We start from the raw sequence: 57,671 nt of genomic DNA, 5'->3' as shown, positions 1-57,671 counted from the left end.
CGTGAGACATAAGGGAGATGCGCCCGCGTGTAGGCGGCGTAAACCCAACTACTTCGGTTTCTGGTACGATGCCCACCGTCCTGAAGTTCCTCAGCTACCGCGTCGTCATCCATACGAATGACCACCGACCGTGCCATGTCCACGTGTACCCGAAGGCGGGAGGCGTTGCCGAATTCTGGTTGGACTGCCCCGGCGGGCCTCCGCACCCGAAGCTGATTTCCAAAGGGATCCCGAAGGTCGTAGCGCTGAGGATCCAGAAACACCTTGCCGAGCACCTCGCAGAGTTGTGCGCGGCGTGGAGAAAAATACATGTCGATTACAGATAACCAATTCCAGAACGCGAAGCGTCGCGCGCGCGAGCAAGAGGCGCACGTGCCGCGGGCGATCGCAGTGCAGTTCGATCCGAAGCAACGGCTTTTGGTGATCGAGCTTTCGAGCCGCGCATTCGTTTGCTTTCGCGATCGCGACCTGCAAGGTCTTGCGGGCGTCGATGCGCGCGACCTGAAGGTCGAAGTCATCGGGGACGGATATGGAATTCATTTTCCGACCATCGACCAGGACTTCTACCTGCCGGCGCTGCTGGAAGGCTTCCTGGGCACCGGGCGCTGGATGGCGGAGCGCGCGAGAAAGGGTGGCCGTTCGACGAGTTCGGCGAAGAAGGCAGCTGCCCAAGCGAATGGACGCCTCGGGGGCAGGCCCAGGAAAATCAACCACGTTTAAATCAGAAGCCCCGCAATGCGGGGCTTCGTTTTTAGTGCAGTGGGAAACGCATCAACGCGGCGCGGCAGTCGCCGTCGACGCATCGGCACCCGCTTCGTCCGTCGGCCCCTGGTTCTTCGCGTACAGGCCTTCGTCGAACGGTGCGACGTCGAGCCAACGCTGCGCCGGCAAACCCAGTGCGCTGTCCAGGATCGTCGGCAGCAGGCCGGAGGGCAGGGAGCTCTCGCTGTTCCAGAGGATGACGACGCCCAGGTCGCGCTCGGGCATCATCGCCATCATGCCGCGATAGCCCTGCACCGCACCGGCGTGGAAGACCACCTGGTGCCCGGCGTAGTCGTACACGCGCCAGCCGATCGCGTAGCTCGCCGACGACAGGCGCTGGCGGCGCCACGTACCGCGCAACTCGCCCGGTGTCGCCACCAGCGGCGCATGCAGCGTCGCGAGCAGCGGCGCGGGCAGCACGTCGGGGCGATGGCCGCCATGCGCGAGGATCCACTGCGCCATGTCGGAGATGCTGGCGTTGACGCCGGCGGCCGGCGCGACGCGGTAGTAGTTCGGCTTGGGTTCGATCGACACCCAGCCGCCGCGGCCACGCACGTGCGGCTTCGCCCAGCGCGGGCTCGCTTCGATGCCTTCCAGGCCGAGGCTTGCATCGTTCATGCCGAGCGGCTTGAGGATGCGGCGCTCGACTTCCTGTTGGTAGAACGTGCCGGTCGCTGCGAACACGACATCGCCGATCAGGCTGAAGGCGACGTTCTGGTAGCCGTAGCAATCGCCCGGCAGGCAGGCCGACGGCGCGTACGCGAGCTTCTGCGTGAGCGAGCGGTAATCGAGGTTGCCTTCCAGGTCGCGGTCGTAGGTGTTGTGCACCAGGCCCACGCGATGGCTGAGGACGTCGGCGACGGTGAGGCGCTGCGTCGCGTATTCGTTCTGCAGGTGGAACTCGGGCAGGTATTCGTTGACGCGGCTGTCCCAGCGGATCACGCCATCGTTGACGAGCAGCCCGGTCATCGTGCCGGCGAAGGACTTCGACAGCGAGGCCAGGCGGAAGACGGTGTGCGAGTCGACCGGCTCGGCGGCCTTGGTGTCGGTGATGCCGTAGCCGCGCATCGACACGATGCGGCCGCCCTGCACGATCGCCATCGCCATGCCGGGGATGCGCTGGTCGGCGACCAGTTGCTGCGCCATGTCCTCGAACCGGCGCACGTCGAAGCCTTGTGCGATGGGCAGCGGATTGGGATTGAGGACCGAAGCACGCTGCACGCCGACGGCGGCGACCTGCACGGGAGCGGCGAGGGGTGCGGGCTTGACGACCGGTGTCGCGGGTGCGGCGCCGGGTGTCTGCGCCGAGCCGACCGCGATGGGAAGCAACAGGCCGACCAGTGCCGCACGCCAGGCCTTCAGGCCGGCGCGAGGATGCCCGGGCTTGGCCCCGTGCGACTCAGAAACCCGATTGACAGCGCCTTTCATCGGGCTTGCCCCCTGCGTATGCTGCGATTTGCTGGCCGATCATAGCGCCAGTTCCGCGCTTTGCATGAACAAGGGGAAGAGTGATGTGGATTTTGCTGATCCTGCTCGCATTTCTGGTCGTGCTGGTGATGTGGGGAGTCGGGATTTACAACGGGCTTGTGATGGCCCGCAACGCATTCAAGAACGCCTTTGCGCAGATCGACGTGCAGCTCCAGCGCCGCTTCGACCTGATCCCCAACCTGGTGGAAACCGTGAAGGGCTACCTGGCCCACGAGCGCGGGACGCTGGAGGCGGTGGTGGCCGCCCGCGGCGCGGCGATGAACGGCCTGCAGGCTGCGAAAGCCAGCCCCGGGGACCCGGCGGCGATGGCCGAACTGGCCAATTCGCAGGGCATCCTCAATGGTGCGCTGGGCCGGTTGATGGCGGTGGTCGAGGCCTATCCGGACCTCAAGGCCAACCAGAACATGATGCAGCTCACCGAGGAACTCACCTCCACCGAAAACAAGGTCGCCTTCGCGCGGCAGGCCTTCAACGATTCGGTGATGGGCTACAACAACAGGCGCGAAGTGTTCCCGTCCTCGATCTTCGCCGGCATGTTCAATTTCCAGCCGGCGGCGTTGCTCGAGATCCCGGCGGCGGAGCAGGCGCAGGTGCGCGCCGCACCGAAGGTGCAGTTCTGACCTGACGCGGGGCGTCCATGAATTTCTTCGAACGCCAGGCGGCGGCGCGCCGGAACTCGTCGCGCCTCGTGCTGCTCTTCGCACTCGCGGTGATCGGCATCGTGTGCGCGGTCGACTTCGCCGCGTGGCTGGCCTTCGGCATCGGCACGCGCGGGGAAAGCGAAAGCGCCGCGCCGCTGCTGTTCGTGTGCAGCGTGCTCACGCTCGGCGTGATCGGCCTGGGCTCGCTGTATCGCATCGCCTCCTTGCGCGGCGGCGGCGAGACGGTCGCCTTGCAGATGGGCGGCGTGCCGATCGCATCGGACACCACCGACTTCAACCTGCGCCGTCTTCGCAACGTCGTCGAGGAAATCGCGATCGCCTCCGGCGTTCCGGTGCCGAAGATCTACGTGCTCGAACACGAGGCGGCGATCAATGCCTTCGCCGCGGGTTACTCGCCGTCCGATGCGGTGATCGCGGTGACGCGCGGCGCGCTGGACCGTTTGAATCGCGACGAGTTGCAGGGCGTGATCGCGCACGAGTTCAGCCATGTCCTCAACGGCGACATGCGCTTGAACATCCGCTTGATGGGCGTGTTGTTCGGCATCCTGATGATCGGGCTGATCGGCCGCAAGATCCTCGAGCACGGGCGCTTCGGCGGTCGCAACAAGGGCGCGGGCGCGATCCTCGTCGCCGCGCTGGTCGCAATGGTCATCGGCTACATCGGTCTGTTCTTCGGTCGCATGATCAAGGCCGGCGTGAGCCGCCAGCGCGAGCGCCTCGCCGATGCATCGGCCGTGCAGTTCACGCGCCAGGCCACGGGCCTTGCGGGCGCGTTGAAGAAGATCGGCGGGCTCGATGAAGGTTCGCGCCTCAACGAGCGGAACAACGCCGAGGAAGTCAGCCACATGTTGTTCGGCGACGGCGTGGGTTTCCACGGGCTGTTCGCCACGCATCCGCCCTTGATCGAACGCATCCAGGAACTCGAGCCGCAGTTCACGCAGGCGCAGATGCGCGTGCTGTCGAAGCGCTGGATGGACGTGCCGCCGAACGGGCTGGAGGAAGACGCGCACCTGGGCCTGGTGGCGACGGGCACCGCCAAGCTGCCTTCGGAGCAAGCGCAATTGTCGGTGACGCCGCCGATGGTCGTTGCGCAGGTCGCGCAGCCTTCGCCGGACGATTACAAGCGCGCCGATGCGATCGTCGACACGATCCCCGCCGCGGTGCGCACGCTGGCCGGCCAGCGCGATGCGGTGATGCCGTTGTTGCTGGGGTTGTTGCTGGACGACGACAAGCGCGTGCGCATGTTGCAGCGCGAAGAGATCGCGGCGCGTTTGGGCCTGGCGATGGCGGGAGAGGCGGAGCAGTTGCGCGATCAGCATTTGCAGTCGCTGCATGCGGCGTTGCGGTTGCCGGTCGCGTCGATCGCGTTTCCTGCGCTGCGGCTGCGGCCTCGGCCGGAGTTGGATGTCTTCCTCGACACGACCGACGCGGTCGTCCATGCGGACGGGCGTGTGTCGTTGTTCGAGTATTGCCTGGGGCGGTTGTTGCAGGTGCAGGTGCGGGAGTCGCTCGATCCGTCGCGGCACGCACGCTTCGGTCGCACGAAGTTGAATGGGGTGCGCAGTGAGATCGCGACGATGCTCTGCGTGGTCGCGCAAGGCGGGCACGAAAGCGAGTCCGATGCGCGCGCGGCGTATTTGCAGGGGATCCAGCAGGTGTTGCCGAACGATGCGCTGCCTTACATCCCGCGCAGGGAAGGGGCGTTGGCGCTGGATTCGGTGTGGGCGTCGCTCGATGCGCTGGATCCGTTGGCGAAGCAGGCGTTGATCGAGGGGCTGGTCGCGACGATCGGGCACGACAGCCAGGTGACTGTGGGCGAAGCGGAGTTGTTGCGCACGATTTGTGCGTGTTTGCATTGTCCGTTGCCGCCGATGTTGGATCGGGGCTGAGAGAGCGGGTTCGCTGATCCGTCGTCATTGCGGTATTGGCGTGGCCACCAGAACGGCGCAGCGGCGCGCCGCATTGAAGGCCACATTGCTCCGCAAGAGCTCACGCTCCGCAATGTGGCCTTCAACGCGACGTCCACTGCGCACCACGCTGTGCGTCGCGCGACACCTGTGCTTGAGTGGGTTCGTCGCCAGGTGATGGGTGCGCGCCTACAGCCAGCACACCCGACGGGCGGCGCCTTGCCCGTCGAGGGCATCTCGGAGCCGAGCTCCAGTCGCGCGTTCTCCTCGATGCCCTCTCTCGCGCATCGGCGCCTTCGCGGCGATCGTTAAAAAGCGGGCGCGCTGTGCTCTCAATGATCGGCGAGTGCGAAGCTCGCTTCGCACCGTCAGCGCATCAACTCGGCAACGCGCTCGGCAATCATCATCGTCGGCGCATTCGTATTCCCGCCGATCAACGTCGGCATCACCGATGCATCCACCACGCGCAAGCCTTCGACACCGCGCACGCGCAACTGCGGATCGACCACTGACGCCTCGTCGCTGCCCATCCGGCACGTACCGACCGGGTGATACACCGTCTCGGCCTTCGCACGTACGAAGGCTTCCAGGCCCTTGTCGTCCAGGTCGTCGCGCGCGGGGAAAATCGGCGCGCCGCGGAAGGCATCGAATGCTGGCTGCCGGAAGATCGCGCGCGCCGCCTTCGCGCACTCCACCATCATGCGCAAGTCGAAGCCTTCGGGGTCGCTGAGATAATTGGCTTCGATGCGCGCCTTGTCCTGTGCGCGCGGGCTGACGATCGAAATGCGGCCGCGGCTGCGCGGGCGCAGGAAGCAGGCGTGCAGGGTGTAGCCGTCGCCGCGCAGGCGGTGGCGGCCGTGGTCGTCGAGCATCGCCGGCACGAAATGCAACTGGATGTCGGGGCGGCCGTCGGGGGCGAGCGGGGAACGCAGGAAGCCGCCGGCTTCGGCGATGTTGCTGCTGCCCGCGCCGCGGTGGCCGCGCAGGAAATAATCGAAGGCGATCTTCGCGTCGCTCGCGCGGTCGTAGGTGATGGGCTGCGTGGAGTGCTGCAACGTGCAGACGTCGAGGTGGTCCTGCAGGTTTTCGCCCACGTTGGGCGCATCGTGCACGACCTTGATGCCGTGGCGTTGCAGCTGTGCGGCGGGGCCGACGCCCGAGAGCATCAGCAATTGCGGTGAATTGATGGCGCCGCCGGACAACAGCACCTCACGCGTGCATTCGTAATGGAACGCCGTGCCATTGGCGGCGCAGGTGACGCCGTTGGCGCGGCCTTTGTCGAAGGTGATGCGCGAGACCATCGCGCCCGTGCGCACGACCAGGTTCTTGCGGTGTTGCACCGGATGCAGGTACGCGACCGCCGCCGAACACCGCGCGCCATCCTTCTGTGTCACCTGGTAGAAGCCGACACCTTCCTGCACGCGGCCGTTGAAGTCGTCGTTGCGTGGATAACCAGCTTGCGCCGCGGCGTCGATGAACACCTGCGACAAGGGATTGGTGTAACGCAGGTCCGAGACCGCGAGCGGGCCGAGTTCGCCGTGCAGATCGTCGCGGCCGCGGCGATTGCCTTCGCTGCGCTTGAAGTAGGGCAGCACCGATTTCCAGTCCCAACCGGTTGCGCCCTGCGCGGCCCAGTCGTCGTAATCGCGCGCGTGGCCGCGGATGTAACACATCGCGTTGATCGAGCTCGAACCGCCGAGCACCTTGCCGCGCGGCCACCACAGCACGCGGTTGTCCAGGTGCGGTTCGGGGGCCGTGTCGTAATCCCAGTTGACGCCTTTCTTGCCGACCAGCTTGGCCAGGCCCGCGGGCATGTGGATGAAGGGATGCCAGTCGCGCGGACCGGCTTCGAGCAGGAGCACGCGCACCTTCGGATCGGCGGACAGGCGATTGGCGAGCACGCAGCCGGCCGATCCGGCGCCGATGATGATGTAGTCGAATGCGTGCACGAGCCGTCCCGTCAGATGGTTCGCCGACGATAGGCCGCGGCGCTGGAGCATGTACTCCGGCATGGTAGCCAGCCCCGCGGGCTTTGGGCTAACTTGGGTCGCATGAATCGCTTCCGCGGCGCACTGGACGAGTCCCCGCCGTTGTGGTGGTCGATCCTCTACTTCTTCAGCCTGCTGACGGGGTACTACGTGCTCCGCCCGGTGCGCGACGCGATGGGCGCGTCCAGCGACGCGCTTGCCGTCTTCCCGCAGGCGTGGGTGGCCTGGGCGCAATCGCGCGGGCAGGACATCGGCGACTTCACGCTGCAGGTGCTGTTCACCGGCACGTTCCTGGTGATGCTCGCGCTGCAACCGCTGTACGGGGCGCTCGTCGCGCGCTGGCCGCGTCGCGTGTTCCTGCCTGCGGTGTATGTCGTTTTCATCGCGTGCCTGGTGGCGTTCTACATCGCCTTCCATCGCGAACTGCCCGGGCGCGGCGTGACCTTCTTCGTGTGGACGGCGGTGTTCAACCTGTTCGCGGTCACGGTGTTCTGGAGCTTCATGGCCGACGTGTTCGACGACGCGCACGCCAAGCGCTTTTACGGTTACATCGGCGCAGGCGGGACGGTGGGCGCGTTGCTGGGTCCTGCGATCACCCGCACGCTGGCCGAACGCCTTGGCGTGGCGGACCTGATGCTCGTGTCGATCTTTTTCTTGTGCGTGTGCCTTGTCTGCATCTACAAATTGCGGCCATGGGCGCTGCGGCGCGAACGCGAACGCGGCGAAGCCACGGGCGAACGCGCGATGGGCGGCTCGGTGTGGGCCGGCCTGCGCCTGGTGTGGCAGGAGCCCTTGCTGCGCGCGCTGGCGATGCTGATGTTCTTCGGCGTGATGGTCGGCACGCTGCTCTACAACGAGCAGGCGGCGATCGTGCGCAAGGCCTTCGGTGCCGATGCGGCGGGCGCCACGCGTTACTTCGCGAACATCGACCTGGCCATCAACCTGTTCGCGATCACCGTGCAATTGCTGTTCACGCGCTGGTTGTTGCGGCGCTTCGGCGTGGCGCCGGCGCTGTTGATCCCGGGCTTCGCCGTGCTGCTGGGCTTCTGCGCACTGGCGGCTTCGCCGTTCCCGATGCTCGTGGCCGTCGTGCAGGTGGCCACGCGCGGCAGCGAATTCGCACTCGGCAAGCCGGGCCGCGAGACGATCTACACGCGTGTGCAGCGCGAGTGGCGCTACAAGGCCAAGGCCTTCATCGATACCTTCGTCTACCGCACCAGCGACGTCACCACCGCCTGGCTGCACAAATGGCTGGTGGGCTTCGGTTCGCAGATCGTCTTCACGGCGGGAATCGGCGCCACGCTGGTGTTCATTTTCAGCGCTTGGCGGGTCGTGAAGTTGCAGCGCACACTCCCCGGAGCGCCCCCGCAAGGAGACCCACGTCGATGACAACGCGACGCGATTTCATCAAAGCCTCGCTCGCCGCCGCGAGCCTGTCCGCCGTGCCCGCCTTCGCGGCGCGTCGCAAGCCGGCGCAACCGGCCCAGCGCAAGCCCGGCGAACCGCTGTCGATCCTCGTGCTCGGCGGCACCGGTTTCCTCGGGCCGCATTTCGTCGAAGCCGCGCGCGCCAAGGGGCACAAGCTCACGCTGTTCAATCGCGGCAAGACCAACCCGGAGCGTTTCTCGGGCGCGCAGTACGACGACATCGAGCAATTGCAGGGCGACCGCAAGACCGACATGAAGGCGCTGGAAAACAAGCGCAAGTGGGACGCGGTGCTCGACACGTCGGCCTACATTCCCGCCGATGTCGCGCGATCGACCAAGCTGCTCGGCGATCGCGTCGGCCAGTACCTGCTGGTCTCGACGATTTCGGTTTACGCGAAGATGGACACGCCGAACCAGGACGAGAGCGCGCCGCTCGCGCAACTGGCCAATCCGAACGTCACCGAAGTCACCGGCGAAACCTACGGTGGCCTCAAGGCCCTGTGCGAAACGGCCGCGTTGCAACAGATGCCGGGCAAGGTCACCGTCGTGCGGCCGGGCCTGATCGTCGGCCCGGGCGACAACACCGATCGCTTCACCTACTGGCCCGCGCGCGCCGATCGCGGCGGCGAGATCCTTGCGCCGGGCACGGCGATGGATCCCACGCAGTTCATCGACGTGCGCGACCTGGCGGCCTTCCTGCTGCACGTGCTGGACCAGAAAACCTTCGGCACGTTCAACGCCGATGCGCCCGCGGGCAAGCTGACGATGGGCGAGTTGCTCGACGCCAGCCAGCGTGCGGCGGGCAAGACCTCCACGGTGACGTGGGTGCCCGCCGAATTCCTCGAGAAACACGACGTCTCCGCGTGGCAGGACATGCCCGTGTGGATTCCGCCGGTCGGCGAATACGCAGGCTTCGGCCGCGTCAGCAGCGCGAAGGCGCAGGCCGCGGGCCTGACCTATCGCCCGCTGGATGCGACGACCGCCGACACGCTCGCGTACTGGCGCGCGCTGCCGGGCGAGCGTCGCGCGAATCCGAAGGCCGGTCTGTCGATGGCGCGCGAGGCCGAAGTGTTGCAGGCCTGGCACAAGTCGCAGGAACCGCCGAGGCCCAAGGCGCCGGCGAAGAAATCGTCGTCGAAGAAGTCTTCGTCGAAGAGGAAGTCCTCCTCGAAGAAAAAGAAGCACTGACATGTCGCTTCCCGCCATGCTCGTCGTCGCACTGGTCGCGCTGCTGCACGCGTGGTTCCTGGTGCTCGAGATGTTCCTGTGGACCAGGCCGATCGGCCTGCGCACGTTCAAGCTGACGCCGGAATTCGCCGAGCGTTCGCGCACGCTCGCGGCGAACCAGGGCTTGTACAACGGGTTCCTCGCGGCGGGGCTGGTCTATGGACTCTGCACGCAATCGCGCGAGATCGTGTGCTTGTTCCTGGCCTTCGTCGTGATCGCAGGCGTGTACGGCGCAGCGACGGTGAACCGGCGCATCCTCTTCATCCAGGCCTTCCCGGCGATCATCGCCGCGATGCTGGTGTCCTGGCGCTGACCCACATCGCGATCTTCGCGCGGAACACCGGCGCGTCGTTCGGATCGGTCACCACGACGGTGACGGGCAGTTCGTAACCCTGCGCGGCTTCAACGGGCGCGACGTCCGGCGTGGCCACCGCATGCATCGTGCCCTTCGCCTTGCCGAGATATTCGACCGTCATGCCTTTCGGGATCCAGCGCATCGATGCGGGGATCGACACATCGGTCATCAGGCCGCCGGCGAATTCGGCGAGGTTGCACAAGGCGATCGCATGCACCGTGCCGATGTGGTTGGTGACCTTACGACGATGCGCGATCGACGCTTCGCAACGTCCCGGTTCGAGCACGGTGATCCGCGGCGCGATGCTCGCGAAATACGGCGCGCGCCAACAGACGGCGCGCGCGAACAACCAACGGCCGCCGGGCCAGCGCGTGAACCGGCGATAGAGCGCGAGCACCGACACCTCAGGCGGCGAAGCGGGAGTGGTCCACGCCGTGTGCGGTTTCGTAGCCGGCCGAGCGCAGTTCCCAGGCTTCGAAGTCGTCGACGCTGATCGCATCGAGCGTCATCGCGCGCAGCTCTTCGAGTTGCTTGCGTTCCTCGGCGGTGATCCAGCCTTCGCGCACGCCTTCGTCGAGTTGCGAGGCGAAGTCGATCGCCTGGATGTCGCTGTTCTTCAGCGCCTTGAGGAACTTGCGTTCGACCGGTTCGGCCAGGACGATCTTCGGCAGGTAGCTGTCGATGCGGCCCGCCGGGTTGTGCGCGGTCGGCGTGAGGAACACACCCTCGGCCAGGCGCGCGCGTGCATCGCACGGCGTCATCAGCAAGGACGCCGCCTGGTGGCCGAGGCGATCGCTCGGCGCCTGCGCGCGGCGGCCCCACGGGAAGATCAGCGCCCACAACAGCCAGCCGATCGGGCGGATCGGGAAATTGCGCAGCGCGCCCGACAGGGAGTTTTCGATCTTGTTGATCGCATCGTGGAACGCCCACGCGAGCAACGGACGATCGCCCGAGGGACGCCCTTCATCCTCGTAACGCTTGAGCATGCTGCTGGCGATGTAGAGCTGGCTCAGCACGTCGCCCAGGCGGCCCGACAGCGATTCCTTGAACTTCAACTTGCCGCCGAGCAACAGCATCGAGGTGTCGGCCATCAGCGCGAGCGCGGCCGAATAGCGATCGAGCTTGCGGTAGAAACGACGCGTGTAATCGTCGCCCGGCGCCTTGCCGAGTTTCGCGCCGCTCAGGCCGAACCACAGGCTGCGCACGGCGTTGGAAATCGCAAAGCCGATGTGCCCGAACAAGGCGTCGTCGAACTTGTCGATGCGCTCGACCGGATCGGCCAACTGCGCGGACTTCATTTCCTTCATGACCCACGGGTGGCAGAGGATCGCGCCCTGGCCGAAGATCATCAGCGAGCGCGTCATGATGTTCGCGCCTTCCACGGTGATGCTGATCGGCGTGGCTTGCCAACCGCGACCGAGATAGTTGCGCGGGCCGAGGATGATGCCCTTGCCGCCGTGCACGTCCATCGCGTCGAGGATGACTTCGCGGCCCATCTGCGTGCAGTGGTACTTCGCGATCGTCGAGGGCACCGCGGGATTTTCGCCACGCGCCACGGCGGCCGCAGTGGCTTGCGACAGCGCGCTGATCGCATAGGCCTTGCCGCCGATGCGCGCGAGCGCTTCCTCGACGCCTTCGAAACGCCCGACCGACAAACCGAACTGCTTGCGGATGCGCGCATACGCGCCGGTGACGACCGCGACACTCTTCGAACCGCCGCTCGCCGTGGAGGGCAGGGTGATCGAACGGCCGATCGACAGGCATTCCATCAGCATGCGCCAGCCCTGGCCGGCGTAGTCTTCGCCGCCGATCAACTGCGACAACGGCACGAAGACATCCTTGCCGTGGATCGGGCCGTTCTGGAACGGCGAATTGAGCGGGAAGTGGCGGCGGCCGATTTCGAGCCCCGGCGTTTCGCGCGGCACCAGCGCGAGCGAGATGCCGATGTCGCGCTTGTCGCCGAGCAGGCCTTCGGGGTCGTACATGCGGAATGCGACGCCGATCAGCGTGGCGACCGGTGCGAGCGTGATGTAACGCTTGTCCAGCGTGAGGCGAACGCCGAGCACGTTGGCGCCGTTCCATTCGCCCATCGACACGATGCCGTAGTCGGGAATCGAGGTCGCATCCGAACCCGCGAACGGGCCGGTCAGCGCGAAGCACGGCACTTCACGGCCGTCGGCAAGGCGGGGGAGGTATTCGCGCTTCTGTTCGTCGGTGCCGTAGTGCATCAGCAGTTCGGCGGGGCCGAGCGAGTTCGGCACGCCGACGGTGGACGACAGGACGGTGGAAATCGAGGCGAGCTTCTGGATGACCTTGTGGTTCATCAGCGCCGAGAAACCGAGCCCGCCGTATTCCTTCGGGATGTTCAGGCCGAAGAACTTGTGCTTCTTGCAGTACTCCCACAACTCCGGCGGAAGATCGGCGCGCACGTGGGTGATGTCCCAGTCGTCGGTCATGCGGCAGAGTTCTTCGCACGGGCCGTCGAGGAAGGTCTGTTCCTCCGCGGTGAGTTGCGGCTTGGGCAGCGAGAGCAACTGGTCCCAGTCGGGCTTGCCGGAGAACAGCTGGCCTTCGAACCCGACGGTGCCCGCTTCGAGCGCGGTGCGTTCGGTGTCCGACAGCGGCGGCAGGATCTTCGTATAGAAGTGCAGCAGCGGCGTGGTGATGCGCGCCTTGCGGAAACCCGGCACCAGCAGCGGGATCGCGATCGCGGCGACGAGCACTGCGGCGACGATCGTCGCGGTGGCATTCGCGCCGAGCACCCACGCCACGACCAGCGCGGTCACGGTCATCGCCGCCCAGTACGCCAGGCGCATCCGGTGGTAGGCAGCGAAGCCCGCGGCGAGGAGCAACAAAAGGAAAGGAACGACGACGCTCATCTCGATCTCCGGTGAACGCAGGTGCGCCCACACTTCAAGGGTTGATCACGACGGCGCCCGCAGGCACCATACGCCCAAGTATGGGCAGAATGGATCGGCTGTCAACGCGCTGGGAGGGCAACACGGTGTCCTCACTCCGCGCATACTCTAAGGTAGGGAACCGTACGGTAAACTTGCGCCATGACCGAAGCCGCCATTCGCAATGAACGCACCGCGCGCCTGAGCGCCGAAGATTGGGCGCAGGCGGCCCTGGACCAGATCGCCGAACAGGGCGTGGCCTCGGTCGCGGTCGAACCGCTCGCCCGGCGCCTCGGCGTCACCAAGGGCAGCTTCTATTGGCACTTCCCGTCGCGCGAAGCGCTGCTGGTCGCCGCGCTCGAGCGTTGGGAGAAGGTCGAACAGGAAACGGTCTTCGGTTCCCTCGAACCCATTCCCGATCCGCGCGAGCGCCTGCGCAAGCTGTTCCACCTCGTCGCGCACGAAGCCAAGTCGCACATCATCTATTCGGAGTTGCTCAAGGCGCTCGACCATCCGGCCGTGCAGCCGGTGATCGTGCGCGTGTCCGAGCGGCGCCTGGATTACCTCACCGCCTCCTTCCGGCAGGCGGGGCTGAGCCGCACGGACGCGCAGCATCGCGCGCGCCTGCTGTATTCGGCCTACGTCGGTTTCCTGCAGCTCAACCTGCAGCTGCATCAGATGAACATGCAGCACGACGAGTTCGAAGCGTATGTCGAACACATGATGTCGACGCTGATCCCCCAAGCTTAAAGGACACGCATGTCCGCGCAACCCCTTTCCCTTGAAGTCGAGAATTCCACGATGGGCAGCCAGTTGGACGCGTTGAACCAATGGGTCATGGACGTGGCACGCACGACGCAGCCCGACCGCATCCATTGGTGCGACGGCAGCGACAGTGAATTCGCGGAGCTGGTCCGCGGCATGGAGGAAGACGGCACGCTGTTGCCGCTGAATTCGAAAACGCACCCCGAGAGCTGGCTGCACCGCTCGCATCCGGACGATGTCGCGCGCGTGGAGCACCTCACCTTCGTGTGCACGAGCGACCGCGAGGACGCCGGCCCGAACAACCACTGGATGTCGCCGGCCGATGCGCACGCGAAGATGGATGCGTTGTTCGCGGGCTGCATGCGCGGCCGCACGATGTACGTCATCCCGTATTGCATGGGCCCGATCGATTCGCCGCTCGCGCGTTGCGGCGTGGAGATCACCGACTCGCCGTACGTGGTGGCCAACATGCGCATCATGACGCGCATGGGCGCGGCGGCATTGGCGCGCATCGAACGCGAAGGGCGCTTCGTGAAGGGGCTGCACTCGATCGGCGAACTCGATCCCGAGCGCCGCTTCATCATGCATTTCCCGGAAGAACTGACGATCCAGTCCTACGGTTCGGGCTACGGCGGCAACGCGCTGCTCGGCAAGAAGTGCCATGCGCTGCGCATCGCTTCGCACCAGGCGCGCAACGAAGGCTGGCTCGCCGAACACATGCTGATCCTCGGCGTCGAAAACCCGCAGGGCGAAACGCATTACATCGCCGCGGCCTTCCCGTCGGCGTGCGGCAAGACCAACCTTGCGATGTTGATTCCGCCCGAGGGTTATCGCGACGCGGGCTGGAAGGTCTGGACCGTCGGCGACGACATCTGCTGGATGCGCCCCGGCCCCGATGGGCGCCTGTACGCGATCAATCCGGAAGCCGGGTTCTTCGGCGTCGCGCCGGGCACGTCGGAGAAATCCAATCCGAATGCGCTCGCGACCATCCAGCGCAAGACCATCTTCACCAACGTCGGCCTGACCGAAGACGGCCAGCCGTGGTGGGAAGGGCTCGACGACCGCAAGCCCGCCTTTGATTGGCGCGGCAATGCATACGATTTCAATGGTGCCCCGGCCGCGCATCCGAATGCGCGCTTCACCGTCTCTGCGCGCCAGTGCCCGAGCTGGTCGCCAAAGGCGGAGGACGCGCAGGGCGTGCCGATCTCGGCGATCGTCTTCGGTGGTCGGCGCGCATCGCTCGTGCCGTTGGTGTTCGAAGCGCGCGACTGGACGCACGGCGTGCTGGTCGGCGCGGCGATGGGTTCGGAAACCACGGCGGCGGCCACCGGTGCGGTCGGCGTGATGCGTCGCGACCCGATGGCGATGAAGCCGTTCTGCGGCTACAACTTCGCCGACTACTTCGCGCACTGGTTGTCGTTCGACAAGCCCGGCGCGAACCTGCCGAAGATCTTCCACGTCAACTGGTTCCGCAAGGGCGAGGACGGCAAGTTCCTGTGGCCGGGCTTCGGCGAAAACCTGCGCGTGCTGGAATGGATGATCGGCCGCGTCGAAGGCCGCGCGTCGGCGACGGAAACGCCGATCGGCGCGTTGCCGAAAGCCGACGACATCCACCTGGAAGGCGTGGCGCTGTCGGACGAGGCGCGCCGGGTGCTGTTCGACTTCGATCGCCCGGGCTGGCAGGCGGAAATCGACAGCCTCGAAACCTTCCTGGACGAGTTCGGCGAGCGCGTTCCCGACGCACTCAAGCGCGAGCAGGGGCGCATCGCAGCCGAATTACGCGATTCCTGACCTCGATACGCCAGCGAATGCAACGCCCAAACGGGCCCCCTCGGGGGCCCGTTTTTCTTTGTCGGATCAGGGGGTTCCAGCGGTTTCCAGCGGCAGACCTGTAGCGGCGTGTGTGTTAATTCCGTTTGCCTGTTGTTGTCAATTCGTTATTTCCCCTATAGTCGGGTGGTCATGTCTCAAACCTGACAGTGACTTTTCTCTTTAATTCAACCTTCCCGTGGGGGGAATTCATGGCTTCAATGAAATCTTTGACGCTGAAGCGCAGCGCGCTCACCGTCGCACTGGGCCTCTGCTTCGCTGGTGCGGTGCAGGCGCAGAGCGCCGTGGGCTCGATCTTCGGCGACGCGCAGAGCGGCGCGACCGTTCGCATCGAAAACGTCGACACCGGTTCGGCGCGTGAGGTCACGGCGGATTCTTCGGGTCGCTTCGCGCTCCCGCAGCTCTCCCCGGGTCGCTATCGCGTGATCTCCGGTGGCCAGACGCGCGAAGTGCGCGTCAGCGTCGGTACCGGTACGCCGGTCAGCTTCGCTGCCCAGGAACTGGGTTCGGTCACGGTCGTCGGCGCCGGTGCGATCAACCCGATCGACGTCTCGTCGGTCGAGTCGACGACGGTGTTCACCGCCGAGCAGATCCAGGCCCTTCCGGTTTCGCGTGACGTCACCAACGTCGCCCTGCTTGCCCCGGGCACCGTCCGCGGCGACACCGGCCTCGGCAACCTCGCCTCCTTCGGCGGCGCGTCGGTCGCGGAAAACGGCTACTACATCAACGGCTTCGACGTCACGAACCTGCGTTCGCTGCTGTCGTACGCGCAGCTTCCGTTCGAGTCGATCTCCGAACAGCAGGTCAAGACCGGTGGCTACGGCGCCGAGTACGGCCGTTCGCTGGGCGGCGTGATCAACATCGTGACCAAGCGCGGTACGAACGAGTGGCAGGGTGGCGGCAGCGTCTATTGGGAACCGAACCAGCTGCGTTCGACCGGCAAGGACGCGCCTTCGCGCGATCCGGAATCGGCCGCGCTGCTCGTTTTCCGTTCCGCCGATGAAGCCGACAACATCGAGTACAACGCGTACGCCGGTGGTCCGCTGATCAAGGACAAGCTCTTCATGTTCGGCCTGGTCACCGGCCGCCACAACACGAAGAACACCTTCGACCAGAACAGCAGCGAGACCGAATCCAACACGTCGCCGAGCGGCATGTTGAAGTTGGACTGGAACATCACGGACGACCACCTGCTCGAGTTCACGGGGATCTACAACAAGGAAACCCTGGACCGCACGCATTACGACAGCGCCACCCCGTACAGCCGCAACAACGATCTGTTCGCGTACGACTACGAGCAGAAGTCCGGCGGCAGCGTGCTGATCGGCAAGTACACCGGCTACCTCACCGACTCGCTGACCCTGTCGGCGCAGTACGGCGACCTGAAGTACGACAACCCGTACATCCCGGGCGGCCTGCCGGGCGAAGACTGCCCGACCGTCTACGGCGTGGGCCTGGTGTACCTGGGTTGCTGGCCGGCGGCGAGCTTCGCCGCGGTCCGCCCTGTCAGCGCGCCGCCGGATACCGACCGTCGCAAGGCATGGCGCATCGACCTTGACTGGCGCATCGGCGACCACGCCGTCCGCGCGGGCCTGGACAGCGAAGAATTCGTTTCCGAATTCACCGCGACCGATTACGCCGGTGGCGTGTACTACCGTTACTTCGCGTCCCCGGGTGCCGGCGGCGTGACCAACGGCGTGCCGAACGACCAGCCGTACGTGCGTCGTCGTTTCATCACGCGTTCGTCGGGCGGCTACAAGACCACCAACGAAGCGGCGTACCTGGAAGACAGCTGGAACGTCACCGACAAGCTGATGCTGTACGGCGGCATCCGCCTCGAGCGCTTCGACAACAAGAACGCCGATGGCGTCTCGTTCGTGAAGTCCGACGACCTGTGGGCCCCGCGCCTCGGTTTCTCGTGGGACGTGATGGGTGACTCGACGTTCAAGGTGTTCGGTAACGCCGGTCGCTACTTCATCCCGGTCGCCAACAACACCTCGATCCGCGCCTCCGGCGCCGAAGCCACGACCAACGAGTACTTCCTGTACACGGCGGTCGATCCGGTCACCGGCGCCCCGACCCTGGGCACGCAGCTCGGCGGCCTGGCGCTCAACGGCAGCTTCACCGCCCCGAACCCGGCCACCGTTGCCGCTGCGAACCTGAGCCCCATGTACCAGGACGAATACATCCTGGGCATGCAGAAGCAGCTCAATGAGAACTGGAACATCGGCGTCCGCGGCATCAAGCGCAAGATCAAGGACGGCTTCGACGACACCTGCACGCACCAGGCGCTTGCCGACTGGGCGGCCGACAACGGCTACACGAACTACGACTACAACACGGCCGCTTCGTGCTACCTGATCAACCCGGGTCGTGACGCCGACCTCGCGCTGGACCTGAACAACGACGGCACGTTCACCACGGTGACCATCCCGGCGCGTTACTTCGGTCTGCCGCAGTACCGTCGCAACTACAGTGCGGTCGAGTTCTTCTTCGAGCGCATGAAGGCCGATCGCTGGGCGCTGCAGGGTTCGTACACCTGGGCGAAGAGCACGGGTAACGCGGAAGGCTACGTGAACTCGACCCTGGAGCAGGCGGACGCCGGCATCACCCAGGACTTCGACTTCCCGGCGTTCGGCGAAGGCGCGTACGGCTACCTGCCGAACGACCGTCGCCACACTGTCAAGATGTTCGGTACCTACGACATCACCGACCAGTGGCGCGTTGGCGCGAACATGATCATCCAGTCGGGTCGTCCGGTGAACTGCAACGGCTACATCCCGGAAAGCCACCCGTCGTTCCAGGGTGTCGACGGCGGTTCGATCGGCGCGTACTCGGCCTCGAGCTTCTACTGCCACGACGCCGCCGGTAACCCGCACCTGGGTAACCGTGGCGACCATGGTCGTACGCCGTGGTCCAAGACGTTCGATGCGAACGTTGCCTGGACCCCGACGTTCGGCGACGGCAAGCTGACGCTGCAGATGGACATCTTCAACGTGCTCGGCGACGAAGGCGTCACCGAATTCGTCGAAACCGGCGACAAGAACCGCGCTTCCCCGGTGGCTTCGCAGGATTACCTCCTGCCGATCAACTACCAGACGCCGCGTTACTTCCGCTTCTCGGCGCGTTACGACTTCTGATCCATCGAGTCGATTGTGGTAAACCGACGGCCGCTGCTCACGCAGCGGCCGTTTTTTATTCGGAATGCAAATGAACGATCCGTCCCCCGAGATTCTCTGGCGCGAAGCGCAACTGGCCTTCCGCGCCGACCCGGCGCGCGCCGCCGCCCTGTGCGAACAACTGCTCGCGCGCGCGCCCGGTTTCTGGGGCGCGCATTGGATGCTTTCGCGCCTGTTCCAGGCACGCGGTGCCTTCCGCGCGGCCGTCTCGCATGCGCGCGCTTCCGCGCGCGGCCTGCGTCCGGACGCTTCACCGCATGAAATGCTGGTCGTCGCCAGCGGACTGATTTCCACCGGCGAATACGCGACCTGCGCGCAGCTGCTGGCATCGCTCGACCCGCGCATGGGCCTGGACGCGATGCAACTGACCGGCATCGCCGAACAGGCGATGATGCTCGACGACCCCGCCACCGCACTGCGCTGGTTGGATGTCGCGAACGATTCGAACGTGCACAGCCCGGCGCTGGCGTTCCTGCGCGGCAATGCACTGAAATTCACCGGTCGCCTGGAGGCGGCCGCGGCGGCCTTCGAGAACGCGATCGCGCTCGAACCGGGTCATCCCGGCGCGCACTTCGCGCTGGCATCGCTCGATCTGGCCGAAGGTCGCGACGCGCGCATCGCGCGCCTGGAACGCCTGGTCGCCGGCAATGCCGATGGCAGCCTGGTCTCCGCCTGGTCCTACGCGCTCTTCCGCGAACTCGACAATGCCGACGCAACCGAGCGCGCGTGGCCGCACCTCGAACGCGCGATGGCCTTGCGCAAGGCGACGAGCCGATACGACGCCGCGCGCGAGAACGCGATCTTCGATCGCATCATCGATGCCGCGCGTCCCGACGTCATCGCAAGCGAAGCCGTCGATGCGCAGCGCATTCCGCTCTTCATCATCGGCCTGCCGCGTTCGGGCACGACGGTCGTCGAACGCATCCTCGGCAACCATGCCGACGTTGCGAGCTGCGGCGAATCCAACGCGCTGCGCATGGCCTACAAATGGGCCAGCGATTACTGGTGCGAAGGGTTCCTCGACACCGAAGCGTCGCAGCGCCTGGCGCACACCGACGCGGCCACGGTCGGAACCTTGTACCTCCATGCGACGCAGGCGCGCAGCGCCGGTCGTCGCTGGCATACCGACAAACACCCGGGCAACGTCGCACTGGCGGGCGTCGCACTTGCCGCGTTGCCGCAGTCGCGGATCGTCCACGTTCGCAAGGATCCGGTCGACGCATGCTTCGGTTGCCTGCGCGAGTTGTTCACCAACGCGTTCTACGACTGGAGCTACGCGTTCGACGACGTCGCCAACCACCACCGCAATGCCATGCGCTTGATGCGACACCTGCAGCATCTCGCGCCGGATCGCATCGTCGACGTGCAATACGAAGCCCTGGTCGCGCAACCCGAAGCGGGCGCAAGCGCGCTGCTCGCCGGATGCGGCCTCGCACCGCAGGCCGGCGTGCAGGACATCACCGCGAACCTGCAACCGGTGACCACCGCCAGCAGCGTGCAGGTGCGCAAGCCGATCCACGCCGGTCGGGTGGGGTGGTGGAAGCGCTACGAACTTCAATTGCGTCCGTTGCAATCGGCGCTCGCGACGGACGCTTGAGGCGACAGCGGCTGTAGCTGTCGCCGCGCAGTGACCTTTCGTCGGCTGCAGCACGCATGAGTCCGGCAACTCGGCAATAAAAATAACGCTTGGATTCAAGCGTTTGTCGACGCGCGGAAAGCTGAATCCGGCGGCCTGTTTCGTTAGGTCGCCGGAAGGGACTGGTTAAAGAATTGTCCGGGGGTCTAAGGTCCCGCGCATCACATTTCTTCTTCTTCGAGTTCTTCGGCAGGAGGGAATGATCATGGCCACCCCACGCAACATCGGGCGCCTGAAGCGCACCGCGCTCGCCGCTGCATTCGCGCTCTGCTTCATCGGCGGTGTCCACGCCCAGACCAATACCGCGGGTGCGGTGTCGGGCCGCGCGGCGTCGGGCGACACGATCACCGTGTCCAATCCCGCAACGGGGTTCACGCGCACGATCACCGTCGGCGGCGACGGCAATTTCCGTTTCTCGCAGATTCCGATCGGCCAGTACACGGTCACGCGCAACGGCAGTTCGCCCAGGCAGATCACGGTCAACGTCGGGACCGCGGCCAACGTCGACTACGCGGCCGTCGCGGCGGCAGGCCCGCAGGAACTGGAAGGCGTCGAAGTCGTCGGCACCGGCGCGGTCAACCCGATCGACGTCACCTCGGTCGAATCCACCACGATCCTGACGTCCGAACAGATCGCCAAGATCCCCGTGCCGCTCAACACGACAGCGGTCGCACTGCTCGCGCCCGGCACCGTGCGCGGCGACGCGGTCTTCGGCAACCTCGCATCGTTCGGCGGCGCGTCGGTGGCGGAGAACGCGTACTTCATCAACGGCTTCAACATCACCAACGCGTTCCGCAACCTCAACTTCGCGCAGGTGCCGTTCGAGGCGATCCAGGAACAGCAGATCAAGACCGGTGGTTACGGCGCCGAATTCGGCCGTTCGCTCGGCGGCGTGGTCAACCAGATCACCAAGCGCGGTACGAACGACTTCCACGTGGGCGGCAATGTGTTCTGGAGCCCGAAGGACCTGCGCGAAGACGAACACGATGCCTACCAGACCAATGGCGTGCTGCGTTCGGACAACTCGCAGGAAAGCGTGGACGAATGGCGCACCAACATCTGGGCCAGCGGCGCGCTGATCAAGGACAAACTCTTCGCCTACGGCCTGATCTCCTACGGCAAGACGAAGAACGAAACCTACGGCAACGCCGTCGCTTCGAGCAACCTCAGCGACGACATCGAGTTCCCGACGTGGCTGTTGAAGATGGATTGGAACATCACCGACAGACATGCCCTCGAGTTCACCGCGTTCTCCGACAAGCAGAAGAACGAACAGGAAGTCTTCGCCAACCGTCCGGGCGTCACCGAACGCCTCAACCTGATCGGCACCAACTTCCAGGACCAGGGCGGCGAGAACTACATCCTGAAGTACACCGGCTATCTCACCGACACCTTCACCTTGTCGGCCCTGGCCGGCCACGGCGAATTCACCCGCGAGCAGCACCTGCGCACGGCTTCCGGCCTGCCCGTCCAGTACAACGGCGACATCAATTCGGTGGCGACCGGTTGCCCGCAGATCGTCGATGCGCGCCCGGAGTACCGCCGGCAATTGACCGGTGTGTATTCGAGCACCTGCAACATCACCAACCTGGCGAACAACGGCCAGATCGATCGCACGGACTCGGGCGATACGCGCGACCAGTTCCGACTCGACGCCGAATGGCAATTGGGCGACCACCTGCTGCGCTTCGGCTACGACCGCGACGACTTCGAATCCGTCGCCGGCGTGGCGATCGAAGGCGGCTTCCAGTGGCGTTACACCACGGTCGACCCCGACGGCATCGAAAACAGCGGCGACGAATTCGACCGCGCGCGCCAACAGTTCTTCCAGCAGGGCGCCACCGTCAAGGTCAAGCAGCACGCGTATTACATCCAGGACAGCTGGAACATCACCGACAACTTCATCGGCTACTTCGGACTGCGCTGGGATACGTTCGAGAACCTCAACGGCAACGGCGAAAGCTACGTCAAGATCAGCAACCAGTTCGGCCCGCGCCTGGGCTTCTCGTGGGACGTCTTCGGTGATTCGACGTTCAAGGTGTTCGGCAACGCAGGCCGCTACGCGCTGCCGCTGACGCCATCGGTCGCGGTGCGCGGTGCGTCGGCGTCGTTGTTCAGCCGCGAGAGCTTCGACTTCGACCAGACGGTGGATCCGATCACCGGTGCGCCGATCAATCCGGTCGCGGTCCCCGACAGCTTCCTGTATCTCAACTCCGAAGATGGCCGACCGAAGAACCCGCTGACGATCGCGTCGAAGAACCTCGACCCGATGTACCAGGACGAATACATCCTCGGCTTCCAGAAGGCGCTGACGGACCACTTGTCCCTCGGCATCCGCGGCATCTACCGCGAACTGAAGCAGGCGATCGACGACAACTGCGATTACACCGCGGTGCTCGATGCGAACGGATTCTCCGCAACGTTCGACGGTGCGGGCGACTTCATCGGCTTCTCCAACGCGGCCGGCGACTTCGCGATGCTGCCGAACCCCGGCTTCCCGTATTGCCGCATGTTCAATCCGGGCAAGGATGCGGTGTTCGTGACGGACCTGCTCGGGAACGGGCAACTGACGACGAACGTGATCCCGGGTGCGCGCCTGTCGCCGAAGGCCAAGCGCAATTATTCGGCGATGGAATTCTTCGTCGATGGCAGCTGGGACAACTTCTTCCTGCAAGGTTCGTACACTTTCGCCAAGTCGATCGGCAACACCGAAGGCGGCGTGAAATCCGACATCGGGCAGAACGACACGAGCGTCACGCAGGATTTCGACTACATCGAGCTGACGACGGATACGTACGGCTACCTGCCGAACGATCGTCGCCACAGCATCAAGTTGTTTGGCAACTACACGATCAACGATGAGTGGTCGGTGGGCGCCAACCTGCTGATCCAGTCGGGCCGGCCGGTGAACTGCATCGGCGTGCTCGATCGCGATCCTGCGCGCGCGCCGGGTGCGCCTCCCGGCCCCGGTTACGACCCGCATCCATACGATGCGGCATTCATGCGCTGCAACAACCTGCCGGTGCCGCGCGGTACGGCGGGCCGGTTGCCGTGGACGCAGAACCTCGACATGAACGTTGCGTACGCGCCGTCGTGGGCAGCGGGCCTGCAGTTCAAGATCGACGTGTTCAATGTGTTCAATTCGCGGAAGGTCACTTCGGTCAACGAACTCGCCGAAGTGCCCGAGACGGGCCTGGCGTCCGAGACCTACCTGGTGCCCGCCAGCTTCCAGACGCCGCGCTCGCTCCGCTTCATGGTCCAGTACGACTTCTGACCTTGCCGACACGCGGGGACGAAGAGGCCGCCGAAAGGCGGCCTTTTTGTCGGGTCCGGTGGGGCACTGGAAACGTTACCAGCGACAGCTCACACCGTTGCAGGAGGGTCCGGAGTCGCTCGGAATCGACGCAAGCGACTGATTTCAAAAGTAAAAAAGTCGCAAAAAATTTGTTTGGATCCAATTGCGCCAAACCGCCGCAAGGTACTTGTTAAGGAAATGTTCAAGGGTCTATAGTCGGCCGGTCGGACTACTTACCGGCTGCTGATGTCTGATTGGTCAATCCGCAAACAGCCCTGAGGGGGTTAGAAATGGCTTCTGAACATCTTAAAAAAGGCTTAAAGCGAAGCGCGTTGAGTCTTGCGCTCGGTTTCTGTTTCATCGGCGGCGTCCAGGCGCAGACGAACACCGCGGGTGCGGTGTCGGGTTCGGCCCAGGCCGGCGACACGATCACGATCGCCAACGCCAACACCGGTTTCTCGCGCACGATCACGGTCGGTGCCGACGGTGCTTATCGCTTCTCGCAGGTGCCGATCGGCCAGTACACGGTGACGCGCAACGGCACGAGCCCGCGCACCGTCACGGTGAACGTCGGTACCGCCGCGAACGTCAGCTACGCCGCGCCCACCGGTAACCCGCAGGAACTCGAGGCCGTCACGGTCACGGGCCAGGCGGTCAACCCGATCGACGTCACGTCGGTCGAATCCACCACGATCCTCACCGCCGAACAGCTCGCGAAGATTCCGGTCGCGCGCGACACGACCAGCGTCGCGCTGCTCGCACCGGGCACCGTGAAGGGCGATGGCGCGTTCGGCAACCTCGCTTCGTTCGGTGGTTCGTCGGTTGCGGAAAACCAGTACTACATCAACGGCTTCAACGTCACCAACTCGTTCCGCAGCCTGAACTTCTCGAAGGTCCCGTTCGAGGCCATCCAGGAGCAGCAGGTCAAGACCGGTGGTTACGGCGCTGAATTCGGTCGTTCGCTCGGCGGCGTGATCAACCAGATCACCAAGCGCGGTACCAACGACTTCCACGCCGGTGGCAACATCTACTGGGCGCCGGATTCGCTGCGCGAAGACGTCAAGAACGTCTATTACGCCAACCCGCTCGTCGCGACCGACTTCGGCCTGATCCAGGAAGACAACTCGAAGGACGAATTCGAGGGCGTCAACGCGAACCTGTGGGCCAGCGGTGCGCTGATCAAGGACAGGCTGTTCGCCTACGGCCTGGTGTCGCTCACGAAGAACGACTCGACCAACTACGGCAACGTCGACGCCTTCACCAACAACGACTCGACCGTCAAGACGCCGGGTTGGTTGGTGAAGTTGGACTGGAACATCAACGACAACAACCTGTTGGAGTTCACGGCGTTCTCGGACGACCAGACGACGAAGACCAGCGTCTATTCCAATCAGCCGCGCACGCTCAACCGCGGCAACTTCGCCGGCAAGCTCGTCGACGAACAGGGCGGCGACAACTACGTCCTGAAGTACACCGGTTACATGACCGACACCTTCACGCTGAGCGCCCTGTACGGCCACGGCGTGTTCAAGCGCCAGCAGCACCTGGAGAACCCGGACGGTTCGGAAGTCGTGTACTCGGGCAACATCACCGACGCCTACGCGACCGACCCGCTCGCCACCACCACGCTCGGTGGTTGCCCGGCGATCCTCGACATCCGTCCCGGCTACCGCAAGGCAGTGACCGGCACGTATGGCAGCTCCTGCCACCTCATGGGCGGCGCGCTGCTGCAGGCCGACAACAACGAAGACACCCGCGACCAGTGGCGTATCGACGCCGAGTGGGCGCTCGGTTCGCACCAGGTCCGCTTCGGTATCGACGTCGACGATTACGAGTCGGTCGCCGGTGAAGCGAACGTCGGTGGCTGGCTGTGGCGTTACTCGACCCGCAACCCGGACGGCGTGCCGAACAACGGCGACGAGTTCGACGTCGTGCGTCGCCAGACCACCGCCCGCGGTACGACGGTGAAGCTGGAACAGCAGGCCTTCTACATCGAAGACAGCTGGAACATCACCGACAACTTCATCGTCTACTACGGCGGCCGCTGGGACACGTTCAAGAACAAGTCCGCCTCCGGCGACACGTTCGTCGAGATCAAGAACCAGTTCGGCCCGCGCCTGGGCTTCTCGTGGGACGTCAACGGCGACAGCACGTTCAAGATCTACGGTAACGCCGGTCGCTACGCCCTGCCGCTCACGCCGAGCGTCGCGGTGCGCGGTTCGAGCGCGTCGATCTTCCAGCGTTCGAACAACAACCTGTTCACGGGCGTCGACCCGGTGACGGGCGTGCCGGTCCTCGCTGGCCCGCTGAACCCGCTGAACCTGATCAACGGCGAAGACGGTCGTGCGCACGACTCGCAGACGATCGCGTCGAAGAACCTCGATCCGATGTACCAGGACGAATACATCCTGGGCATGCAGATGCAGGTCACGGACCACATGACCTTCGGTACCCGCGCGATCATGCGTGAGCTGAAGGCCGCCATCGACGACAACTGCGACTACACCGCGGTGCTCGACGCCAACCCGGATACCGCGGGCCAGGCAGTGATCCCGAACCCGAGCTTCCCGTACTGCCGCCTGATCAACCCGGGCAAGGATGCGGTGCTGTACACCGACCTGGACGGCGACGGTCCGCTCGCGCCGGTGCTCAACACGATCCCCGGTGCGCGCCTCGCGCCGGAAGCCAAGCGTTCGTACTCCGCCCTCGAGTTCTTCCTCGACGGCAACTGGGACAAGTTCTTCTTCCAGGGTTCGTACACGCTGGCCTACAACAAGGGCAACACCGAAGGCGGCGTGAAGTCCGACATCGGCCAGAGCGACACCAACACCACGCAGGACTTCGACTACCGCGAGCTCGCGGTCGACACGTACGGCTACCTGCCGAACGACCGTCGCCACGCGCTGAAGCTGTTCGGCAACTACGAGATCACCGACGAATGGTCGGTGGGCTTGAACTTGCTCGTGCAGTCCGGTCGTCCGATCAACTGCCTGGGCGTKCTCCAGCCGTGGCCGTCGAGCACGGGCTTCCACCCGTACGGTTCGTCGTTCATGCGTTGCGGTACGACGCCGGCCGGCCAGCAGCCGGTGGACTTCAACGACCTGCAGGGTCCGCACTATCCGTTCGCGCCGCGTCCGCGCGGCACGGCCGGTCGCCTGCCGTGGACCAACTCGATCGACCTCAACGTCGGCTACGCGCCGTCGTGGGCGCCGGGCCTGATGTTCAAGGTCGACGTGTTCAACGTCATGAACAGCCAGAAGGTCACGTCGGTCAGCGAAGTGGCGGAAGACGCGGATACCGGTATTCCGCTCAACACCTACCTGCTGCCGCGTTCGTACCAGGCACCGCGTTCGGTGCGCTTCATGGTGCAGTACGACTTCTGATCCATCGGTTGTCAGCAACAAAGGAGCGGCCGCCTTCGGGCGGCCGCTTTTTTTTGTAGGATGCGGCAATCTTTTCGACGATACGTATCCCATGGACAGCGAGTTCGAGCGCCAGTGGCGATTGGCCAGGACGCTCGAGAACCAGGGCCGTCCGCTCGAGGCCAAACCGATCTACGAAACCCTGCTTGCGGCCGATCCCGACCGCTTGTACGTGCGGCTGCGCATGTCGGTGATCGAAGAAGGGCAGGGCCACTATCGCGCGGCGCGCGAGCATGCATTGCGTTGCGCGAATTCCGTTCGCAGCCAGCGGCCGGGCGACCTTGCGCACGTGACGCGCCGCCTGTTGGCCTTCGACGAACCGCAACTGGTCTTCGAGTTGATCATGGGCGCGGATTGGCAGGCCCCGGAGCTGATCCGCAACTGCGCCATGCTCGTGCAGCACCTTTGGTTGATCGACAAGCTCGATTGCGCGCTCGACCTGATCGCCGACGTCGAGCCGCGCGTACTGCCGAACGCCTCGTTGGCCTACGCGAAGGCGCAGGTCTTCAAATACCTCGGGCGGATGGACGAGGCCGCCGCGGAATACGAGCGCTGCATCGCGATCGAACCGTCCTACACGCTTGCGCACTGGTCGCTCGCGTCGCTGCGCAAGGCCTGCCCGCCGGGTGCGCGAACGCAACGCATCGAGCGTGCGCTCGCCGCGCTCCCGGGCGATGACAGCACGCGCGACTACATGCACTTCGCATTGTTCAAGGAATACGACGACGCGGGCGACATCGACGCCGCATGGCGCCACCTGCAGGCGGGCGCGGCGATCAAGCGCGCGACGGTGCCTTATCGCGGATGCGACGAGCAGGCGGGCTTCGAAGCCCTCCAGCGGTGGACGCCGGGGCCGAAGGGCGATGCATCGGCCAGCGACGCATCGTTCGCACCGATCTTCATCCTCGGAATGCCGCGCACGGGCACGACCCTCGTCGAACGCATCGTCGGCAGGCACGACAGCGTCGCGCAGGGCGGGGAGCTCAACGATTTCCACACTGCGCTGTGCCTGGCGACCGATGCGTTCCTCGGCACGACCGTGACCGCCGACGTCGTCGCGCGCGTCGCCGCGGTCGATCTCGACGCGGTCGGGCGCGCCTACATGGCACGCACCGAACATCGCGCGGGCGGCAAGCCCTTCCTCACCGACAAGAATCCGATGAACGCGGCGTTCGCCGGCTTCATCGCACGGGCACTGCCGAATGCGCGCATCGTCTGCCTGCGCCGCGATCCGATGGATGCGTGCTTCTCCAACCTCAAGGAGTTGTTCGGCAACGCGGCGTACGGCTACAGCTACGATCTCGAGGAACTCGCCGACCACTACGCGCGCTTCGACGCACTGTGCCGCCATTGGCGCGAGACCTTGCCCGGCCGGTTCCTCGAAGTGCAGTACGAAACCCTGGTGACCGACACCGAACCCACCGTGCGCGCGTTGCTCGACTTCTGCGGCCTGCCGTTCGATGCGCGCTGCCTGGACATCACGGGCAACACCGCGCCGGTCTCCACGGCCAGCAGCACGCAGGTGCGCCAGCCGATCCATGCGCGCAGCGTCGGCGCGTGGCAGCGCTACGCCACGCAGCTCGAACCGCTGCGCGCGCGCCTGGCGTCGCACGGGCTGTCCGACTGATGCTGCCGCAGGAAGAACAACGCCTGCGCCAGCAGGCCGACCTGCACGTCACGCGTCGGGAATTCGCGCAGGCGATCGCCGCCTACGAACGGCTCGAGGCCGCGCACCCGAACGATGCCAATGTGTTGCTGCACCTGTCCTACGCGCATTCGCTCGCCGGCCACTATCGCGCCGCGCGCGAATACGCCTTGAAGACACAGCGCGCGCGCCCGCGCGATCCCGCGGTGTTGCGGGAGATGTTCTCGCGCCTGCGTACGTTCAACGCCGTGCCCGAGATGCACGAGGCCATCGACCATCTGCGCCCGTTGTCGAACATCCCGATCCCGGTTCTGCTGGCCGCGGCGGCGCAATTCAGTTACCTCAACGAACAGACGCGCGCGCTCGCGCTGCTCGACGAAGCGCGTCGCGCAGATCCGGATTTCCCGCCCACGCTGGTCGCGCGCGCGCAGATCCTGACGTATCTCGGGCGGTTCGACGAGGCCGAGGCCGAAGTCCTGCGCAGCCACAGGCGCGCGCCGGAGATCCCGCACGGCTGGACCGTGCTCGCGCGCGTGCGCAAGCAGACCAGGGCGTCGAATCATGTCGATGCGATCCGTGCGCAGCTGCGACGCCCCGGCCGCAAGCCCGACGAAATCGCGATGCTCGCCGATGCACTGCACAAGGAGCTCGACGACATCGGCGACTACGAAGGCGCATGGGCCGCGCTGGAACAGATGTGTCGCGCGAAGCGTCCGACCTTGTCGTACTCGCGGGAGGAAACGCGGCGCCTGTTCGATGCACTGATCGATTTTCCGCCGGGTCCGGTCGCGCCGGCGACGCCGTCGGCAAATACGCCGATCTTCATCGTCGGCATGCACCGTTCGGGGACGACGCTGCTCGAACAATTGCTCGACGGCCATCGCGACGTACATGGCGTCGGCGAGCTGTACGACTTCACCACGCAGATGCGGTGGGGGACCGACCACCACTGCCCGGGCGTGATCGACGAAAAGATCGTCGCGCGCGCACGCGACGCCGACTTCGCCGCGATCGGACAGGGTTATCGCGAGGGCATGGCGTGGCGCGTGGGCGACGCGCGCTGGTTCACCGACAAGCTGCCGTCGAACTTCCTCAATATCGGGTTCATCTGCCGCGCGCTGCCGGACGCGAAGATCCTGCACATGGTGCGCGATCCGATGGAGACGTGTTTTTCCAACTTGCGCGAGCTGTTCTCCACCGCCAACGCGTATTCGTACGACCAGGGCGAGCTCGCCGACTTCCACCACCAGTACCGGCGCCTGATGGCGCATTGGCACGCCGCGTTTCCCGGTCGCATCCTCGATGTCGACTACGCGGCGCTGACGCGCGACACCGAGCGCGTGTTGCGCGAGGTCTCGTCGTTCTGCGGCTTCCCCTATGAGCCGGAGATGCTCGCGCTGCAGAACCGCACGCGCGGGGTGTCGACCGCAAGCGCGGTGCAGGTGCGGGGCAAGGTGGAAGCGCGCGAGGTGCCGAAGTGGGCGCCGTACGAGGCCCGCCTGCAAACATTGATCGAAGGGTTGCGCGGGGCCTGACAGGCGCCGCGGGGCGTCAGAGGATCAGAGATCCTGCTGGTACTGCACGTAGGGCACGGTGCCCTGGTCTTCGGTGTCGGCCGGCAGCGCGAAGGGATTCTTGCCGCGCGTCACCACGTTTTCCGCGCCAACGGTGAGCTGCCCGCGCCACGGGGTGCGCCAGGTCAGGCCGATGCCGAAGCCCTGGAAGTTGTTCGGCTGGCCCGGCACGTCGATGACGCGGCCGATGATGTTGCCGCTGAAGTTGCCGTAGCCGCCGCCCACGCTGAAGCTGCGGGTATCCCAGCGATCGGCGAGTTCCGGAACGTCCGCCACCGACACCAGGCGCGCCTTGGCGATCGTGCCGCCGATGGTGATGAAGCCTTCTCGGCCGATATTCTTCTGCCCGAACACGGCGACGTCGTGCTGCTCGACGCGCGCCCGCGCGTTCGGGCTCAACCACGCCGGCAGGGTTTCCTGCCCGGTGCCCAGGGTCACGCCCACGCGCGCGCCATTGCGGCTGAACGCGGTGGTCGCGTTCAAGTGGCGGCTGTCGGTGGGCTCGTCGAGCGAGGCGAGCAGGCAGTGGTTGGCGAGATTCGAGATCGCACTCGCCACGCCGGTCTTGCGATCGCACAGCAGGCCGAGCGAATCGCCGGCATCCAGGCCGAAGGCCGTGTCGAGCGCGCCTTCGCTGAACTGCTTGCGCAGGCCGACGGCATTCTGCGTGGGCTCCAGGAGCAACACCGCTTCGACCTTGCCGCTCGCCTGGTTCCAGACGGGCAACTCCACCATGCCGTCCTTGTTCCGCGATTGCGCATGCGCCCCGGCCGCCGCCACGAGGGCGATGAGGGCAATGCACAGGCGCTGGCGGAACGAGCGTCGCATGGCGGTCTGGGACCCGGAGGGCCGGTCGAAGTTCCTGAAGAGGCGGTTGTCTGAATCCTAGTCCGTTTATGTTTATTTAACAATCATCCGGAGACAAAAAAATGCACCCGGAGCGGGATCTGCGTCCCGTTACTGCATGCGTTCGGGGGCCGGCATGGGCGCCGAGCCCGGGGCGAACAGCCCCGCGATCTCGGCCGCCGTGAAGGCGTAGCCCTGCCCACAAAACTCGCAACGCACCCGCGCGGTTCCGTCGGCCACCGAAGCCTCCGCCTCCTCCCGGCCCAGGGACTGCAGCATGGCCTCCACGCGCTCGCGGGAGCAGGAGCACCCGAAGCGCAGGGGCCGGTCGGCCAGCAGTTCCGGCGCCTCCTCGTGGAAGAGGCGGTGGAGCAGGGTGGTGCGGGGCAGCTCGAGGAGTTCCTTCGCCGTCAGCGTGTCGAACAGGGCGCAGGCCCGCGTCCAGCCGTCGGCATCGCCCGCGTCGCCGGGGAGCTTCTGCAGCATCAGGCCCGCGGCACTGTTGTCATCGGCGGCCAGCAGGAGCCGGGTGGGCAATTGCTCGGACTGGAGGAAGTAGTGCTCGAAGGCCGTCTTCATGTCGCCGCCTTCCAGCGGGACCAGGCCCTGGTAGCGCTGGGGATCGCGGCCGTGCGGGGTCGGGTTCTCGATGGTGATGGCGAGGATCGGGTCCGGCCCGAGGTCGGCCAGGCCCTGCGGCGCCGGTTGGTCGTCGTCGTACTGCGCGATGCCGCGCAACGTGCCCGCCGCCGTGCATTCGGCGAACAGCGTGCGCAGCGCGCCGCGGCCCCGCAGTTGCACGGACAGGCGCCCGTCGACCTTGGCGTGGCCGGTGAACAGCGCCGCCGCGGCCGTGGCTTCACCGAGCAGCCGCGCGATGCCGGCCGGGTACGGGCCCTGCTCGGAGGTCGCCACCCGGTCTCGGATCTGGCGCCACGTGGCGTCGAGGTGGACGCGCACGCCGCGTACGCCGGCTTCGGGGAGGAGGAAGCGCGACAGTCGGTCGTCCTGGCCGGCGGTCTCGTGCGTGGAAAGGGCGTCGGTCATCTGGTCGGAAATCTTCATGGGCGATGTGTCGCGCCATCGTGAGTTCGCGCGGCGATAATGCGCGCCGCACGCACGACGGGGGAAGGACGTGGCTTCGGGAAGAACGACAGATGGGGCCGGCCCCCGTCGGACGCAAGCGCGCGGGCGCCGCCGATGGTTGCGATGGCTGCTGCTCTCACCGCTGGTGTTCGCGCTGCTGACCACGCTGCAGGTGCTGGTGCTGCGCTTCGTCGATCCGCCCCTGAGCGCGTTCATGGTCGCGCGGCATTTCGAGGCCATCGGCGAAGGCGATTTCGCCTACCGCACGCGCTACGACTGGCGCGACCTGGATCAGATCGCCCCGACCCTGCCGGTGGCGTTGGTCGCGGCGGAAGACCAGAACTTCGCGACGCACCACGGCTTCGACATCGCGGCGATCGAAAAAGCCCGCGCGCACAACCAGCGCATGGTCGAACGCGCGGAAAAACGCGGCACGCCGGTCAAGCGCCTGCGCGGCGCGAGCACCATTTCGCAGCAGACGGCCAAGAACCTGTTCCTGTGGAGCGGCCGCAGCTGGGTGCGCAAGGGGCTGGAAGCCTGGTACACGGTGCTGATCGAAGCCTTGTGGCCCAAGCGCCGCATCCTCGAGATGTACGCCAACATCGCCGAATTCGGCGACGGCACCTATGGCGCGCAGGCCGCGGCGGTGCGCTTCTTCAACCGCGACGCGAGCCGCCTGACGCCCGACCAGGCCGCGCGCCTGGCCGCGGTGCTGCCCAATCCGCGCAAGTACGACGCCGGCAAGCCCGGGCCCTACGTGCAGCGGCGGAGCGCGGCGATCCAGCGCCAGGCCAACCACCTGGGCGGCGCGGCCTGGCTGCGCGCGCTGGACTGAGCGGCCTTGCACTAACATCGCCGCATGGAAGCGCAACGCACCGACGAGTTCACCCGCCGCGCCGGCCAGGCCCAGCCCGGCCTGACCGTGCTCGTCGCGGCCTTCGACGAAGCGCAGGCGCTTCCGCTGCTGCATCCGCGCCTGCAGGCCGTGCTCGACGGCCTGGCGCAGGACGGCCTGCCCGGTCGCGTGCTGTACGTCGACGACGGCAGCCGTGATGCGACCTGGTCGGTGCTGCAATCGATCGCCGCCAACGATGCGCGCGTCGCGCTGCTGCGCCTGTCGCGCAACTTCGGCAAGGAAGCCGCGCTGACCGCGGGCCTGGACCATGTCGGCGACGACGCGGTGCTGATCCTCGATGCCGACGGGCAGGATCCGCCGGAGTTGATCCCGCAATTCGTCGCGCATTGGCGCGAAGGCTTCGACGACGTGCACGGCCAACGCCAGGCGCGCGAAGGCGAGACCTGGGCCAAGCGCGCGACGGCGCATGCGTTCTATCGCGTGATCGGCCGCCTCTCGCGCACGCCCGTGCCGGCCGACACCGGCGATTTCCGGCTCCTGTCGCCGCGCGCGGTCGCCGCGCTGCGGCAATTGCGCGAACGCAATCGCTTCATGAAGGGCCTGTTCGGCTGGGTCGGCTTCCGGCAGATCGCGGTGCCCTACGTCCGCGCGCCGCGCGCCGCCGGGCAGACCAAGTTCAACTTCTGGCGCCTGTGGAATTTCGCGATCGAAGGCATCACGGGCTTTTCGACCGCTCCCCTGCGCGTGGCCACCTACATCGGCCTGCTGACCGCGCTGCTCGCCTTCGTCTATGCGGTGTGGGTCATCGTCAAGGCGCTGGCATGGGGCGATCCGGTCGCCGGTTGGCCGACGATGATGGCCGTGATCCTGTTCCTCGGTGGCGTGCAGCTCATCGCGCTGGGGACGATCGGCGAATATCTCGGCCGCCTTTACGAAGAGGCCAAGCAGCGCCCCCTCTACCTCGTCGACGCCTGGCGGCCGGCGAGGGGAGTATCCTCGGGGCAGGTGCCAGCTCAGGGACACGACGATGCGCACGGTACGCCACCTGCTCGAATCGAAAGCGCCTGAAGTCTTCGCGATCGGCCCCGACCAACCGGTCCTGGAGGCGATCAAGCTGATGGCCGAAAAACGCATCGGCGCGCTGCTGGTGATCCAGGGCGGCCGCCTGATCGGCATCGTTTCCGAGCGCGATTACGCACGCAAGGTCGTGCTGCAGGGCCGCTCGTCGGCGACCACGCCCGTGTCGGACATCATGACGCGCGACGTCGTGCGCGTCGGCCTCGCCGACACCGCCGACCATTGCATGCAACTGGTCACCGACAAGCGCATCCGCCACTTGCCGGTGGTCGACGGCGATGCGGTCCTTGGCGTGGTGTCGATCGGCGACCTGGTGAAGGCCGTCATCGAAGACCAGCAGGTGGAGATCGACCAACTCCAACGCTACATCGCGAGTTGAATCACTTGGCGTAGCGGCCGCCGCACTGGGCATCCTTGCCCGGGCCGAGTTCCAGCGTGGCCAGCAGCGCCGCGGGCGGCGCGATGGTGCCGAGCGTCAGTGCGAATGCCGCGCGCAAACCCACGCGTTTCATGTCCGGGCGGAACGAAGGATCGCGGAACGTCCCGTCGACCAGCAGCGGCGCGCGGAAGGAGAACAGGCTGCGATCCTTCGGTCGCGGACGCAGGCGCAGGTCGTAGGTTTCGTCCTTCATGCTGATCGAGCCCTCGCCGAGGATGAGCGTGTCCGTCGTGTCGAAGGCCATGCTGCGGGTCTGCATCACGCCGTCCTTGATCGTGAAGTCGCCGAATGCGCAGCGGATCGGGATCTTCCGGTCGCCTTCGACGAGGAATTTCAGCGCCTCGGCGATGTCGATGCCCGCGTATTCCATCAGCAGGTTGCTGATCTGTCCCTTGCCCATGCCCAGCTGCGCATCGCCATCGGCGGTGCCCAACATGCGCGCGATGGAGTTGCCCGTGCCGGTGATGTGGATGTCGCCGCCGATGTTGCCAATCGCGTCCTTCGTCAGTTCCACCGTCGGCAACAGTTGCGAGAGATGGAGATTGCGCACCTGCATGTCGGCGCGGGTGCGAATCGGCGATTCGCGGGCATCCATGCGGATCGTCGAACGGATGTCGCCGCCGGCGACGCCGAAGTTCAACGGATCCAGGCGCAACAGCCCGGCATCGATGAACAGGTGCGCATCCATGTCGTCGATCGGCAACTTCGGTGCGTTGATGCGATGCGCTTTCCAGCGCACGTTCGCGTCCATCGCGCGCAGCTTGTCGAGCTCGTACGGATGGTCGGGCAGCACGCGCGCCTTCGATGCTTCGACGGCGGCTTGCTTGCGCTGGTCGGGCGTCGCGGTTTCGCCGGCGCCGGCCTGCGGCGGTTTGCCGATGAAGCCGGCCAGGTCGTCGAAGTCCAGGCGTTTCGACACCAGGTTCGCGACGAGGATCGGGCGCTTGCGGCCGGTTTCGAAACTCGCATCGCCGCTCAGGTCGCTGTCGCCGAGCTTTCCGGTGAAATCGTCGTAGTGCCAGATGTTGCCCGTATCTTTCGTGCCAGTGTGGCTGGAAGGCGTGACCTCGCGCGTGAGCCTGCCGTCGAAGGCATACGGCGGCGAATCGGGAATCGCCATGCCGACCAACGGATACAGCTCGGCGAGGTTGGGCCCGGCCAGCGCGAACTTCACATCGAAGCCGCGCAAGCGAATCGGATCGAGCAGAGTTCCGCGCGCGTGCGCCTTCGTGTTGCCCGCCGTGGCGTGCACGTCGATGCGATACGGACGCGCGGTTTCGCGCAGTGCCAGCGGCGCATCGGCGCGTCCGTGCATCGTGAACTTCCGCGCCTCCCACGTACCGCCGCCTTCGAGGAAGATCGGTGGGGACTTGGATGCCGGATCGCGCAGGTCGCTGCGCACCGCAACGGCGATGTCGGTCTTCTTCGACGCGTCGATGAAACGCACGCGGCCGTCGTCGATCCACAGCGCACCGTATTGCGTCGTACCTGTCGACGGCTCGCCGAAAGTCCAATTGCCGACGCGGTTCGGGCCGTATTCCAGTCGCAGGTCCGGGTTGCGCAAGCGGATCTCGGGAATACGCACGTCGCCATGGAAAAGCAGCGGCTTGAGCTCGATGGCGAGTTGCAAATCGTCGGCTTTCGCCATGATCGGTTCCTTCGACCACGTCGCGTTGCCGAACCGGAAGCCGCCGATTTTCACGATCGGCGTCCAGCCCAGGCGATCGACATCGAGCTTGCCGGTGATTTCGAACGTGCGCCCCGTGCGCGCTTCCACTTGCCGCTCGACGAGCGGCTTGAACCAGTTCCAGTCCCAGAAGATCAGCAGCAGGACGATCGCGACTGCGAACACCCCCAGGGCGGTCCACCAGGGATGTCGCTTGAGTGTCGCAAGACCTGGCGCTTCCATCGCCACACCATCCGGGCCCAGCCGTCGAACGACGGTGAACGCGTTGCGCGCGATTCAGTGAAGGCGCGCCTCACGCCGTGGCATGCACCTGCGCGAGCACCGCGATGTAGTGGCATGTGCTGCCGGCGATGACGAACAAGTGCCACACCGCGTGCGAATACCGCATCGACGGCCGGTGATAGAACACGGTGCCCAGCGTGTATGCGACGCCGCCGGCGAGCAGCCAGCCCAGCGTCCACGCATCCAGCGCCTGCCACACGGGCTTGATCGCCAGCAGCACGAGCCAACCCATCGCCACGTAGACGAGGGTGGAAAGCAACTTGAAGCGTCCGGTAAAGAAGAGCTTGAACGCGATGCCCGCGGCGGCCAGCGACCAGATCGCGATGAACAGATTGCGGCCCACCTCGCCGCGCAGGCCGATGAGCGTGAAAGGGGTATAGGTGCCGGCGATCAGCAGGTAGATCGCGCAATGGTCGAACACCTTGAGCGCGGGCTTGGCGCGCGGGTCCTGGATCGCGTGATAGAGCGTGGAGGCGCTGTAGAGCAGGAGCAAGCTGATGGAGAAGACGATCGCGGCGGCGAGTCGCCAACCATCGCCGTGCAGTGCGGCGAGGGCGACCAGGATCGTGCCGCCCGCGAGTGCCAGGAGGGCGCCGACGCCGTGGGTCAGTGCGCTGAGGCGCTCTTCGCGGGCGTGGGCTTGCTGGAGGGCGGCGTCCATTTCGCCAGAATGTAACCCTGCGCATGGAGTTTTTGCTCTCGCGCCGAGAGCGACCCCTCCCCAACCCTCCCCTGCAAGCAGGGGAGGGGGTTATTCCACGGCGATTGCGTGCGCGTGTTCGCGCGTGGCCATGAAGGTCACGGCGGGTGCGCGCTCCTGCGCCAGCTGCAGGTTGACCCGCGTGGGCGCGAGGTAGACGAGCTGGCCGGCGGCATCGAGCGAGAGGTGCATCGCGTTCTTCTCGCGGAACTCTTCGAGCTTCTTCGCATCGTCGCAGCGGATCCAGCGCGCGGTGGCGACCTGCACCTGTTCGAAGGTGGCGTCCACGCCGTATTCGTCCTTCAGGCGATAGGCGACCACGTCGAACTGCAGCGTGCCCACTGCGCCGAGGATCAGGTCGTTGGACATCAGCGGACGGAAGAACTGCGTCGCGCCTTCTTCCGACAACTGCGCCAGGCCCTTCTGCAATTGCTTGAGCTTGAGCGGATCGCGCAGGCGCGCGCGGCGGAACAACTCCGGCGCGAAGTTCGGGATGCCGGTGAAGGACAGCGTTTCGCCTTCGCTGAAGCTGTCGCCGATGGAGATCGTGCCGTGGTTGTGGATGCCGATGACATCGCCCGGATACGCGGTCTCGACGATCTCGCGGTCGCTGGCCATGAAGGTGAGCGCATTGGCGAGTTTCACTTCCTTGCCGGTGCGGCCCTGCATCGCCTTCATGCCCGCGGTGAACTTGCCCGAGCAGATGCGCATGAACGCCACGCGGTCGCGGTGCTGCGGGTCCATGTTCGCCTGGATCTTGAACACGAAGCCCGACAGGTGCGGCTCGTAGGGGCCGACTTCGCGCGTGGTGGTCGCGCGCGGCTTGGGCGGCGGTGCGTGTTCGACGAAGAAATCGAGCAGCAACTGCACGCCGAAGTTGTTGACCGCCGAGCCGAAGAACACCGGCGTCTGCTTGCCGGCGAGATACGCGGCCGGATCGAAGGGATGAGAAGCGCCCTGCACCAGTTCGAGTTCGTCGCGCAGTTCGGCGAGCATCGGCGCGCCGATGCGCGCTTCCACGCCCGGATCGTCGAGCGAGGGGAAGATCGTCGAATCCTGGCGCGTGAAGTTGCGGCCCGGTTCGTACAAATGCACTTCGCCCGTGACCAGGTGCACGACGCCCTTCAGGCGCTGGCCCATGCCGATCGGCCAGGTCACCGGCGCGCACTGGATGCCGAGCACGGATTCCACTTCGTCCAGCAAATCGATCGGCGGCTTGCCTTCGCGGTCGAGCTTGTTGATGAAGGTCATGATCGGCGTGTCGCGCAGGCGGCACACCTCCATCAGCTTGATCGTGCGTTCCTCGACGCCCTTGGCCACGTCGATGACCATCAGCGCCGAGTCCACCGCGGTGAGCACGCGATAGGTGTCCTCGCCGAAGTCGGCATGGCCCGGCGTGTCGAGCAGGTTGACGATGCGGCCCTCGTAGGGGAACTGCATCACCGAGGAGGTCACGGAGATGCCGCGCTCCTTTTCCAGCGCCATCCAGTCGGACGTCGCATGCCGCGCGGCCTTGCGGCCCTTCACCGAACCGGCCATCTGGATCGCGCCGCCGAACAACAGCAGTTTTTCGGTCAGCGTGGTCTTGCCGGCGTCGGGGTGCGAGACGATCGCGAACGTGCGGCGGCGCGCGGCTTCGAGGGAGACATCGGACATGGCGAAGGTGCGCACGGGCGCACTGGGGGCGTAAGGAAGCCCGCGATTATACGGGTGCCTCAGGGCTGGTCGGTCACGCCCGCCATGCGGAAGGGGATCGACACCAGCTGCATGCCGCGATTGACCTGCACCGCGAAGTGCAGGTGCGGCCCGCTGGTGAAGCCGGTATTGCCCGACAGGCCGATCTTCTGGCCCGCGCGGACGCGCTGCCCGGGGCGTACGAGCACGCCTTCGGTGCGCAGGTGCGCGTACAGGCCCATCGTGCCGTCGTCGTGGAGGATGCGGACATAGTTCGCGCGGCCGCCGTATTTCTCCAGGTCCAGGCCGGCCTTGTCGAAATCCGATTCGACCTGCATCACCGTGCCGCCGCGCGCGGCAGACACCGGCGTGCCCTGGGCCGCGCGGAAATCGATGGCGTAGAGGTTCTGCGTGTCCTGGTGGCTGAATCGCCCGTTGAAACCCTGTTCGATGCGCAGGCGCTCCCGCGGAATCGGCAGCAGGTAATCGACGTCCTGCGGCTTCGCACGCGGATCGCCGGGCACCACCTCCATGCTCAGGCCGAACTCCGCCGTGCCCGGTGCGGCCGGCATCAGCCGCGAGAGCAGGACGGTGGTGTTCGCCGGCACGGTGGCGCGTGCGGGAAGATCGGGTTCGCCGCGCGTGTTCACCTCGCGCGTGAATTTCAGCAGCACTTCCACCGGGCCTGCGATCGCGTTGTCGGCATAGGCCAGCGACGCGCCATCCTCGCGTTCCAGCCGCAGGCGCGCCATCGCGCCCGGTTCGGCGCGCACGGGAATGACCTTCACCCGTGCGCCGGCTTTGGCTGCTTCGGCGGGAGGATGATCGCCGTAGTGCACGATGCCGTTCTTGTCGACCCAGCGATACACCTTGCCCGCATGCGCGGTCATCGCGACGCACGCGAGCATCGCGCACGCCAACAACCGCCATTGCGAAACGGCGCGCATCGTCAGTCGACGCAATCCGGCGCCAGGTGCATCTGCCGAGCGACTTCGCGCAGGTCGAACGCCGTCACCGCCTTGTCGTCGTGAACCGCGAACAGCGCGCCGCCCGGGAATTCCGGCATCGCCGCGGCATGCAGGGCCACGCCGTCGGTGTGCGCGGTGACATCGCCGCGGAAGGTGCCGCGCGGTTGCAGCGTCACGCGATCGAACAGGTGGAACAGCGTCAGCGGTGCGAGCTGGTCGACCGCGATCCAGTAACCGCCGCCATCCGGGCAGGCCCACAGCGCCACGCCTTCGGCTTCGGCGGCGAAGCTGTCCTGCGGCAGGCTGCGGCCGGTGTACTGGCCGGAGAAGCTGTATTCGCGCAGCGTGGATTCGTGGCGGCTGTCTTCGTCGGCGATGAGCAGGCGATCGTTCGCGCGATCGCCGGCGATCGATTCGACCATGCGCAGCGCGCTGGCTTCATTCGTATCGCCGAACGCCCCGCCGTAGTTGGCGCGCAGGCGGCCGGCCTGGTCGAACTGCACGCGATAGCGGCGCACGCGCTGGTCGAGTTCCTTGAACGGCGGCACTTCGTCGAACTTCTTGCCGTACATGAAGCTGTCGGTGATGTAGACCTCGAGCTCGCCCGGTTCGGTCTCGTTGACCCACAGCCCATAGGGGCTGCGCAATTCCTTCTCGCCGAAATAGCCGACGAAGGTGAAGTCCGGCAGCTTCAACACCTGCACGCGATGGTTGTCGCGTTCGACGACGAAGACGTAATCGCCGTACACCGCGATCCCGTTCGGACGATCGAACTGGCCTTCGCCCTTGCCTTCGGCGCCGACGGTGCGCAGCAGCGCGCCGTTGGAGGCGTCGTACACCGACAGGCGATGCGACGACTTGCCCGTCGCGATCAGCCACGTCGGGCCGTCGGCGGTTTGCCAGGTGGCGACCGAATCGAGCTCCTCGGCGGGGGTCTCCTTGGAGACATACCGTTCGGGGATCTCCACGGGCGCCGGCGCGACGGCCACGGGCGTGGCATCGGCGGGAACGGTGGCCCTGGGGGCCGGGGCGGAGCCGCAAGCGGCGATGAGAAGGGTGCCCAGGACGACGGGCAGGCAACGGAATGAGGAAGGCATGGCGCGAATTATGGCCGAGCGTGAACGGGACTTGGCAACACGCCCGTCACGCTCTGCAGTAAGGCATCGCTTCATCGGCATGAAGCGATTGACAACATGGAAATCCCGCGGCATCCTGCGGCCATCCATCGAGACCGGCTGAGGGACAGGCCCGCAGACGCCGGGGCAACCGCGACATCGCGCAAGCGATGGGCGTTGGTGCCAAATCCTGCGGGGGCCCGCGCCCACCGGCAGATGGATCGACGCTCGCGCCCCGTGGCGCGGCCTTCGATTCGCATCGCCACCCCCGCAACGCTCGATGGCTTCCCACTGCCAGGAGCGTTGCAATGCCCGCCGCCGCGATTCGAACCTTCGCCACTCCGCCCGTCCTGCGTGTCGTTCCGCAGCGCGCACCCGATGCGCAACGCGGCGAACTCCCGTTGATCCTTTCCTTGAAGCACGGCGGCACCCATGAGGTGCGCGTGCGGTGGGAAACGCGCGGTGCCGCGCACCTGCCCGTCGTGGCCGTGCTCGGGGGCATCTCCGCCCATCGCCATGTCGCCGCGTCCGGGACCTTCGACGAGCGCGGGTGGTTCGAAGCGCAGGCCGATGCCCGGTGGCTGGCGGCGCATCGCGTGGTGTCCTTCGACTGGATCGGCAGCGATGGCACGCTCGACGCGCCGATCGATACCGATGATCAGGCGACTGCGCTGCTTGCCGTCCTCGACGCACTCGGCATCGAAACGCTCGAAGCGATCGTCGGCTGCTCCTACGGCGCGATGGTCGGCCTCGCCTTCGCGGCATCGCATCCGACACGCGTCCAACACCTGATCGCGATCGCCGGCGCACACCGTCCGCATCCGTTCGCAAGTGCATGGCGCGCGCTGCAACGCAACGTGGTCGCGCTCGGGCAATTGCAGTGCGACGAAGCGCATGGTCTTTCGCTCGCACGCCAGCTCGCGATGCTGAGCTATCGCACGCCGGAGGAATTCGGCGCGCGTTTCGACGCGGCCCCCATCGTGGACGGCGGCAGCGCGCGCTGCGCCTCCGAAGACTGGCTCGCCGAGCGCGGCGCGGCCTGGGCGCAAAAAACCTCGGCGACGGCGTTCGTGCGCTTGTCGGAATCGATCGACCTGCACGACGTTCTCCCCTCCCACGTGCAAGTTCCGACGACGCTCGTCGCCTTCGCCGAGGACCGCCTGGTTCCACCCGACGATATCCGCGCGCTCGCCGCCGGCATCGCCGCGCCCGTGCGCCTGCAGGTGCTGCATTCGCCCTACGGGCACGATGGTTTCCTCAAGGAATCCGACGCGATCGCGCAGGTCCTGGCGCGCGCGCTGGACTGTTGCACGGAGGCCTGCGCATGAGCGCCGTGCATCCGTGCACCGTGGCGGTGCGTGCCGGCATCGACCGCGATGAAGCGTTCGGCGCGGTCGTTCCGCCGATCGTGCTCTCCTCGAACTTCAGCTTCGCCGGCTTCGACGACAAGCGTCGCTACGACTACACGCGCAGCGGAAATCCCACGCGCGACCTGCTCGGCGAGGCGCTGGCCGAACTCGAAGGCGGCGCCGGTGCCGTCGTCACTGCAACGGGCATGGCCGCGATCACGCTCGTACTCAACGCCTGCCTGAAGCCGGGCGACGTGCTGGTCGCCACGCACGATGCGTACGGCGGCAGTTGGCGCCTGTTCGACGCGCTCGCGCGCAAGGGGCATTTCGAACTCGTGCTCGCCGATCTGTCCGATCCGCGCGCGCTCACCGCGGCGCTGGATCGCAAGCCCGCGCTGGTGTGGATCGAGACACCGTCCAATCCCCTGCTGCGCGTCACCGACCTGCGATTCGCGATCGACGCCGCGCATGCGGCCGGCGCGCGCGCCGTCGTCGACAACACCTTCCTCTCGCCCGCGTTGCAGCAGCCGATCGCGTTCGGCGCGGATGTCGTCGTGCACTCGACGACGAAGTACATCAACGGGCACAGCGATGTCGTCGGCGGCGCGGTCATCGCGCGCACGCCGGAAGACCATCAACTGCTGACCTGGTGGGCGAACGCGCTCGGCGTCACCGGCGCGCCCTTCGACAGCTTCCTCACCCTGCGCGGCCTGCGCACGCTCGGTGCGCGCCTGCGCGTGCACCAGGAAAACGCGCACGCGATCGCGGCCTTGCTCGACGACCATCCCGTGGTGCGCACGGTCCACTATCCGGGCTTGCCGCACCACCCGGGGCACGCGCTCGCCAAACGGCAGCAGTCGGGTTTCGGTGCGATGTTGTCGCTGGAACTCGAGGGCGGCGTCGAAGCGGTGCGTGCGTTCCTCGACGGCCTGCGCTGCTTTACCCTGGCCGAATCGCTCGGCGGCGTGGAAAGCCTGGTCGCGCATCCGGCGACGATGACGCATGCAGCGATGTCGCCGCAGGCGCGCGCCGCGGCCGGCATCGGCGATGGGCTGTTGCGCCTGTCGATCGGCATCGAACATGCGGACGATCTGCTTGCCGACATCGTCGACGCGCTCGATCGCGTGCATGCCGTCGTGCGCGAACAGCGGCGCGAGGTCGCGACGTGATCGGTGCCGATAAAATCCGACTCGCACTCCTCGGAACCGGCAACGTGGGCCGCGCCGTGATCGCGCGGCTCGAACAACTGGGCGATCCCGGCCTGGCGCTGGTCCACATCGCGAACACGCGCGTCACCGTCGGCCCTTCGCTGCGCGAAACGGCACCCCACGTCGTGCTCGATGCGACCGCCAGCGAGGCCGTCGCGGAGCGCCATGCCGACTGGCTCGCACGCGGCTGGCATGTCGTCACGGCGAACAAACTCGGACGCGGCGGCCCGCTCGCGCGCGCCGAAGCGATCGAACAAGCCTGCCTGTCGAGCGGCGCGCGCTACGGCGATGCCGCCACCGTCGGTGCCGGGTTGCCGCTGCTCCGCAGCCTGCGCGCGCTGCAAGCCGGTGGCGATGCGATCCACGGCTTCGCCGGCGTGTTGTCGGGATCGCTCGCGTGGTTGCTCGCGCGTTTCGACGGCAGCGTGCCGTTCTCGACGCTGGTGCGCGAAGCGCGCGCGGCGGGCTACACCGAACCCGATCCGCGCATCGATCTGTCGGGCGAAGACGTGCGCCGCAAGCTGTTGATCCTCGCGCGCGCAGCGGGCGTGCCGCTCGACGGCGATGCCGTCGAAGTGGAATCGCTCGTTCCGCCCGCCCTTGCGCAAGCCACGGACATCGACGCCGCACTGACGGCCCTCGACGCGCCGATGCAGGCGCGTCTCGATGCCGCGCGCAACGGCCGATTGCATTTCGTCGCGCGCTGGCAGGACGGCGTCGCGCGCGTCGGACTGGAAACCCTCGCGAACGATGATCCGCTCGCTGCCGGCGGCGGCACCGACAATCGCGTCGCCATCCATTGCGCGCGCTATGCGAAACAACCGCTCGTCATCCAGGGCCCGGGCGCGGGCGCGGACATCACCGCCGCGGCGATGCTCGACGACGTCTTCGCGCTACGCGATCAACCGACTTTCGCCGGCGCCAGGGCCTCGAAGAACGTCGCGATCGGCATCGGCCGCGCGATCGCGTAACCCTGCGCGAAATCCACGCCCATCGCGCGGAGGCTGTCGAGCTGCGCGAGGGTTTCAGCCTGTTCGGCGACCGTGCGCTTGTCCAGCACGTGCGCGATGTCGGTGATCGAACGCACCACGGCGTCGGCGAGTTCGGACTTGCCGAGGTCGCGCACGAAGCTGCCGTCGATCTTCAGGTAATCGACGTCCAGGTGTTGCAGGTAACCGAACGAACAGAAGCCCGTGCCGAAGTCGTCGAGTGCGAAACGGCAGCCGAGGTCGCGCATGCGCTGGATGAACCGCTGCGCCCGCGCGCGATCGCGCACGACGCTGGTTTCGGTGATCTCCAGGCACAGGCGCTCGGGCGGCACGCTGCTGTGGCGCAGGCGCGCGGCGAAGTAGTCGTGGAATTCCTCGTCGACGAGCGTCCCGCCACCCAGGTTGATGCCGCAGTGGTGGATGCTCGCCGCGTGTTCGGGATGCGCTTCGAGCCATTGCAGCACCGCTTCGACGACGTAGCGGTCCAGGCGCGGCCCGAGGCGATAGCGTTCGGCGGCGGCGATGAGTTCGGCCGGCGCACGCACCTGGCCCTGCGCGTCGGTCCAGCGCAACAGGATCTCGATGCTGTGTTGCATGGACGATGCCGGATCCAGCGGCACGATCGGCTGGCAGAACAGGCTGAAGCGGCGTTGGTCCAGCGCTTCGCGCACCTGCAGCGCCGAGCGCATCGACGCGGTGCGCAGCTTGAGTTCATCGCCTTCGCGCGAAGCGGCGACCAGGCGATTGCCGCCGTATTCCTTCGCCGCGAAACACGCTGCATCCGCGTGCGACAGCAGCACGTCGAAATCGCCGTGCGGTGCATGGCTGTGGGCGATGCCGATGCTCGCCGCGGCGGTGAGCATCTGGTCGCCCCAGGACAGGCGCAGGCCGTCGATGGAGGCGAGCAGGCGGCGACCGCAGGTGATCGCCTGCGATTCGCTCACCGGCACGAGCACGGCGAACTCGTCGCCGCCCGTGCGCGCGACCAGCGCGTCGTCGCCGAATTCCGCGCCGACGATGCGCCCGACGGTGCGGATCATGTCGTCGCCCGCGACGTGGCTCGCCGAATCGTTGACCAGCTTGAAGTGGTCCAGGTCCAGGTAGAGCAGGCTCAGGTCGGGCTGCGCCGCATCGGCGAGCCGTTCGCGCGCGCGTTCCTCGAAGGTGTTGCGATTGAGCAGGCCGGTGAGCGGATCGCGGGTCGCGCGTAGATAAAGCGCGGTCGCGGTATGGCGTTGTTCGTAGGTCGCCACCGCGAGCATCACCGGGATCACCGAGATCAGCACCAGCAACAACATCAGCACGGAGGCATCGAGCAGGGTGAGCGGACGCGTGAAGCCGCCGAGCCCGAGCCCCGTGAGCAGGCTGATGAAGGTGACCACCAGGATGGTGCCGACCATCGTGGTCATCGGCGAGAAACGCACCGCGGCCCACAGCAACAGGGCCAGCGGCATGCTGACCAGGCCCAGCGCGTACAGATTGCCCGTGCGCCCGGCGCTGACGATGCCGGCCAGCGAGAGGAGCAGGGCGAGCGCCCAGACGATCTGCTCGCGGCGGCCGACCGGATCGCGCCACAAGCCTTCGCGCAATCCGCCCGGACCGAGCAGCAGCGCCATCACCGGCGCGAACGTGGTGATGCCGAGAATGTCGCCGAGCGCCCACAACAACCAGGCGCGCCCCGCGTCGATCGGTGCGGTGATGCCGGCATGCAGCAGGCCCGCGGTGCCGATGGTCGCGCTCGTCGCCGCCAGGATCAGGCCGCTGCGCAACAACATCAGGCCGTCCGCGGTGCGCAGGTGGAGGCCGTCGGCGCGCTTGGCGTGTTCGCAATACCAACCCGCGGCCAGGGCCGCGAGCGTGTTGCTCAGGATCGAATAGGGAACGAACGTGACGGGGACGGGCAACACCGTCAGGTGCAGCGCGATGATCGCGAAGGGCACGACCACCGCCCAGCGCTTGCCCCAGCTGACCACCATCGCGAGCGCGATGCCGGAACTGGGCCAGAACAGGGTGACGTCGTCGGGCGTGCGCAGGTACAGCGACGCGAGTACCGCCCCGGCGTAATAAAGCCCGGTCAGCAGCAGGAAGCGGCGCAGCGTCCCCTTGGCGTCGGCCATGGGGCGAGTGTATGCCGGGAGAAGCGGGAATGGGGAATAGGGAATGGGGAATGGGGAATGGAGGATCGCCGACGCGTTCGGGACTGAACTCCTATTCCCTATTCCCTATTCCCCATTCCCTGCTCTCAACACTCGATGACGTTCACCGCCAACCCACCGCGCGACGTCTCCTTGTACTTGTCCTGCATATCCCGCCCCGTATCGCGCATGGTCTTGATGACCTTGTCGAGCGAGACCTTGTGCTTGCCGTCGCCGCGCAGCGCCATGCGCGAGGCGTTGATCGCCTTCACCGCGCCCATCGCGTTGCGTTCGATGCAGGGGATCTGCACCAGGCCGCCGATCGGGTCGCAGGTCAGGCCGAGGTTGTGTTCCATGCCGATTTCGGCGGCGTTCTCGATCTGGCCCGGCGAACCACCCAACGCGGCGGTCAGGCCGGCAGCCGCCATCGAACACGCCACGCCGACTTCGCCCTGGCAGCCGACTTCCGCGCCGCTGATCGACGCGTTCTCCTTGTAGAGGATGCCGACGGCCGCTGCGGTGAGCAGGAAATCGAAGATGCCCTGTTCGTTCGCGCCGGGAATGAAGCGGTCGTAGTAATGCAGCACCGAGGGAATGATGCCGGCCGCGCCATTGGTGGGCGCGGTGACGACGCGGCCACCGGCGGCGTTCTCTTCGTTCACCGCGAGCGCGTACAGGTTGACCCAGTCGAGCACGGTGAGCGGATCGCGCATCGCCGCTTCCGGCCGCTCGGACAACTCCGCGAACAACGCGGGCGCACGGCGCTGCACGTGCAGGCCGCCCGGCAAGGTGCCGCCCTCGCGGATGCCGCGCTGCACGCACGATTGCATCGCGCGCCAGATTTCGCGCAGGTTGTCCTTGATCTCGTCGTCGCTGCGCCACGCGTGTTCGTTGTCGAACATCAGTTGCGCGAACGTCTTGCCCGTCTTCTCCGCCTGCGCGAGCAATTCGGCGCCGCTGTGGAAGGGATGCGCGAGTTCGGTGGTGTCGGCGACGATGCGGTCTTCGGCCGCCTCGTCCTGGTTGACGACGAAGCCGCCGCCGACCGAGTAGTAATCGCGCGTGGCCAGCACGTTGCCGTCGGCGTCGAACGCGGTGAAGCGCATGCCGTTGGTGTGGAAGGGCAGCTTCTGGCGCTTGTTCATGACGAGGTCCTGCTTCTCGTCGAAGGCCACCTCGTGCTTGCCGAGGATGTTCAGGCGCTTGGTGCCGCGGATGCGCTCCAGCGCAGGCGGGATGATGTCCGGGTCGATCAGGTTCGGCATGTGGCCTTCCAGGCCCATGAGCACGGCCTTGTCTGTGCCGTGGCCGCGGCCGGTGAGCGCCAGCGAACCGAACACCTCCGAGCGCACGCGCGCGACCTGCGGCAGCTTGCCGGAGGCATCGAGCCACTTCTCCGCGAAGCGGCACGCCGCGCGCATGGGGCCGACCGTATGCGAGGAACTCGGCCCGACGCCGATCTTGAACAGGTCAAAGGTGCTGACGGCCATGGATTCACGGGACTGCTTGCGGGAAGCCCGTATTCTATTCCCCTGTCCGCTTGGATACCCGAACGCCAGCCCCATGCGCCTGCGTCTGTTCCAGCGCGACGATTGCCCCCTGTGCGACGAGGCCCTGGCCGTGCTCGCCGCGGCCCGCACACCCGATTTCGAGGCGGTGTGGATCGACGACGACGACGCCCTGGAAGCGCGCTACGGCGCGCGCGTGCCGGTGTTGCGCGACGAGCTCAACGACGCCGAACTGGACTGGCCCTTCGACGCCGATCGCGTTCGCGCCTTCGTGGGCTGATCACCTCGAGTTGAAGACCACCTTGGTGTTGACCGTGATTTCGTTGGGCAACAGCTTCGTATCCGCCCATTCGCCACCGCCGACGTCGAAGTCCAGGCGGTTCACCTTCGCGGTGCCCTGCAGCACGGGATGGGCCCCCGGCGTCCATGTGAACCTGAGGACGACCGGCTTGGCCTTGTCGCGCAGCGTCAAGGTGCCGTTGGCCTCGAACTGGCCGCCCCCGATCGCGCGGAAGCCGTTCGCCTTATAGGTCGCCTTCGGGAATTGCGCAGCGTCGAAGAACCCCGCGCCGCGCATTTCCGGATCCATCTCTTCATTGCCGACCGTCGCCGACGCGATGGAAATCTCGACGGTCAGGCTGCCCGATGCGGGCTGCGTGGGATCGAAGTCGAGGTTGGTCCTGAATCCGGGAAAGCTCCCCGAGAACGCATCGCCCTGGTAGGTGCCGCTGAATTGCAGCGACGATCCGGTGGTCTGCACGTATTGGGCGAAGGCGCCGGAGGACGCGGTGGCCAGCACGACGGCGAGCGCGATGCGATACGAACGATCAACCATGGCGGAGCTCCTCGTTGGCGTCCGGGGCCTGGAGCCATCCCCGCGGCAACATGCGCGCGAGCGTGGCGTCCCGTTGGAACAGATGATGGAACAGGGCCGCGCCGGCGTGCACGAGCACCAGCGCGATCAGCATCCAGAACAGGGTTTCGTGCACGGTTTCGGTGAGCTCGTGCAGGTCGTGGTCGCGCGCCACCAGCGCCGGTACGCGGAACAAACCGAACCACCACAGCGGGAAGCCGGACGCGGAATTCATCACCCAACCGCTGAGCGGCACCGCGAACAACAACACGTACAAGCCGATGTGCGACAGGTTGGCGATGGCATGCTGCCAGCGCGGGATCGTCGGGATCACCGGCGGCGTGCCGGCATACAGGCGCCACGCCAGGCGCAGCGTCACCAGCGCCAGGATCGTCAGCCCGATCGACTTGTGGAGCGCGAACATGCGCACCTTCGCCGGGCTGCTGTGCATCTCGACCATGGTCAGGCCGATGATCGCCATCGCCAGGATGCCCAGCACGATGAGCCAATGGAACATCTGGCTGACGGCACCCCAACGGTCCACGTTGCGCAGGCGCGGGGCGGGGAGATCGATCGGCATCGGGGTTGCGCTCATTGGAGAATGGATAGGTTACGGCGTGATCGTTGCGTTGGATGCGGGCATTGTCGTCGCGTTGGATGGCGGAACGACGGTCGAGGTTCCCGGCGGCGCGGTTTGCGTCGACGCCGCGGGCACGTCGGACGCATCTTCGCGCGTGCGCGTGCCTTCGGCTTCGATGCGGATTTCCACCGGATCTCCGACGACACTCTTCCACGACGTGATTCCGAAGGCCGAGCGGCTTAGCGTGCCCGTCGCGGAAAAGCCCGCGGTGCGGCGGAACGGCGGCATCGGATGGCGCTTGGCCTGGTGGAAGACGACGTCGAGCTGCACTTCGCGCGTCACGCCATGCAGGGTGAGATTGCCGATGACCTTCGCGTGCATCGGATCGACCGGTTCGATGCGCGTGGACACGAAGGTCGCCAACGGATGCTTCTTCACATCCAGGAAGGTGCGGTCGAGCACGGCGTCGTTCCACTTCTTGTCGCCGAGGTCGAGGCGATCGACCGGGATCTTCGCTTCCACGCGTGCGCTCGCCCAATTGTCGGGATCGAACACCAGCGTGCCGGTGGTCCCGGAAATCGTGCCCATCGGATTGGAGAAGCCCGCGTGGCTCACCGAGAACATCACGCGCGTATGCACGGGATCGAGCGCGTAGACCGTCTGCGCCGCGTGCGTACGGGACGACACGAGGCCAAGGGCGAGCACCAGCGCGAATCGAAGGAACATGGCGGGCTTTGCTCGGCGGGGACGAGGGGTGGATGGCCCGCGCGGCGCGAAAGGTTCGACCCCGCGGGACGCGCCATCCTAGACCGGCCCATGTGAATCGTGTGCCGGTCGTGGGCGGAACGTTGCATTCCCTGCAACCGGCGGTCGCAGGGCGGTATCCGATGGGATATCCCTCGACGGAAACCCGCCATGCGCCCGTGGTTGTTGACCCTGCTGCTCGCGGCCGCGCCCCTGGCCGCCGCGCCCACCGCGACGACGCTGCCCGCGCAGCCACTGATCGAACGCACGCGCGATGCCCAGCACCTGAACTTCGACCTGGTGTTCACAAACGACGGCGACCGGGCCCTGGATCTGACGAGCCTGGAAGTGACGCTGTTCGATCGCGACGGCCACTTCTATTCGCAGCGGCGCCTGGACCGCAACGGCGATGCGACGACGATGTCGCTCGCGACCTTGCCCAATCGCACGTTGCCGGCGAAGGGACGGTTGGTCGTGTTCAATCCCTTCGCGTCGTTCGCCGGCGATGCATGGCTCGGCGACTTGCGCTATGTCGCCACGTTCCGCGCGGGCGAAGACGGCCCCGAGCAACGCGTCGAAGTACGTGTCGCACCGCACGCCTTCGCACCGAAGACCGCGTTGCGCCTGCCGCTGGACGGCGAGATCTTCGTGCACGACGGACACGATCTGCTCGCGCACCATCGCCGCCTGGACATCACCGGCGGCATGACCACGCACTTCGGCATCAACGCCAACTTCATGCGCTACGCGCACGACTTCACGATCGCCGACGCGACGGGAAAGCTGTATCGCACCAACGGCGCGACACCCGAAGACTGGTACGGCTACGGCGCGGCGATCCACGCGACGGGCGCGGGCGTGGTGCACGCGATGCGCGACGGCATGCGCGACAACCGCAAGGACGGGCCGCCGCCGTTCGCGCAGGACGCGATCATGAAGGACCTGACGCTCTTCCTCGGCAATTACGTGGTGATCGACCACGGCAACGGCGAATACAGCCTGTTCGCGCACATGAAGCAGGGCAGCGTGCGCGTGCGCGATGGCCAGCGTGTCGAACAAGGGCAGGTCATCGGCGCGATGGGCATGTCGGGCGATGCCTTCCTCGTGCACCTGCATTACCAGTTGCAGTCGGGCCCGCAGTGGGAGGAAGGCTTGCCTGCGTATTTCACCGATGTACAGGTGAACACGGGAGATGGTTGGAGCCGGCGTTTCACCGGCCCCGTCGATTCGGGCGAGGTCGTGCGTTAACGCGCGCTGTGCCTGTGCACTTCGTCGACAAGCGCACCAACGTGTTCGGGATTCATGTCCGGCGACAACCCGTGCCCGAGGTTGAACACGTGCCCCTCGCGCGACCCGCCGTTGCCCGCCTGATAGCTATCGAGCGCTTCGCGCACGCGTGCACGCACGCTGTCGGGCGAGCCGTACAACATCGCCGGATCCAGGTTGCCCTGTAGCGCGACCTTGCCTTGCGTGCGGCGCGCGGCTTCGTCGAGTTCGATCAACCAATCCACGCCGACACCTTCGGCGCCGCTGGCCGCGAGTTCTTCCAGATACGGCGCATTGCCCTTGCCGAACAGGATCAGCGGCGCATCGCCGCGTTCGAGTTCGCGCGCGATGCGCGTCAGGTAAGGCAAGGAGAATTCGCGATACATCGACGGCGACAGCACGCCGCCCCACGTATCGAACACTTGCAGCGCCTGCGCGCCGGCTTCGCGCTGGGCACGGAGGTAGGCGATCACCGCATCGGTGTTGACCGACAGCAAGGCGTGCATCGCCTTCGGATCGTCGAGCGCGAGGCGCTTGACCTTCGAGAAGTTGTCGCTGCCGCCGCCTTCGACCATGTAGCACGCGAGCGTCCACGGGCTGCCGGAGAAGCCGATCAGCGGAACGCGGCCGTCGAGTTCGCGACGGATCACCGAGACCGCATCCATCACGTAGCGCAGTTCGCTGCCCATGTCGGGGACGGCGAGCTTCGCGATGTCGGCCGCGCTGCGCACGGGGCGTTCGAATTTCGGGCCTTCGCCTTCGACGAAGTACAGGCCCAGGCCCATCGCATCGGGCACGGTGAGGATGTCGGAGAAGAGGATCGCGGCGTCGAGGTCGAAGCGGGCCAGCGGTTGGAGCGTGACTTCGCAGGCGAGCTCGGGGTTCTTCGCCATCGCCAGGAAGCTGCCGGCCTTCGCGCGCGTGGCGCGGTATTCGGGCAGGTAGCGGCCGGCCTGGCGCATCAGCCACACGGGGGTGGCGTCGACGGGTTCGCGACGCAATGCGCGCAGGAAGCGATCGTTCTTCAGGGTGGGGGTCACGCGGTGGTTCTCGGGAAAATAGGGAGGGTCAGGTGCGCGGTGCGTCGGCGCCCTGCACGAACATCAGTTGGAAGCCTTTCTTCAGTTGCAGGTCGCGGGCGTGTTCGAAGGCGGCCAGTGCGGTGCCCTGGTCGAGGTATTGCTCGCGCCGCAGGGAGCTGCGTCCGCCGATCTGCCCGGTTTCGCGCACGAGGGTCCAGCCACCGAGGAGGTCGGCTTCGAGTTGGAGCTGGACGAAGCGCGGAGCCTCGCGGCCAGTGGGCCGTTCTTGCAGGAGCAGGCGCATGGGAGTGCGATTGTAGCGCCGGGCCGTGGGTCAGCCCGCGAACGCTTCCCGCGTCAGATTGATCGGTGCATCGTCGGTGCACACCACGTCATCCTCGATGCGGATGCCGCCGTAGGGGCGGAACGCATCGACGCGGCCCCAGTCGACGCTCGGGCCCAGGCCGCGGTCCTTCAACTGATCGAGCAGCATGTCGATGAAGTAGATGCCGGGTTCGATGGTCACCACCATGCCGGGTGCGAGGGTTCGCGTCAGGCGCAGGTAGGGGTGGCCGTCGGGTTTGGGCAAGGTGCCGCCGCGGTCGCTCTGCGCGAAGCCGGCGACGTCGTGCACCTGCAATCCGATGCCATGGCCGATGCCGTGGGGGAAGAAGGCCGAGGTCACGCCGGTTTCCACCGCGACTTCAGGAGAGACGGTGATCAGGCTGAACTCCTTCAGGATGCGCGACAGCGACAAGTGTGCGTCCAGGTGCAGTTGTCGATAGTCGACGCCGTTGCGGACCTGGTCGCACATGGCCAGTTGTGCGCGATCGACTGCATCGATCATCGCCTGGAATTCGTCGCCCGTATCGTGCGCATAGGTGCGCGTGATGTCGCACGCATAGCCGTCGTGGCTGGCGCCGGCGTCGATCAGGAAGCTGCGCACGGGCTTGGGCGGCATGCGGTCGCGATCGGTGTAGTGCAACACCGCGCCGTGTTCGTTCAAGGCCACGATGTTGCCGTACGGCAGGTCGTTCGCGTCCTGTCCGGCGGCCTGGCAATAGGCCAGGTGGATGCCGAACTCGCTCGCGCCGGCGCGGAACGCGCGTTCCGCGGCACGATGCGCGCGTGCGCCGATGCGGCTGGCGGCGCGCATCTTTTCGATCTCGTACGGCGTCTTGAACGCACGGTGGTATTCCAGGTACGCGACGACGGGCTCGGGATTGTTCGGCACGAAATCGCCGAGCGCACTTTGCGGCTCACCGAGGATCGCGCAGCGCGCGGCGTTTTTCGGCAAATGCTCCAACGCCTCTTCCGGTTTGCGGATGACCACGATGTCCATGTGCTCGACCCAGTCGCCCGACGGCGCGCTCGGCACCACGTGCCAATAGTCGAAGGGCTGCAGGTAGATCACCTTCGGCCGCTGCCCCGGCACGTAGACGAGCCAGCTGTCGGGCACGCGCACCAGCGGCAGCCAGGCCTTGAACTGCGGATTCACCGCGTAGGGGTAGTCGCGGTCGTCGAAGAATTGGAAGTGCAGGCGCCCGCTCGGCACCACCAGCGCATCGAAGCCCCCGCGCTGCAACGCTTCATCCGCGCGTTGCTTCAGCGTGTCGAGGTGGTCGGCGTAGAGGGCGGCAAGATCGGGACGCATGGCGGGCGCTCATGGTGCGGTGGGGGACCACATTCTGCCCCAACGCAGGCCCGCCGGCGGTTACTCGTACTGGCCGCCGGGCCCGTCGATCCACTCGCGCAACTGCTTCATGTGGTCGTCCGGCACCGTGATGAAGCGGAACCCGCTCCAGCGCTGGCCCGATGCGTGTGCGGCGTCCTGCCACAACAGGTGCGCGCCGACTTCGATCGGGGCCTCGCGGCCCTGCGGGTCGTTGAGGTTGAAGCGGAACTGGTACAGCGCGTCTTCCTGCATCGCGGTGTTCGCCATCAGCAGCATGCCGGTCTCCGACAGGTTGCCCAGGCGGCCGACGACCGCATCGACCATCGTGTCCACCACGATCACCGTGTCGGCGACCTTGCGTCGCTTGGCACGGCGGAATTCGTCGATCATGCCTCCTCCTGCTTGTCCTTGCCGCCGGCGAAACTGCGCAACGCACTGAGCGCCGCCTGCCACGCGCGATCGACGATGCGGCCCTTGTCGGCGGTGACGATGTAGGCCTGGCCGATCGCCATCATGCGCGCCAGGCTATCGAGCGACTGTTCGGCCAAACGCTGGCCGCGCTGGTTGACGAACAGCGCGTTGTCGGTGATCGGGCTGAACCAGGACAGGCGACGACGCACGCGGTCGCCCTGCTGGTTGGAGACGAATTCGAACCACGTGCCGAAGGGCAGGGTGCGCAAGTGTTCGTACGCGGCCTGTTCGTCCGGATTGCGCGGCGCCATCTTCGGCTTCGGCGTGTCCGAGTCTTCGCCCAGGCGCGCGCGCGCCTTGAGCTTCATCGCAAGTTCGGTGCGCGAGGCCGGATCGTCTTCGTCTTCGGCGATGCCGGTCGTCAGGCGGCGCGCGATCGCCGCGGCTTCGTCGATGTGGTATCCGACCTGGACCAGCGAGCTTTCGATCTGCTGCGTGAGTTGCGGGTCGACTTCACCCGTCGCCTTGCCGGTGGTGGCCGCGACGATGTGGTGCGTGGCTTCGAGCTGGCGCTGCCACTCTTCCGAATCCTCGCCGTGGCGCAGCAGGCAGAGCGTGAGCACGTCGGCCCAGGCCTGGTTGAGCAGCGCGCGCACGAACTTCGGCAGGCGCTGGTCGCGCACCGCCGCTTCGATCACTTCGTTGGAACGGCGCTTGGCGAGTTCGAGTTTTTCCTTGCCGCGCGCCGCTTCGACGTGGCGGCGCTCGGTGACTTCGGCCTTGCGCGCGAGTTGCTGCAGGCTGGCCTGCAATTCGCGGTTGGCGGTGTCGAACGCGGCCGGGTCTTCGCGGAAATTCTGGACGACGTGTTCGACCGCGCCGCGCAGCGAGTGCACCAGTTGCGGATCGACTTCCTCGTCGCCGAGCCAGGTGGCGCCGGATTCGGCGACGGCGTTGAGCAACTGGCGTGCGGGATGTTGCTGGCGCACGAAGAACGCGCGGTCCTGCAGGGCCACGCGCAGCAGCGGCACCTGCAGGCGGCCGAGCAGGCCGACGGCGGGGGTGTCGCGCCGCACTTCGCGCTCGATCTGCGAATACAGCATGCCCAGCAGTTCGAACGCGTCGTTGTCTTCGCGCGAGAACGCCGCGCCCTTGCCGTGCACCTGGCGCGATTGCGCGAGCAGGGTCTGCTTGATGTCGAGCAGGCTGCGCGGGCTGCCGGTGGGCGAGGTGGCGGGCGAGGCGACGAAGCTGTCGAGCGCGCGCAGCAGGTCGGGCGTGGTGAGTTCCATGCGCGCGCGTTCGGGACGGCCCGGACGCAGCTTGCCGATCAGGTCGCGACGGCCGGACAGCAGTTGCTGCAACAGCGCGTAGGCCTGTTCTTCGTCGTAACCGCCTTCTTCGCCGTCGGCTTCGCCCATCCACGCGGTGTGCGGACGCAATTGTTCGCGCGGGCCCATGACGCGGCCGCGGCCACCGCCGACGCGCGGCTGCGGGGGCGGGGCGGACTCGCCTTCGCCATCGGATTCGGTCGGTGCCGCGCCCGTCGCATGCGGGGCCTCGGCGTCGCCGCCGAGTGCGAAACTCGCTTCGCCGCCACCACCGGCACCACCGCCGCCACCCGCCTGCGGCGCGGGCGTGCCTTTCTCGCGGCGCGGCTGCGGCTTGGCGTTCTGCACGGTCGGCCGCAGACGCAGCGGCACGTAGGCCAGGCTGGGGAGGATGCCGTCGCGCTCGAGCAGCGCGTTCATCGTTTCGGCCAGATGCGAGTAATGCACCATCACGATGCGGTCGAAGGTGCGGAACAGCAGCAGCCGGGCCTCGAGCCCGATCTGCAGGGAATTGGTGGCCTCGCGCAGGATGCGGCCCAGCATCTGCGGGCCGACCGCGAGCCGTTCGGCGTCGAAGGCGGGCGCGCCGGCGAGCACGCCGAAGCGCTGGCCGAGCAGGTGCAGCGGCAGGCTCGCGCGCGACTCGTGGCGCAGCGCGATGTCGCGCAGCACCGATTCCTCGTCCATCGAGTCGTCGTCGACCAGGCTGAGGTTGCGGAACGAGGGCGGCTTGGCGCCGGTGGCGCCGATCTTCTGCGCGAGCTTGGGATCGCGGATCCCGGCGAGCGCGGCTTCCAACCCGATCAGGTAACGCGGCACGAGGTCGGCCCGGTTCAGCCGCAGCGTGCGCAGGGTTTCCATGTGCCCGGCCTGGATGCCGGGATTGCGCGCGTGGTCGGCGAGCCGGAACAGCTGTTGCTCGGCCTCGTTGAGCATCTGCGACAGATGGCGGGCCATCTCGTCGGAGACGAAACTGAGGAGGTGCTCCATCACCCGGCGCACGCGGCGCGGCAGGTTGGCGGAGGCCAGGGTGGCCGGAGGCGTGTGGGTGCCGGGCAGGTCGAACGAAACGGGCATCGGTCGCTCGCGCGGAACGGTTGACGCTAGATAACACGCCATTGTGGCGCCCGCCACTCGCAAATGCGCTGCGCTGCCGCATCGATGCCGCTTCGCGGCGCGGATCGACCGGCAGGGTCGGGCACCGACCCGCTGCGTCAGTCGTCGGCGAGGAACAGTTCGATCACGTCGTTGGTGAAGCGCCGGCCCAGCTCGGTCGGGCGCACGTGACCGGTGGTGTCCACGGTGACCCAGCCCCGTTCGCGCGCCTGGTCCAGTTGCGGCGCGATGGCCGCGCGCGACAGCCCGGTGCGCGCCTCGAAGGCATCCAGCGCGAAGCCCTCATGCAGGCGCAGGGCATTGAGCATGTAGTCGAAGGGCAGGCGCTGCGTCGTCAGGGTTTCGTCGCCGCCGATGCTCGCGGGCGTGCCGGCCTTCAACAGGTAGTCGGTGGGGTGCTTGACCTTCCAGCGGCGCAGCACCGATTGCGATGCGCCCTGCGTGAGCTTGCCGTGCGCACCGGCGCCGATGCCGAGGTAATCGCCGAAGCGCCAGTAATTGAGGTTGTGCGCCGATTGCCGCCCGGGCTGCGCGTAGGCCGAGACTTCGTATTGTTCGAAGCCCGCTTGCGCGATCCGCGCCTGGCAAGCCTCCTGGATGTCCCAACTCTCGTCGAGATCGGGAATGCCCTGCGGCGGTCGCGCGGCGAACACGGTGTTGGGTTCGAGCGTGAGTTGGTAATGCGACAGGTGCGC

General features: G+C 66.5%; 45 protein-coding genes and 1 riboswitch (1 of these 46 running past the window's edge). Of the genes, 23 read left to right on the top strand and 22 right to left on the bottom strand.

Annotated elements, in window-relative coordinates; genetic code table 11:
* Positions 1 to 17 precede the first annotated feature (17 nt).
* Both AC1DOM_RS06015 and AC1DOM_RS06010 read left to right on the top strand, forming a co-directional pair.
* Complete coding sequence (locus AC1DOM_RS06015) at positions 18 to 326, top strand: DUF4160 domain-containing protein (RefSeq protein WP_498961198.1); 309 nt, start codon at positions 18 to 20, stop codon at positions 324 to 326.
* Positions 265 to 720, top strand: a complete 456-nt coding sequence (locus AC1DOM_RS06010; protein ID WP_498961196.1) for a DUF2442 domain-containing protein — start codon at positions 265 to 267, stop codon at positions 718 to 720. The genes AC1DOM_RS06015 and AC1DOM_RS06010 overlap by 62 nt, the downstream gene beginning before the upstream one ends.
* A 51-nt stretch (positions 721 to 771) precedes the next feature.
* Here AC1DOM_RS06010 and AC1DOM_RS06005 read toward each other — a convergent pair whose 3' ends face one another.
* On the bottom strand, positions 772 to 2,190 hold the full coding sequence (locus AC1DOM_RS06005; protein WP_498961194.1) for a serine hydrolase domain-containing protein: 1,419 nt from the start codon (positions 2,188 to 2,190) through the stop codon (positions 772 to 774).
* Between the two features lie 83 nt (positions 2,191 to 2,273).
* Between AC1DOM_RS06005 and AC1DOM_RS06000 the strand changes: the two genes are divergently transcribed.
* Positions 2,274 to 2,870, top strand: a complete 597-nt coding sequence (locus AC1DOM_RS06000; RefSeq protein WP_498961192.1) for a LemA family protein — start codon at positions 2,274 to 2,276, stop codon at positions 2,868 to 2,870.
* A gap of 17 nt (positions 2,871 to 2,887) precedes the next feature.
* Positions 2,888 to 4,801 carry a M48 family metallopeptidase gene (locus AC1DOM_RS05995; RefSeq protein ID WP_498961190.1) on the top strand — a complete coding sequence of 638 codons (1,914 nt, stop codon included), beginning with the start codon at positions 2,888 to 2,890 and terminating at the stop codon, positions 4,799 to 4,801.
* A 386-nt stretch (positions 4,802 to 5,187) separates the two neighbouring features.
* On the opposite strand, the gene AC1DOM_RS05990 is transcribed toward AC1DOM_RS05995, so the two are convergent.
* Positions 5,188 to 6,819: a GMC family oxidoreductase gene (locus tag AC1DOM_RS05990; protein ID WP_498961188.1), complete on the bottom strand. Its 1,632-nt coding sequence runs from the start codon at positions 6,817 to 6,819 to the stop codon at positions 5,188 to 5,190.
* Between the two features lie 51 nt (positions 6,820 to 6,870).
* Between AC1DOM_RS05990 and AC1DOM_RS05985 the strand changes: the two genes are divergently transcribed.
* The 3 genes from AC1DOM_RS05985 to AC1DOM_RS05975 are packed head-to-tail and all read left to right on the top strand — an operon-like array spanning position 6,871 to position 9,774.
* Positions 6,871 to 8,196, top strand: a complete 1,326-nt coding sequence (locus AC1DOM_RS05985; RefSeq protein ID WP_498961186.1) for an NTP/NDP exchange transporter — start codon at positions 6,871 to 6,873, stop codon at positions 8,194 to 8,196.
* Positions 8,193 to 9,422 (top strand): NAD-dependent epimerase/dehydratase family protein, encoded by a 1,230-nt coding sequence (locus AC1DOM_RS05980; RefSeq protein ID WP_498961184.1) that lies wholly within the window; start codon positions 8,193 to 8,195, stop codon positions 9,420 to 9,422. The genes AC1DOM_RS05985 and AC1DOM_RS05980 overlap by 4 nt, the downstream gene beginning before the upstream one ends.
* A 1-nt stretch (position 9,423) precedes the next feature.
* Positions 9,424 to 9,774 (top strand): DUF1304 domain-containing protein, encoded by a 351-nt coding sequence (locus AC1DOM_RS05975; protein ID WP_498961182.1) that lies wholly within the window; start codon positions 9,424 to 9,426, stop codon positions 9,772 to 9,774.
* Here the strand turns inward: AC1DOM_RS05975 and AC1DOM_RS05970 are convergent.
* On the bottom strand, positions 9,743 to 10,213 hold the full coding sequence (locus AC1DOM_RS05970; protein WP_498961180.1) for a hotdog fold domain-containing protein: 471 nt from the start codon (positions 10,211 to 10,213) through the stop codon (positions 9,743 to 9,745). The two genes, AC1DOM_RS05975 and AC1DOM_RS05970, sit on opposite strands and share 32 nt — an antisense overlap.
* Before the next feature lie 7 nt (positions 10,214 to 10,220).
* Entirely contained in the window at positions 10,221 to 12,695 is a 2,475-nt protein-coding gene (locus tag AC1DOM_RS05965) for an acyl-CoA dehydrogenase (protein ID WP_498961178.1), read from the bottom strand.
* Positions 12,696 to 12,875: 180 nt separating this feature from the next.
* On the opposite strand from AC1DOM_RS05965, the gene AC1DOM_RS05960 reads away from it, so the two are divergent.
* From AC1DOM_RS05960 to AC1DOM_RS05925, 8 genes are all read left to right on the top strand, one after another.
* Positions 12,876 to 13,463 carry a TetR/AcrR family transcriptional regulator gene (locus tag AC1DOM_RS05960; RefSeq protein WP_498961177.1) on the top strand — a complete coding sequence of 196 codons (588 nt, stop codon included), beginning with the start codon at positions 12,876 to 12,878 and terminating at the stop codon, positions 13,461 to 13,463.
* 51 nt (positions 13,464 to 13,514) lie between these two features.
* Complete coding sequence (locus AC1DOM_RS05955) at positions 13,515 to 15,269, top strand: phosphoenolpyruvate carboxykinase (GTP) (protein WP_498961302.1); 1,755 nt, start codon at positions 13,515 to 13,517, stop codon at positions 15,267 to 15,269.
* 239 nt (positions 15,270 to 15,508) lie between these two features.
* Positions 15,509 to 18,448 carry a TonB-dependent receptor gene (locus AC1DOM_RS05950; protein WP_498961174.1) on the top strand — a complete coding sequence of 980 codons (2,940 nt, stop codon included), beginning with the start codon at positions 15,509 to 15,511 and terminating at the stop codon, positions 18,446 to 18,448.
* A gap of 70 nt (positions 18,449 to 18,518) precedes the next feature.
* A complete protein-coding gene (locus AC1DOM_RS05945) occupies positions 18,519 to 20,084 on the top strand; it encodes a tetratricopeptide repeat-containing sulfotransferase family protein (RefSeq protein ID WP_498961172.1) in 1,566 nt (521 codons plus the stop codon).
* A gap of 244 nt (positions 20,085 to 20,328) precedes the next feature.
* Positions 20,329 to 23,397, top strand: a complete 3,069-nt coding sequence (locus tag AC1DOM_RS05940; protein ID WP_498961170.1) for a TonB-dependent receptor — start codon at positions 20,329 to 20,331, stop codon at positions 23,395 to 23,397.
* A gap of 353 nt (positions 23,398 to 23,750) precedes the next feature.
* Complete coding sequence (locus tag AC1DOM_RS05935) at positions 23,751 to 26,801, top strand: TonB-dependent receptor (protein ID WP_498961168.1); 3,051 nt, start codon at positions 23,751 to 23,753, stop codon at positions 26,799 to 26,801.
* A gap of 91 nt (positions 26,802 to 26,892) precedes the next feature.
* Positions 26,893 to 28,467 (top strand): tetratricopeptide repeat-containing sulfotransferase family protein, encoded by a 1,575-nt coding sequence (locus tag AC1DOM_RS05930; RefSeq protein WP_498961166.1) that lies wholly within the window; start codon positions 26,893 to 26,895, stop codon positions 28,465 to 28,467.
* Positions 28,467 to 30,020 (top strand): tetratricopeptide repeat-containing sulfotransferase family protein, encoded by a 1,554-nt coding sequence (locus AC1DOM_RS05925; protein WP_498961164.1) that lies wholly within the window; start codon positions 28,467 to 28,469, stop codon positions 30,018 to 30,020. Before AC1DOM_RS05930 ends, AC1DOM_RS05925 begins: the two co-directional genes overlap by 1 nt.
* 24 nt (positions 30,021 to 30,044) lie before the next feature.
* Here the strand turns inward: AC1DOM_RS05925 and AC1DOM_RS05920 are convergent, their stop codons facing one another.
* Together AC1DOM_RS05920 and hslO are read right to left on the bottom strand one after the other, a co-directional pair.
* Entirely contained in the window at positions 30,045 to 30,887 is an 843-nt protein-coding gene (locus AC1DOM_RS05920) for an XOO1806 family protein (RefSeq protein WP_498961162.1), read from the bottom strand.
* Positions 30,888 to 31,016: 129 nt separating this feature from the next.
* Positions 31,017 to 31,970, bottom strand: a complete 954-nt coding sequence (hslO, locus tag AC1DOM_RS05915) for an Hsp33 family molecular chaperone HslO (RefSeq protein WP_498961160.1) — start codon at positions 31,968 to 31,970, stop codon at positions 31,017 to 31,019.
* 70 nt (positions 31,971 to 32,040) lie between these two features.
* On the opposite strand from hslO, the gene mtgA reads away from it, so the two are divergent.
* From mtgA to AC1DOM_RS05900, 3 genes are read left to right on the top strand one after another with little or no spacing between them, the layout of a single operon-like run.
* Complete coding sequence (gene mtgA, locus AC1DOM_RS05910; protein ID WP_498961158.1) at positions 32,041 to 32,826, top strand: monofunctional biosynthetic peptidoglycan transglycosylase; 786 nt, start codon at positions 32,041 to 32,043, stop codon at positions 32,824 to 32,826.
* A gap of 24 nt (positions 32,827 to 32,850) precedes the next feature.
* Complete coding sequence (locus AC1DOM_RS05905) at positions 32,851 to 33,915, top strand: glycosyltransferase family 2 protein (RefSeq protein ID WP_498961156.1); 1,065 nt, start codon at positions 32,851 to 32,853, stop codon at positions 33,913 to 33,915.
* Positions 33,875 to 34,303: a CBS domain-containing protein gene (locus AC1DOM_RS05900; protein ID WP_498961154.1), complete on the top strand. Its 429-nt coding sequence runs from the start codon at positions 33,875 to 33,877 to the stop codon at positions 34,301 to 34,303. Before AC1DOM_RS05905 ends, AC1DOM_RS05900 begins: the two co-directional genes overlap by 41 nt.
* A gap of 1 nt (position 34,304) precedes the next feature.
* Here AC1DOM_RS05900 and AC1DOM_RS05895 read toward each other — a convergent pair whose 3' ends face one another.
* From AC1DOM_RS05895 to AC1DOM_RS05875, 5 genes are all read right to left on the bottom strand, one after another.
* On the bottom strand, positions 34,305 to 36,272 hold the full coding sequence (locus tag AC1DOM_RS05895) for an AsmA family protein (RefSeq protein ID WP_498961152.1): 1,968 nt from the start codon (positions 36,270 to 36,272) through the stop codon (positions 34,305 to 34,307).
* A 70-nt stretch (positions 36,273 to 36,342) separates the two neighbouring features.
* Positions 36,343 to 36,993, bottom strand: a complete 651-nt coding sequence (gene trhA, locus AC1DOM_RS05890) for a PAQR family membrane homeostasis protein TrhA (RefSeq protein ID WP_498961150.1) — start codon at positions 36,991 to 36,993, stop codon at positions 36,343 to 36,345.
* A 90-nt stretch (positions 36,994 to 37,083) separates the two neighbouring features.
* Positions 37,084 to 38,688 carry a peptide chain release factor 3 gene (locus AC1DOM_RS05885; protein WP_498961300.1) on the bottom strand — a complete coding sequence of 535 codons (1,605 nt, stop codon included), beginning with the start codon at positions 38,686 to 38,688 and terminating at the stop codon, positions 37,084 to 37,086.
* Positions 38,689 to 38,747: 59 nt separating this feature from the next.
* Entirely contained in the window at positions 38,748 to 39,653 is a 906-nt protein-coding gene (locus tag AC1DOM_RS05880) for a peptidoglycan DD-metalloendopeptidase family protein (protein WP_498961148.1), read from the bottom strand.
* 2 nt (positions 39,654 to 39,655) lie between these two features.
* Entirely contained in the window at positions 39,656 to 40,771 is a 1,116-nt protein-coding gene (locus tag AC1DOM_RS05875) for a phytase (protein ID WP_498961146.1), read from the bottom strand.
* A 122-nt stretch (positions 40,772 to 40,893) separates the two neighbouring features.
* A riboswitch (SAM riboswitch) is annotated at positions 40,894 to 41,012 on the top strand.
* Positions 41,013 to 41,097: 85 nt separating this feature from the next.
* On the opposite strand from AC1DOM_RS05875, the gene metX reads away from it, so the two are divergent.
* The 3 genes from metX to AC1DOM_RS05860 are packed head-to-tail and all read left to right on the top strand — an operon-like array spanning position 41,098 to position 44,317.
* A complete protein-coding gene (gene metX / locus AC1DOM_RS05870) occupies positions 41,098 to 42,117 on the top strand; it encodes a homoserine O-succinyltransferase MetX (RefSeq protein WP_498961144.1) in 1,020 nt (339 codons plus the stop codon).
* A complete protein-coding gene (gene metB / locus AC1DOM_RS05865; protein WP_498961142.1) occupies positions 42,114 to 43,307 on the top strand; it encodes a cystathionine gamma-synthase in 1,194 nt (397 codons plus the stop codon). Before metX ends, metB begins: the two co-directional genes overlap by 4 nt.
* Complete coding sequence (locus tag AC1DOM_RS05860) at positions 43,304 to 44,317, top strand: homoserine dehydrogenase family protein (protein WP_498961140.1); 1,014 nt, start codon at positions 43,304 to 43,306, stop codon at positions 44,315 to 44,317. The genes metB and AC1DOM_RS05860 overlap by 4 nt, the downstream gene beginning before the upstream one ends.
* Here the strand turns inward: AC1DOM_RS05860 and AC1DOM_RS05855 are convergent.
* Together AC1DOM_RS05855 and AC1DOM_RS05850 are read right to left on the bottom strand one after the other, a co-directional pair.
* Positions 44,248 to 46,452 carry a putative bifunctional diguanylate cyclase/phosphodiesterase gene (locus AC1DOM_RS05855; RefSeq protein WP_498961138.1) on the bottom strand — a complete coding sequence of 735 codons (2,205 nt, stop codon included), beginning with the start codon at positions 46,450 to 46,452 and terminating at the stop codon, positions 44,248 to 44,250. The genes AC1DOM_RS05860 and AC1DOM_RS05855 overlap by 70 nt on opposite strands.
* 125 nt (positions 46,453 to 46,577) lie before the next feature.
* A complete protein-coding gene (locus AC1DOM_RS05850) occupies positions 46,578 to 47,960 on the bottom strand; it encodes an L-serine ammonia-lyase (protein WP_498961136.1) in 1,383 nt (460 codons plus the stop codon).
* A gap of 73 nt (positions 47,961 to 48,033) precedes the next feature.
* Between AC1DOM_RS05850 and AC1DOM_RS05845 the strand changes: the two genes are divergently transcribed.
* Complete coding sequence (locus tag AC1DOM_RS05845) at positions 48,034 to 48,258, top strand: glutaredoxin family protein (RefSeq protein WP_498961134.1); 225 nt, start codon at positions 48,034 to 48,036, stop codon at positions 48,256 to 48,258.
* Here the strand turns inward: AC1DOM_RS05845 and AC1DOM_RS05840 are convergent, their stop codons facing one another.
* From AC1DOM_RS05840 to AC1DOM_RS05830, 3 genes are read right to left on the bottom strand one after another with little or no spacing between them, the layout of a single operon-like run.
* Positions 48,259 to 48,813 carry a YceI family protein gene (locus AC1DOM_RS05840; RefSeq protein WP_498961132.1) on the bottom strand — a complete coding sequence of 185 codons (555 nt, stop codon included), beginning with the start codon at positions 48,811 to 48,813 and terminating at the stop codon, positions 48,259 to 48,261.
* Positions 48,806 to 49,426 carry a cytochrome b gene (locus AC1DOM_RS05835; protein WP_498961130.1) on the bottom strand — a complete coding sequence of 207 codons (621 nt, stop codon included), beginning with the start codon at positions 49,424 to 49,426 and terminating at the stop codon, positions 48,806 to 48,808. The genes AC1DOM_RS05840 and AC1DOM_RS05835 overlap by 8 nt, the downstream gene beginning before the upstream one ends.
* A 15-nt stretch (positions 49,427 to 49,441) precedes the next feature.
* Positions 49,442 to 50,137 (bottom strand): YceI family protein, encoded by a 696-nt coding sequence (locus AC1DOM_RS05830; RefSeq protein WP_498961128.1) that lies wholly within the window; start codon positions 50,135 to 50,137, stop codon positions 49,442 to 49,444.
* A gap of 189 nt (positions 50,138 to 50,326) precedes the next feature.
* Here AC1DOM_RS05830 and AC1DOM_RS05825 point away from each other — a divergent pair, with 189 nt between their 5' ends.
* On the top strand, positions 50,327 to 51,403 hold the full coding sequence (locus tag AC1DOM_RS05825; RefSeq protein ID WP_498961126.1) for a M23 family metallopeptidase: 1,077 nt from the start codon (positions 50,327 to 50,329) through the stop codon (positions 51,401 to 51,403).
* On the opposite strand, the gene hemE is transcribed toward AC1DOM_RS05825, so the two are convergent.
* From hemE to hemW, 6 genes are all read right to left on the bottom strand, one after another.
* Entirely contained in the window at positions 51,400 to 52,461 is a 1,062-nt protein-coding gene (hemE, locus tag AC1DOM_RS05820) for a uroporphyrinogen decarboxylase (protein ID WP_498961124.1), read from the bottom strand. The genes AC1DOM_RS05825 and hemE overlap by 4 nt on opposite strands.
* Before the next feature lie 28 nt (positions 52,462 to 52,489).
* Entirely contained in the window at positions 52,490 to 52,747 is a 258-nt protein-coding gene (locus tag AC1DOM_RS05815; protein ID WP_498961122.1) for a WGR domain-containing protein, read from the bottom strand.
* A gap of 30 nt (positions 52,748 to 52,777) precedes the next feature.
* Positions 52,778 to 54,097 carry a Xaa-Pro dipeptidase gene (pepQ, locus tag AC1DOM_RS05810; protein ID WP_498961120.1) on the bottom strand — a complete coding sequence of 440 codons (1,320 nt, stop codon included), beginning with the start codon at positions 54,095 to 54,097 and terminating at the stop codon, positions 52,778 to 52,780.
* A gap of 60 nt (positions 54,098 to 54,157) precedes the next feature.
* Positions 54,158 to 54,508 (bottom strand): PilZ domain-containing protein, encoded by a 351-nt coding sequence (locus AC1DOM_RS05805; RefSeq protein ID WP_498961118.1) that lies wholly within the window; start codon positions 54,506 to 54,508, stop codon positions 54,158 to 54,160.
* Complete coding sequence (locus AC1DOM_RS05800; RefSeq protein WP_498961116.1) at positions 54,505 to 56,937, bottom strand: DUF1631 domain-containing protein; 2,433 nt, start codon at positions 56,935 to 56,937, stop codon at positions 54,505 to 54,507. Before AC1DOM_RS05800 ends, AC1DOM_RS05805 begins: the two co-directional genes overlap by 4 nt.
* Positions 56,938 to 57,074: 137 nt before the next feature.
* Positions 57,075 to 57,671: the 3' portion of a radical SAM family heme chaperone HemW gene (gene hemW / locus AC1DOM_RS05795; protein WP_498961114.1), read on the bottom strand. It continues 567 nt past the right edge of the window; the window shows 597 of its 1,164 coding nt (coding positions 568-1,164); its start codon lies off the right edge, out of view; its stop codon occupies positions 57,075 to 57,077.

It is taken from the genome of Lysobacter sp. P5_B12 (genome assembly GCF_056400425.1).
The sequence above is the reverse complement of the archived record's forward strand: the minus strand, read 5'-3'. Positions and strand labels throughout refer to the sequence as shown.

Coding starts and splice junctions, on each gene's coding strand:
- AC1DOM_RS05945 (WP_498961172.1), top strand. CDS start 18,519: ATGAACGATCCGTCCCCCGAGATTCTCTGGCGCGAAGCGCAACTGGCC.
- AC1DOM_RS05855 (WP_498961138.1), bottom strand. CDS start 46,452: ATGGCCGACGCCAAGGGGACGCTGCGCCGCTTCCTGCTGCTGACCGGG.
- AC1DOM_RS05925 (WP_498961164.1), top strand. CDS start 28,467: ATGCTGCCGCAGGAAGAACAACGCCTGCGCCAGCAGGCCGACCTGCAC.
- AC1DOM_RS05905 (WP_498961156.1), top strand. CDS start 32,851: ATGGAAGCGCAACGCACCGACGAGTTCACCCGCCGCGCCGGCCAGGCC.
- AC1DOM_RS05930 (WP_498961166.1), top strand. CDS start 26,893: ATGGACAGCGAGTTCGAGCGCCAGTGGCGATTGGCCAGGACGCTCGAG.
- AC1DOM_RS05950 (WP_498961174.1), top strand. CDS start 15,509: ATGAAATCTTTGACGCTGAAGCGCAGCGCGCTCACCGTCGCACTGGGC.
- AC1DOM_RS05835 (WP_498961130.1), bottom strand. CDS start 49,426: ATGAGCGCAACCCCGATGCCGATCGATCTCCCCGCCCCGCGCCTGCGC.
- AC1DOM_RS05885 (WP_498961300.1), bottom strand. CDS start 38,688: ATGTCCGATGTCTCCCTCGAAGCCGCGCGCCGCCGCACGTTCGCGATC.
- AC1DOM_RS05840 (WP_498961132.1), bottom strand. CDS start 48,813: ATGGTTGATCGTTCGTATCGCATCGCGCTCGCCGTCGTGCTGGCCACC.
- AC1DOM_RS05850 (WP_498961136.1), bottom strand. CDS start 47,960: ATGGCCGTCAGCACCTTTGACCTGTTCAAGATCGGCGTCGGGCCGAGT.
- AC1DOM_RS05990 (WP_498961188.1), bottom strand. CDS start 6,819: ATGCTCCAGCGCCGCGGCCTATCGTCGGCGAACCATCTGACGGGACGG.
- AC1DOM_RS05900 (WP_498961154.1), top strand. CDS start 33,875: ATGCGCACGGTACGCCACCTGCTCGAATCGAAAGCGCCTGAAGTCTTC.
- AC1DOM_RS05985 (WP_498961186.1), top strand. CDS start 6,871: ATGAATCGCTTCCGCGGCGCACTGGACGAGTCCCCGCCGTTGTGGTGG.
- AC1DOM_RS05955 (WP_498961302.1), top strand. CDS start 13,515: ATGGGCAGCCAGTTGGACGCGTTGAACCAATGGGTCATGGACGTGGCA.
- AC1DOM_RS06000 (WP_498961192.1), top strand. CDS start 2,274: ATGTGGATTTTGCTGATCCTGCTCGCATTTCTGGTCGTGCTGGTGATG.
- AC1DOM_RS05830 (WP_498961128.1), bottom strand. CDS start 50,137: ATGTTCCTTCGATTCGCGCTGGTGCTCGCCCTTGGCCTCGTGTCGTCC.
- AC1DOM_RS05845 (WP_498961134.1), top strand. CDS start 48,034: ATGCGCCTGCGTCTGTTCCAGCGCGACGATTGCCCCCTGTGCGACGAG.
- metX (WP_498961144.1), top strand. CDS start 41,098: ATGCCCGCCGCCGCGATTCGAACCTTCGCCACTCCGCCCGTCCTGCGT.
- AC1DOM_RS05825 (WP_498961126.1), top strand. CDS start 50,327: ATGCGCCCGTGGTTGTTGACCCTGCTGCTCGCGGCCGCGCCCCTGGCC.
- AC1DOM_RS05965 (WP_498961178.1), bottom strand. CDS start 12,695: ATGAGCGTCGTCGTTCCTTTCCTTTTGTTGCTCCTCGCCGCGGGCTTC.
- AC1DOM_RS05815 (WP_498961122.1), bottom strand. CDS start 52,747: ATGCGCCTGCTCCTGCAAGAACGGCCCACTGGCCGCGAGGCTCCGCGC.
- AC1DOM_RS06015 (WP_498961198.1), top strand. CDS start 18: ATGCGCCCGCGTGTAGGCGGCGTAAACCCAACTACTTCGGTTTCTGGT.
- AC1DOM_RS05995 (WP_498961190.1), top strand. CDS start 2,888: ATGAATTTCTTCGAACGCCAGGCGGCGGCGCGCCGGAACTCGTCGCGC.
- AC1DOM_RS05920 (WP_498961162.1), bottom strand. CDS start 30,887: ATGCGACGCTCGTTCCGCCAGCGCCTGTGCATTGCCCTCATCGCCCTC.
- AC1DOM_RS05875 (WP_498961146.1), bottom strand. CDS start 40,771: ATGCCTTCCTCATTCCGTTGCCTGCCCGTCGTCCTGGGCACCCTTCTC.
- AC1DOM_RS05940 (WP_498961170.1), top strand. CDS start 20,329: ATGGCCACCCCACGCAACATCGGGCGCCTGAAGCGCACCGCGCTCGCC.
- AC1DOM_RS06005 (WP_498961194.1), bottom strand. CDS start 2,190: ATGAAAGGCGCTGTCAATCGGGTTTCTGAGTCGCACGGGGCCAAGCCC.
- AC1DOM_RS05805 (WP_498961118.1), bottom strand. CDS start 54,508: ATGATCGACGAATTCCGCCGTGCCAAGCGACGCAAGGTCGCCGACACG.
- hslO (WP_498961160.1), bottom strand. CDS start 31,970: ATGAAGATTTCCGACCAGATGACCGACGCCCTTTCCACGCACGAGACC.
- trhA (WP_498961150.1), bottom strand. CDS start 36,993: ATGGACGCCGCCCTCCAGCAAGCCCACGCCCGCGAAGAGCGCCTCAGC.
- AC1DOM_RS05975 (WP_498961182.1), top strand. CDS start 9,424: ATGTCGCTTCCCGCCATGCTCGTCGTCGCACTGGTCGCGCTGCTGCAC.
- AC1DOM_RS05895 (WP_498961152.1), bottom strand. CDS start 36,272: ATGGAAGCGCCAGGTCTTGCGACACTCAAGCGACATCCCTGGTGGACC.
- metB (WP_498961142.1), top strand. CDS start 42,114: ATGAGCGCCGTGCATCCGTGCACCGTGGCGGTGCGTGCCGGCATCGAC.
- AC1DOM_RS05960 (WP_498961177.1), top strand. CDS start 12,876: ATGACCGAAGCCGCCATTCGCAATGAACGCACCGCGCGCCTGAGCGCC.
- AC1DOM_RS05800 (WP_498961116.1), bottom strand. CDS start 56,937: ATGCCCGTTTCGTTCGACCTGCCCGGCACCCACACGCCTCCGGCCACC.
- pepQ (WP_498961120.1), bottom strand. CDS start 54,097: ATGCGTCCCGATCTTGCCGCCCTCTACGCCGACCACCTCGACACGCTG.
- AC1DOM_RS05880 (WP_498961148.1), bottom strand. CDS start 39,653: ATGCGCGCCGTTTCGCAATGGCGGTTGTTGGCGTGCGCGATGCTCGCG.
- AC1DOM_RS05980 (WP_498961184.1), top strand. CDS start 8,193: ATGACAACGCGACGCGATTTCATCAAAGCCTCGCTCGCCGCCGCGAGC.